The 55,487-nt window shown below is 64.2% G+C and carries 55 protein-coding genes, 5 tRNA genes and 1 riboswitch (1 of these 61 running past the window's edge); of the genes, 42 read left to right on the top strand and 18 right to left on the bottom strand.

Features of this window, described 5'->3' with window-relative positions:
- The 3 genes from GBB18_RS06690 to GBB18_RS06680 all read right to left on the bottom strand — a co-directional run.
- A protein-coding gene (locus GBB18_RS06690; RefSeq protein WP_370513265.1) for a Pls/PosA family non-ribosomal peptide synthetase crosses the window boundary here: on the bottom strand, positions 1-2,886 show its 5' portion. 948 nt of this gene lie to the left of the window's left edge; 2,886 of the gene's 3,834 nt are visible here — the first part of the coding sequence; it begins with the start codon at positions 2,884-2,886; its stop codon lies beyond the left edge, outside the window.
- Positions 2,887-2,945: 59 nt separating this feature from the next.
- Entirely contained in the window at positions 2,946-3,401 is a 456-nt protein-coding gene (locus GBB18_RS06685) for a MarR family winged helix-turn-helix transcriptional regulator (RefSeq protein WP_151549991.1), read from the bottom strand.
- Positions 3,402-3,548: 147 nt separating this feature from the next.
- Entirely contained in the window at positions 3,549-4,025 is a 477-nt protein-coding gene (locus tag GBB18_RS06680) for an inorganic diphosphatase (RefSeq protein WP_151549992.1), read from the bottom strand.
- Between the two features lie 147 nt (positions 4,026-4,172).
- On the opposite strand from GBB18_RS06680, the gene dacB reads away from it, so the two are divergent.
- From dacB to guaA, 14 genes are all read left to right on the top strand, one after another.
- Positions 4,173-5,459: a D-alanyl-D-alanine carboxypeptidase/D-alanyl-D-alanine-endopeptidase gene (dacB, locus tag GBB18_RS06675; RefSeq protein ID WP_151641158.1), complete on the top strand. Its 1,287-nt coding sequence runs from the start codon at positions 4,173-4,175 to the stop codon at positions 5,457-5,459.
- Positions 5,460-5,462: 3 nt separating this feature from the next.
- Positions 5,463-6,404, top strand: a complete 942-nt coding sequence (tilS, locus tag GBB18_RS06670) for a tRNA lysidine(34) synthetase TilS (protein WP_151641157.1) — start codon at positions 5,463-5,465, stop codon at positions 6,402-6,404.
- 19 nt (positions 6,405-6,423) lie between these two features.
- Positions 6,424-7,008 (top strand): hypoxanthine phosphoribosyltransferase, encoded by a 585-nt coding sequence (hpt, locus tag GBB18_RS06665; protein ID WP_151549995.1) that lies wholly within the window; start codon positions 6,424-6,426, stop codon positions 7,006-7,008.
- Positions 7,009-7,023: 15 nt separating this feature from the next.
- Positions 7,024-9,324 carry an ATP-dependent zinc metalloprotease FtsH gene (gene ftsH / locus GBB18_RS06660; protein ID WP_151641156.1) on the top strand — a complete coding sequence of 767 codons (2,301 nt, stop codon included), beginning with the start codon at positions 7,024-7,026 and terminating at the stop codon, positions 9,322-9,324.
- 6 nt (positions 9,325-9,330) lie between these two features.
- On the top strand, positions 9,331-9,909 hold the full coding sequence (gene folE, locus GBB18_RS06655; RefSeq protein WP_151549997.1) for a GTP cyclohydrolase I FolE: 579 nt from the start codon (positions 9,331-9,333) through the stop codon (positions 9,907-9,909).
- A gap of 10 nt (positions 9,910-9,919) precedes the next feature.
- The gene (gene folP / locus GBB18_RS06650) at positions 9,920-10,771 is read left to right on the top strand and encodes a dihydropteroate synthase (RefSeq protein WP_151641155.1); all 852 of its coding nucleotides are present in this window, start codon (positions 9,920-9,922) and stop codon (positions 10,769-10,771) included.
- Positions 10,771-11,130, top strand: coding sequence for a dihydroneopterin aldolase (gene folB / locus GBB18_RS10770; RefSeq protein WP_151549999.1), 360 nt, complete (start codon positions 10,771-10,773; stop codon positions 11,128-11,130). The genes folP and folB overlap by 1 nt, the downstream gene beginning before the upstream one ends.
- Before the next feature lie 6 nt (positions 11,131-11,136).
- Positions 11,137-11,619, top strand: coding sequence for a 2-amino-4-hydroxy-6-hydroxymethyldihydropteridine diphosphokinase (folK, locus tag GBB18_RS10765; RefSeq protein ID WP_151641154.1), 483 nt, complete (start codon positions 11,137-11,139; stop codon positions 11,617-11,619).
- Positions 11,616-12,080 (top strand): DUF3180 domain-containing protein, encoded by a 465-nt coding sequence (locus GBB18_RS06635; protein WP_151641153.1) that lies wholly within the window; start codon positions 11,616-11,618, stop codon positions 12,078-12,080. The genes folK and GBB18_RS06635 overlap by 4 nt, the downstream gene beginning before the upstream one ends.
- A 54-nt stretch (positions 12,081-12,134) precedes the next feature.
- Positions 12,135-12,953, top strand: coding sequence for a DUF6779 domain-containing protein (locus GBB18_RS10655; RefSeq protein WP_192795957.1), 819 nt, complete (start codon positions 12,135-12,137; stop codon positions 12,951-12,953).
- Positions 12,953-13,729, top strand: coding sequence for a pantoate--beta-alanine ligase (locus tag GBB18_RS06625; RefSeq protein WP_151550002.1), 777 nt, complete (start codon positions 12,953-12,955; stop codon positions 13,727-13,729). Before GBB18_RS10655 ends, GBB18_RS06625 begins: the two co-directional genes overlap by 1 nt.
- Positions 13,730-13,793: 64 nt before the next feature.
- On the top strand, positions 13,794-14,120 hold the full coding sequence (locus GBB18_RS06620; RefSeq protein WP_151641152.1) for a cupin domain-containing protein: 327 nt from the start codon (positions 13,794-13,796) through the stop codon (positions 14,118-14,120).
- On the top strand, positions 14,104-14,883 hold the full coding sequence (locus GBB18_RS06615; RefSeq protein WP_151641151.1) for a class I SAM-dependent methyltransferase: 780 nt from the start codon (positions 14,104-14,106) through the stop codon (positions 14,881-14,883). The genes GBB18_RS06620 and GBB18_RS06615 overlap by 17 nt, the downstream gene beginning before the upstream one ends.
- A gap of 11 nt (positions 14,884-14,894) precedes the next feature.
- Positions 14,895-16,463 (top strand): glutamine-hydrolyzing GMP synthase, encoded by a 1,569-nt coding sequence (gene guaA / locus GBB18_RS06610; RefSeq protein ID WP_151550005.1) that lies wholly within the window; start codon positions 14,895-14,897, stop codon positions 16,461-16,463.
- A gap of 116 nt (positions 16,464-16,579) precedes the next feature.
- On the opposite strand, the gene GBB18_RS06605 is transcribed toward guaA, so the two are convergent.
- Together GBB18_RS06605 and GBB18_RS06600 are read right to left on the bottom strand one after the other, a co-directional pair.
- Positions 16,580-17,824: an HNH endonuclease signature motif containing protein gene (locus GBB18_RS06605; protein ID WP_151641150.1), complete on the bottom strand. Its 1,245-nt coding sequence runs from the start codon at positions 17,822-17,824 to the stop codon at positions 16,580-16,582.
- A 522-nt stretch (positions 17,825-18,346) separates the two neighbouring features.
- Positions 18,347-18,943 carry a triacylglycerol lipase gene (locus GBB18_RS06600; protein WP_151641149.1) on the bottom strand — a complete coding sequence of 199 codons (597 nt, stop codon included), beginning with the start codon at positions 18,941-18,943 and terminating at the stop codon, positions 18,347-18,349.
- A 113-nt stretch (positions 18,944-19,056) separates the two neighbouring features.
- Here GBB18_RS06600 and purS point away from each other — a divergent pair, with 113 nt between their 5' ends.
- From purS to GBB18_RS06570, 6 genes are all read left to right on the top strand, one after another.
- A complete protein-coding gene (gene purS, locus GBB18_RS06595; RefSeq protein WP_151530208.1) occupies positions 19,057-19,299 on the top strand; it encodes a phosphoribosylformylglycinamidine synthase subunit PurS in 243 nt (80 codons plus the stop codon).
- A complete protein-coding gene (gene purQ / locus GBB18_RS06590; RefSeq protein ID WP_151530209.1) occupies positions 19,300-19,971 on the top strand; it encodes a phosphoribosylformylglycinamidine synthase subunit PurQ in 672 nt (223 codons plus the stop codon).
- A 21-nt stretch (positions 19,972-19,992) separates the two neighbouring features.
- Positions 19,993-22,290 (top strand): phosphoribosylformylglycinamidine synthase subunit PurL, encoded by a 2,298-nt coding sequence (gene purL, locus GBB18_RS06585; RefSeq protein ID WP_151641148.1) that lies wholly within the window; start codon positions 19,993-19,995, stop codon positions 22,288-22,290.
- A 97-nt stretch (positions 22,291-22,387) separates the two neighbouring features.
- Positions 22,388-24,439: an MMPL family transporter gene (locus GBB18_RS06580; RefSeq protein WP_151641147.1), complete on the top strand. Its 2,052-nt coding sequence runs from the start codon at positions 22,388-22,390 to the stop codon at positions 24,437-24,439.
- Positions 24,414-25,562: a sensor histidine kinase gene (locus GBB18_RS06575; RefSeq protein WP_151641146.1), complete on the top strand. Its 1,149-nt coding sequence runs from the start codon at positions 24,414-24,416 to the stop codon at positions 25,560-25,562. Before GBB18_RS06580 ends, GBB18_RS06575 begins: the two co-directional genes overlap by 26 nt.
- A 10-nt stretch (positions 25,563-25,572) precedes the next feature.
- Positions 25,573-26,175: a response regulator transcription factor gene (locus tag GBB18_RS06570; protein ID WP_151641145.1), complete on the top strand. Its 603-nt coding sequence runs from the start codon at positions 25,573-25,575 to the stop codon at positions 26,173-26,175.
- A 6-nt stretch (positions 26,176-26,181) separates the two neighbouring features.
- Here the strand turns inward: GBB18_RS06570 and GBB18_RS06565 are convergent, their stop codons facing one another.
- The gene (locus tag GBB18_RS06565) at positions 26,182-27,195 is read right to left on the bottom strand and encodes an acyl-CoA thioesterase (RefSeq protein WP_151641144.1); all 1,014 of its coding nucleotides are present in this window, start codon (positions 27,193-27,195) and stop codon (positions 26,182-26,184) included.
- Positions 27,196-27,261: 66 nt separating this feature from the next.
- On the opposite strand from GBB18_RS06565, the gene GBB18_RS06560 reads away from it, so the two are divergent.
- The 3 genes from GBB18_RS06560 (at position 27,262) to purM (ending at position 30,320) form a co-directional block, all read left to right on the top strand.
- Positions 27,262-27,627, top strand: a complete 366-nt coding sequence (locus GBB18_RS06560; RefSeq protein WP_151641143.1) for a sterol carrier family protein — start codon at positions 27,262-27,264, stop codon at positions 27,625-27,627.
- Positions 27,628-27,711: 84 nt separating this feature from the next.
- The gene (gene purF / locus GBB18_RS06555; protein WP_370513264.1) at positions 27,712-29,250 is read left to right on the top strand and encodes an amidophosphoribosyltransferase; all 1,539 of its coding nucleotides are present in this window, start codon (positions 27,712-27,714) and stop codon (positions 29,248-29,250) included.
- Positions 29,247-30,320 (top strand): phosphoribosylformylglycinamidine cyclo-ligase, encoded by a 1,074-nt coding sequence (gene purM, locus GBB18_RS06550; protein ID WP_151530216.1) that lies wholly within the window; start codon positions 29,247-29,249, stop codon positions 30,318-30,320. Before purF ends, purM begins: the two co-directional genes overlap by 4 nt.
- 53 nt (positions 30,321-30,373) lie before the next feature.
- On the opposite strand, the gene GBB18_RS06545 is transcribed toward purM, so the two are convergent.
- From GBB18_RS06545 to GBB18_RS06535, 3 genes are all read right to left on the bottom strand, one after another.
- On the bottom strand, positions 30,374-30,565 hold the full coding sequence (locus tag GBB18_RS06545) for a DUF3073 domain-containing protein (RefSeq protein WP_151530217.1): 192 nt from the start codon (positions 30,563-30,565) through the stop codon (positions 30,374-30,376).
- Between the two features lie 163 nt (positions 30,566-30,728).
- The gene (locus GBB18_RS06540; protein ID WP_151641142.1) at positions 30,729-31,784 is read right to left on the bottom strand and encodes a folate-binding protein YgfZ; all 1,056 of its coding nucleotides are present in this window, start codon (positions 31,782-31,784) and stop codon (positions 30,729-30,731) included.
- 10 nt (positions 31,785-31,794) lie between these two features.
- Positions 31,795-32,688, bottom strand: a complete 894-nt coding sequence (locus GBB18_RS06535; RefSeq protein WP_151641141.1) for a Dyp-type peroxidase — start codon at positions 32,686-32,688, stop codon at positions 31,795-31,797.
- Between the two features lie 48 nt (positions 32,689-32,736).
- Here GBB18_RS06535 and GBB18_RS06530 point away from each other — a divergent pair, with 48 nt between their 5' ends.
- Positions 32,737-33,588, top strand: coding sequence for an aminodeoxychorismate lyase (locus GBB18_RS06530; protein ID WP_151641140.1), 852 nt, complete (start codon positions 32,737-32,739; stop codon positions 33,586-33,588).
- A gap of 7 nt (positions 33,589-33,595) precedes the next feature.
- On the opposite strand, the gene GBB18_RS06525 is transcribed toward GBB18_RS06530, so the two are convergent.
- Positions 33,596-34,240 (bottom strand): FABP family protein, encoded by a 645-nt coding sequence (locus GBB18_RS06525; RefSeq protein WP_151530221.1) that lies wholly within the window; start codon positions 34,238-34,240, stop codon positions 33,596-33,598.
- A gap of 20 nt (positions 34,241-34,260) precedes the next feature.
- Complete coding sequence (locus GBB18_RS06520) at positions 34,261-35,082, bottom strand: DUF2993 domain-containing protein (RefSeq protein ID WP_151641139.1); 822 nt, start codon at positions 35,080-35,082, stop codon at positions 34,261-34,263.
- 13 nt (positions 35,083-35,095) lie between these two features.
- Here GBB18_RS06520 and mshD point away from each other — a divergent pair, with 13 nt between their 5' ends.
- From mshD to pstB, 5 genes are all read left to right on the top strand, one after another.
- A complete protein-coding gene (gene mshD, locus GBB18_RS06515; protein WP_151641138.1) occupies positions 35,096-35,998 on the top strand; it encodes a mycothiol synthase in 903 nt (300 codons plus the stop codon).
- A gap of 130 nt (positions 35,999-36,128) precedes the next feature.
- Positions 36,129-37,226, top strand: coding sequence for a phosphate ABC transporter substrate-binding protein PstS (gene pstS, locus GBB18_RS06510; RefSeq protein ID WP_151550019.1), 1,098 nt, complete (start codon positions 36,129-36,131; stop codon positions 37,224-37,226).
- 33 nt (positions 37,227-37,259) lie between these two features.
- Positions 37,260-38,276, top strand: coding sequence for a phosphate ABC transporter permease subunit PstC (pstC, locus tag GBB18_RS06505; protein ID WP_151641137.1), 1,017 nt, complete (start codon positions 37,260-37,262; stop codon positions 38,274-38,276).
- Position 38,277: 1 nt separating this feature from the next.
- Positions 38,278-39,171, top strand: a complete 894-nt coding sequence (pstA, locus tag GBB18_RS10650; RefSeq protein WP_151550021.1) for a phosphate ABC transporter permease PstA — start codon at positions 38,278-38,280, stop codon at positions 39,169-39,171.
- Between the two features lie 27 nt (positions 39,172-39,198).
- Positions 39,199-39,975, top strand: coding sequence for a phosphate ABC transporter ATP-binding protein PstB (pstB, locus tag GBB18_RS10645; RefSeq protein WP_151530227.1), 777 nt, complete (start codon positions 39,199-39,201; stop codon positions 39,973-39,975).
- Positions 39,976-39,996: 21 nt separating this feature from the next.
- Here the strand turns inward: pstB and GBB18_RS06495 are convergent, their stop codons facing one another.
- The gene (locus GBB18_RS06495) at positions 39,997-40,728 is read right to left on the bottom strand and encodes a PhoU domain-containing protein (protein WP_151641136.1); all 732 of its coding nucleotides are present in this window, start codon (positions 40,726-40,728) and stop codon (positions 39,997-39,999) included.
- Positions 40,729-40,778: 50 nt separating this feature from the next.
- Complete coding sequence (dusB, locus tag GBB18_RS06490; RefSeq protein ID WP_151641135.1) at positions 40,779-41,954, bottom strand: tRNA dihydrouridine synthase DusB; 1,176 nt, start codon at positions 41,952-41,954, stop codon at positions 40,779-40,781.
- A gap of 329 nt (positions 41,955-42,283) precedes the next feature.
- Here dusB and GBB18_RS06485 point away from each other — a divergent pair, with 329 nt between their 5' ends.
- Positions 42,284-43,804, top strand: coding sequence for an acetyl-CoA hydrolase/transferase family protein (locus GBB18_RS06485; RefSeq protein WP_151641134.1), 1,521 nt, complete (start codon positions 42,284-42,286; stop codon positions 43,802-43,804).
- Positions 43,805-43,902: 98 nt separating this feature from the next.
- Positions 43,903-43,975, top strand: a tRNA-Lys gene (locus tag GBB18_RS06480).
- A 43-nt stretch (positions 43,976-44,018) separates the two neighbouring features.
- Here GBB18_RS06480 and GBB18_RS06475 read toward each other — a convergent pair.
- Positions 44,019-46,070, bottom strand: a complete 2,052-nt coding sequence (locus tag GBB18_RS06475) for an MMPL family transporter (protein ID WP_151641133.1) — start codon at positions 46,068-46,070, stop codon at positions 44,019-44,021.
- A gap of 107 nt (positions 46,071-46,177) precedes the next feature.
- Here GBB18_RS06475 and GBB18_RS06470 point away from each other — a divergent pair.
- The 5 genes from GBB18_RS06470 to GBB18_RS06450 all read left to right on the top strand — a co-directional run bounded on the left by GBB18_RS06470 (position 46,178) and on the right by GBB18_RS06450 (position 47,115).
- Positions 46,178-46,250 (top strand) — tRNA-Glu (locus GBB18_RS06470).
- Positions 46,251-46,285: 35 nt separating this feature from the next.
- Positions 46,286-46,362 (top strand) — tRNA-Asp (locus tag GBB18_RS06465).
- A gap of 179 nt (positions 46,363-46,541) precedes the next feature.
- Positions 46,542-46,615, top strand: a tRNA-Asp gene (locus GBB18_RS06460).
- A 26-nt stretch (positions 46,616-46,641) separates the two neighbouring features.
- Positions 46,642-46,714 (top strand) — tRNA-Phe (locus GBB18_RS06455).
- 110 nt (positions 46,715-46,824) lie between these two features.
- Entirely contained in the window at positions 46,825-47,115 is a 291-nt protein-coding gene (locus GBB18_RS06450; protein WP_151641132.1) for a GNAT family N-acetyltransferase, read from the top strand.
- Between the two features lie 87 nt (positions 47,116-47,202).
- On the opposite strand, the gene epsC is transcribed toward GBB18_RS06450, so the two are convergent.
- Together epsC and cysK are read right to left on the bottom strand one after the other, a co-directional pair.
- Positions 47,203-47,802: a serine O-acetyltransferase EpsC gene (gene epsC, locus GBB18_RS06445; protein WP_151641131.1), complete on the bottom strand. Its 600-nt coding sequence runs from the start codon at positions 47,800-47,802 to the stop codon at positions 47,203-47,205.
- Positions 47,803-47,829: 27 nt separating this feature from the next.
- On the bottom strand, positions 47,830-48,774 hold the full coding sequence (gene cysK, locus GBB18_RS06440; protein WP_151641130.1) for a cysteine synthase A: 945 nt from the start codon (positions 48,772-48,774) through the stop codon (positions 47,830-47,832).
- A 149-nt stretch (positions 48,775-48,923) separates the two neighbouring features.
- Positions 48,924-49,164, top strand: a riboswitch (cobalamin riboswitch).
- 89 nt (positions 49,165-49,253) lie between these two features.
- On the opposite strand from cysK, the gene GBB18_RS06435 reads away from it, so the two are divergent.
- The 5 genes from GBB18_RS06435 to ramA all read left to right on the top strand — a co-directional run bounded on the left by GBB18_RS06435 (position 49,254) and on the right by ramA (position 53,222).
- Positions 49,254-49,970 carry an energy-coupling factor ABC transporter permease gene (locus GBB18_RS06435; protein WP_151641129.1) on the top strand — a complete coding sequence of 239 codons (717 nt, stop codon included), beginning with the start codon at positions 49,254-49,256 and terminating at the stop codon, positions 49,968-49,970.
- Positions 49,967-50,299 (top strand): energy-coupling factor ABC transporter substrate-binding protein, encoded by a 333-nt coding sequence (locus GBB18_RS06430; protein ID WP_151550029.1) that lies wholly within the window; start codon positions 49,967-49,969, stop codon positions 50,297-50,299. The genes GBB18_RS06435 and GBB18_RS06430 overlap by 4 nt, the downstream gene beginning before the upstream one ends.
- Positions 50,296-51,030 carry a CbiQ family ECF transporter T component gene (locus tag GBB18_RS06425; RefSeq protein WP_151641128.1) on the top strand — a complete coding sequence of 245 codons (735 nt, stop codon included), beginning with the start codon at positions 50,296-50,298 and terminating at the stop codon, positions 51,028-51,030. Before GBB18_RS06430 ends, GBB18_RS06425 begins: the two co-directional genes overlap by 4 nt.
- A gap of 5 nt (positions 51,031-51,035) precedes the next feature.
- Complete coding sequence (locus GBB18_RS06420) at positions 51,036-51,851, top strand: energy-coupling factor ABC transporter ATP-binding protein (RefSeq protein ID WP_151641127.1); 816 nt, start codon at positions 51,036-51,038, stop codon at positions 51,849-51,851.
- Between the two features lie 531 nt (positions 51,852-52,382).
- On the top strand, positions 52,383-53,222 hold the full coding sequence (ramA, locus tag GBB18_RS06415; RefSeq protein ID WP_151550360.1) for an acetate metabolism transcriptional regulator RamA: 840 nt from the start codon (positions 52,383-52,385) through the stop codon (positions 53,220-53,222).
- A gap of 15 nt (positions 53,223-53,237) precedes the next feature.
- Here the strand turns inward: ramA and GBB18_RS06410 are convergent, their stop codons facing one another.
- On the bottom strand, positions 53,238-53,810 hold the full coding sequence (locus GBB18_RS06410; RefSeq protein WP_151641126.1) for a cob(I)yrinic acid a,c-diamide adenosyltransferase: 573 nt from the start codon (positions 53,808-53,810) through the stop codon (positions 53,238-53,240).
- Positions 53,811-53,886: 76 nt separating this feature from the next.
- Here GBB18_RS06410 and murA point away from each other — a divergent pair, with 76 nt between their 5' ends.
- Complete coding sequence (gene murA / locus GBB18_RS06405; RefSeq protein WP_151550358.1) at positions 53,887-55,161, top strand: UDP-N-acetylglucosamine 1-carboxyvinyltransferase; 1,275 nt, start codon at positions 53,887-53,889, stop codon at positions 55,159-55,161.
- A gap of 60 nt (positions 55,162-55,221) precedes the next feature.
- Here murA and GBB18_RS10760 read toward each other — a convergent pair.
- On the bottom strand, positions 55,222-55,487 hold a 266-nt coding region (locus GBB18_RS10760; RefSeq protein WP_225990257.1), incomplete at its 5' end, for a hypothetical protein.

Raw genomic sequence — 55,487 nt, 5'->3', positions numbered from 1 at the left:
ATCGGCGAGGAAGGCGCCATCGCGCACCTCGGTGAGGGCGGGGATCATCACGGCGGTGGATACCTCGGCATCAGTGCCGATGCGGGCGCCGAGACTGCGCAGCCACACGGGGGTGAGCTGCGCGGCATAGAGCGGAAAGAGATAGTGGCGGGCATCATCCATGAGTCGGTGGATGGTCCACGCCCGCCAGCCGCCCACCGAGCGCACCGGCACCACCCCGGGTGTTAAACCGAGCTGGAGCGCGCGTACCAGCACCCAGATCTCCACGGTCAGGGCGGCAAATGCCACCAGTGCCCCCAGCGGGGCGGCGGCGAGGGCCATCAGCACGGTGGAGACAGAGCCAGGCGCGAGTTGGGTAGCGCCTGCCACCACGGTCGCACCACCAGACAGGGCCAGGATGGGCACGAGTCCAAGGAGTAGGGAGGTGAGATAGTACACCGGCACCCAGCGGGCATTGCGCGGCGGCGGCGAATCCGGGAAGTCATCCTTCGGCTTGCCCACCTTTCGGGCCGGCGAGCCCGCCCAGCGGGACCACTTCTTCACCTTCTTATCGCCGGTCACACACGATCCCGGCTCCACCTGGGCGCCTTCGGCGATGCGGGTGCCCGGCAGCAGCACCGAACGGGCGCCCACCCTGGCATAGGCGTCGATGCGCACCGGGCCCACGTGCAGGGTATCGCCATCGAGCCAATAGCCGGATAGCTCTACCTCCGGCTCCACACAGCAAAAATCGCCGAGGCGCAGCAGCCCCGTGACGGGGGCGGGGGTGTGCAGGTTCACGCCCTTGCCCACGCGGGCGCCCAGCATGCGGGCGAAGCTCACCGTGAACGCCGCCGAGGAGATCGATCGGGCGCCACAGACATCCGCTACCCGTTCCGCCGCCCAGATGCGCAGGTGCACACTCCCGCCGCGCGGATAGTCCCCGGCCGTGATGCCGCGGGTGAGCAGCCGAATGATGCCGGCCGCAAGCGGCAGCCGTCCCAGCGGAGTGAGAAAGACCAGCGCGCACAGCAGCGATAGCTGCCAGGGCACCGGCACCGCCCAGTCCACCAGCGGCGTCCCGCTCGGGAGGGAGAGGAGGGTATTGATAATGAAGAGCCAGCTCACCCACTGGGCGGCCCGCAGCGCCATCACCGGGATCTGAATGAGCTCTTGGGCTAGGCGGCTGCGGCGAGACACCGGGGCGCAGGCGCGCCGGGAGCTGGTGTCCTCCGGCACCGGGGTGCCGAGGCTGTCGAGATAATCGGCGAGCGCCCCGAGGCGCGGCCGGTCATAGAGATCCCGCACGGACATGGTGGGGATGCGTTCACGGATTCGGCCCACTAGGGTGGCGGCGGCAAGCGAGGTGCCGCCTAAGGAGAAGAAGTCCGCCTGCGGCCCGTCCACGGCCACGCCGAGCACGTCTACCCACACGGTGGCGAGCCAGCGCTCGGTCTCGCTCATGCCCTCGCTATGCACGGTGGCGCTCGGCAGTGGCCAAGGCAGGGCGCGCTTGTCTACCTTGCCGGCGGTGGTGACGGGCAGCTCCTCCATCACATGCATTCTGGGCACCAGCGCGGCGGGCATGAGCTCGGCGAGCCGTTGCTGTGCCCGCGCCATATCGAATCCGGCGGCGGGATCGTCGAGGGAGACATAGCCCACCAGCACGGAATCACCGCCGCCGGTTTTTTGCACCACCACCGTGGAGGAGCGCACATTCTCCACGCTGGATAGCCCCGCATCCACTTCGCCGAGTTCGATGCGGCGGCCGCCGATTTTCACCTGATCGTCTATACGGCCCACAAAATACAGGCCGTCTTCTTCTAGGCGCACGTGATCGCCGGAGGCATAGGCCCGCTCCCAGCCGAGGGCGGGCAGCGGGGCGTATTTTTCGGCGTCCTTGGCTGGGTCGAGATACCGAGCCAGCCCCACACCGCCGATGATGAGCTCGCCTACCTCGCCGACAGCCACCGGCTCGCCGGCGCTATCGACCACCGCCAGATCCCAGCCATCCAGCGGCAGCCCGATACTCACGGGCCGGCCGGGTTGGAGCTGGGTGCCGCAGGCCACCACCGTCGCTTCGGTGGGGCCATAGGTATTCCACATTTCGCGCTGCGGGGTGGCGAGCCGCTCGATGAGCTCCTGGGAGCAGGCTTCGCCGCCGACGATGAGCAGGCGCACATTATCTAAAGCCTCATCCGGCCACAGCCCCGCGAGGGTCGGCACGGTGGAAACCACGGTGATGCCGCGGCGAATCAGCCACGGCCCGAGGTCCATTCCGGAGCGCACCAGCGAGCGCGGGGCCGGCACGAGGCAGGCGCCGTGCCCGAAGGCCAGCCACATTTCCTCGCAGGAGGCGTCGAAGGCCACCGAGAGTCCAGCCAGCACGCGGTCCTCGGGGCCGAGCGGGCCGCCCGGGGAGTCCACAAGGAACCAGCGGGCCTCGGCGTCCACGAAGGCGGCGGCGCTGCGATGCGTCACGGCCACCCCCTTCGGGGTGCCGGTGGAGCCGGAGGTGAAAATGATCCACGCATCATCGTCCACGGTGGGCGGGCCGGGCGGATAGGCCTGTGGCAGCGGTGTGACGAGTCGCAGGCCCGCGGCGTCGATAAGCGCATCGATATGCGCCTCGCCAAAGACCAGCGCGGCACGCTCGGCGGGATCATCGGCGTCCACCGGTACGTAGGCCGCGCCGGCCAGCAGCGTGCCCAGAATGGCCACATAGAGCTGGGCGCTTCCCGACGCCATCTGGATGCCCACCCTGGCGCCGCGGCCAATACCGAGAGCTTGTAGCTGCTCGGCGGTGGCGCGCACCTCGGTCATGAGCTCGGCATAGGTGAGCACGGTGCCGTCGTCGATAGCGGCAGCCTGCGGATGGGCGGCGGCGGTGGCGCTGAGGATATCAATAAGTGTGCGCGCCTCGGGGGCGCGCACACGGGCACTATATTGGGGCAGCAGCACGCCGATTAGTCCTCGTCGGAGGCCTCGGCGGCCATGATGGCCTTGGCCAGTTTGCGGAGGTGCTTGAGCTGCTTATTCGTGGATTCGTCCAAGGCGCGATCCTCGGCTGCAGCCATGATCTCGGCGAGGTGATCGCGGGCCTTAGTGCCCTTCTTGGTGGTGGTGACGATCTGGCGGCGGCGATCCTGTTTATCGCGCTCGCGCTTCACCCACTTCTTTTCTTCGAGGGCGTCGATGAGCCGCACCATATCGGAGGCGTCCATGGAGAGGATGTCGCAGAGCTTGGACTGGCTGGAGGCGCTCGCCGTGGCGAGACAGCACAATACCCAGTACTCCCGCAGGTTGGTGTTTTCTTCCTGCAGCGCCGCCTCGACCTCGTCGCGGGTGCGTCTGCGGAGCCGTTCTAATTGAAAAGAGGGGGATTCAAGCAACATCTGGGGGAGGTCAGGATGTATGGCCATAGCCACAAGTGTAGCCAACCGAACCTAAAAAAGGGCGCATAGCAGCAAAAAGGAGCCGGCCCGCCCCCTTCGATCTCCACTTCGAAGGGAGGAACCGACTCCTCATACCTGATCCTAGACAGATCACATCTGTCATACAAGAATGCTCTACTTGCCGTAGCGTTCCACGGAGTCCTGCAGGATCTTCTCGGCCTCGGCCTTGTTGCCCCAGCCGGAGCCCTGAACTTCCTTATTGGGCTCGAGATCCTTGTAGTGCACGAAGAAGTGCTCGATCTCCTCGCGCAGGGACTGCGGCACATCCTCGATATCCTGGATGTCGTCCCAGCGGACATCGTCGATCACGCAGAGCAGCTTGTCATCGCCGCCGGCCTCATCGGTCATCTTGAATACGCCGACGGGGCGGGCTTCCACGATCACGCCGGGGAATACGGGCTCGGGCAGGATCACCAGCGCGTCCATGGGGTCGCCATCCTCGCCCAGGGTGTGGTCAATGAACCCATAGTCCAAGGGGTAGGCCATCGGGGTGAACAGGTAGCGGTCTAGGTACACCTTGCCGGACTCGTGGTCCACCTCGTACTTATTGCGGGAGCCCTTGGGAATCTCGATGGTTACTTCAACAGACATGGTGTGAGCTGCAGCCCCTTTCGGCTGGAAACGTTCGGGTTGTTCATACTGCGACCCTCTGGAGGGTCTGCTCCTATCGTAGCGTGGCCTATAATCGCTCGGGTACGTGCGGCGGATAAGAGTGCGCATAGGAGTTAAAGGGAAGAGATGTCTGCGAAGGCGAAGAGTTCTAAGACGTGGTGGGTCACCTCCATCGTTGTGGCCGGCGCCGCGGTGGGCTCCATCGCTGGGGTGGGCATCGATGCCTATGTGACCGAGCGCGGTCTCAGCCACCCCGAGGTGGTGAGCGCGCACGCCGTGACGGGAAGTTTCCGCGCCGCCGAGCCGAGTACCGAGGTAGACAATGGGCAGCTGGGCGCCCAGGTGGCCGAGCTGGCCAGCGATCCGCGCCTGGGCTCTTTCGCCGGGGTGCTCACCGATACCACCACGGGCGAGCAGGTGTGGTCGCTCAACCCCGATGAGCAGATGCGACCGGCCTCCGCCACCAAGCTGCTCACTGCCGCGGCCGCGCTCATCGCGCTGGGCGAGGATGATCGGCTCAGCACCACCGTTCACGACGCTGGCGAGGGCACCGTGGTGCTCAAGGCCGCGGGCGATGTGATGCTCAATGACGCCATGCTCGACCAACTCGCCGCGCAGCTCTCCGGGGTTCCGGTGGAGGCCGTGGCCATGGACACCTCCGTGTGGCCGGAGGAGGAATTCAGTTCGAAGTGGAATAAGAGCGATATTGGTGGCGGCTATATCGCGCCCATGCAGCCGATGATGCTCAATGGCGCCCGCATGGGGGCCGACTCTGGCGATGTGCCGCGCTCCACCACCCCGGCGGAGGATGTGGCCCACGCCTTGGCGGAGAAGCTGGGCGTGGAGTTTGTGGGCACCGCGGAGGCCACCGGCCCGACCTTGGCGAGCGTGAGCTCCGAGCCGCTGGCGGTGCGGCTGCACACCATGATGGTGCATTCGGACAATGTGATGGCCGAAGCCTTTGGCCGGGAGGTGGCGGTGCACACCGGCTATCCCGCCACCCAGGATGGCTCCCGCGACGCCACTCTGGCGGTGCTGGCGGAGCACGGTATCGACACCAGCGGTATGGATATGGTGGACAATTCCGGTCTGTCCCAACAGAACGCCATCTCCACGGCTGCCTTCGCGCGGGTGCTCACCGCGGTGGCCAGCGACCCAGTGCTGCGCCCCCTGCTGGATACCTTGCCGGTGGCCGGCGGCGAGGGAAGTCTCAGCTCCCGTTTCGGTGGTAGCCCCGGCGAGGGCTGGGTGCGCGCCAAGACGGGCACGCTCACCGATACCGCGGCGCTCGCGGGGCTTATCCCCGCCAAGAATGGCCATAGCTATGCTTTCGCGTTCATCTGCAATGATGCCTCCGTCCTGCCGGCGCGCGCTGGGATGGATGAGATTGCCTCCTCGATCCGTTCCTTCTAGCCCATGCCTACCCACATCGGCGAGATTCCCCTGCCGCGGCGCAGTCCGCACTTTCTTGCTTGTCGACGTCACGTCCGTGCCTTCACCACCCCTGTGGCGGCCATCGGCCTCTCGGGCGGGCCGGACTCCCTCGCTCTCGTGGCGGCCGCCGTCGCCGAGGGGGTGCAGGTGCGTGCGATCTGCGTGGACCATCAGCTGCAGCCCGGCTCCCGCGAGGTGGCAGAACGTGCCGCAGCCACCGCCCGCCGCATGGGGGCGAGTGCCGTGGTGGTGCCCGTCACGGTGGATATCCGCGCCGGTGGGCTGGAGGCCGCAGCCCGGCGGGCCCGCTATGCCGCCCTGCAGCAGCACGCCGATTCCTGGCCGCTGTGGGTGGCCCACACCCTCGATGATCAAGCCGAGACGCTGCTGCTGTCTGCACTGCGCGGCCGGGTGACGGGCATGGCGGCGCGGGATCGCCACGTACACAGACCCTTTCTCGGCCTGCGCCGTGCCGATACCGAGGGCGCCTGCGCGGAGCTGGGCTTATCCCCGTGGCAGGATCCGCAGAATGCGGATACGGGGCTGCGTCGAGTAGCGATCCGCTCTGCGGTGCTGCCGCTCTTGGCTGAGATCACCGGCTCGGATGTGGCGCCTGCCCTCGCCCAGGCCGCCGCCACCGTGCGCGAGGATGCGGACTTTCTTGCTACTCAGGTGCCCGAGATCGACGCCGAGGGGGTGAGCGTGGCGCTGGCCACCGAGCCGCGCCCGCTGCGAGTGCGGGCCATTATTGCGTTCTTGCGCCAGCACGATGCAGCCGTCTCAGCGGCGATCATTGACGCCGTCGATGCGCTCTTGGTGGATTGGCATGGCCAAGGTGGGGTAGCGGTGGGGAAAACATCGGAGGGGCTACGATTGGTCGTGCGCCGAAAAAGTGGCACACTCGTCATGGACGAATCCCCCTAATTAGCAGCTAGGAACCATCATGGAATCTGCCAAGGACATCGCCGTTCCCGCGGGCAAGTATCACGACGACATCGAAGACGTGATCATTGACGAAAACACCCTGCAAGCACGCATCCGAGAGCTCGCCGACATGGTGAGCAAGGAGTATGCCGACATTGAGGATGACCTCGTGCTGGTGTGCGTGCTCAAGGGCGCGGTGTATTTCATCACCGATTTCTCCCGCGAGCTCTCCATTCCCGCGCAGATGGAGTTCATGGCGGTCTCCTCCTATGGCAACTCTGTGTCCTCCTCCGGCGTGGTGCGCATCCTCAAGGATCTGGACCGCGATATCGCCGGCAAGCACGTGCTCATCGTGGAGGACATCATCGACTCCGGGCTCACCCTCTCGTGGTTGATGAAGAACCTCAGCAACCGCCAGCCCGCCTCCCTCAAGGTGGTCACGCTTTTGCGCAAGCCGGAAGCTGTGTCCGCCAAGGTGGAGCTTCTCGACGTCGGCTTTGACATCATCAATGCGTTCGTTGTTGGCTATGGCCTCGACTATGCCGAGCGCTATCGCGATCTGCCGTATATCGGTTTGCTCAAAGAACGCGTGTATAAGGACTAAACTCAAAGACCTCATATGAAGAACAAAAAGATCCTCAATATCGGGCTCATCGCTGCGGTTGTGCTGGTGGGGCTGTTCCTCATCGTGCAGCTCACTGACGATACCCGCTCCTACCGCGAGGTAGACACCTCCGTGGCGCTCACCCAGCTCACTGACAAGAACGCCAAAGAGGTGCGTATCGATGACCGCGAACAGCGGGTACTCATCGAGCTGAAAGAACCCATCTCCGTGGACAAAACCGAGGGCGTGGAGAAGGTCCAAACCCAGTACCCGGCCCGCACCGCTCCGGAGATCTTCGATCGCGTCACCAAGGCCGAGCCGGAAAAATTCACCACTAAGGTCACGCGGGATTCCTTCATCGGTTCGATGCTGACGATGATGCTGCCGCTGTTGCTCATCTTTGCCCTCATCATGTTCTTCTTCAGCCGCATGCAGGGTGGCGGCATGGGTCCCTTCGGTTTCGGTGGCTCCAAGGCCAAGGAACTCACCAAGGACATGCCCACCAACACCTTCGAGGATGTGGCCGGTGCGGATGAGGCTGTGGATGAGCTCCACGAAATCAAGGATTTTCTGCAGGATCCCAGCATCTACGAGAAGCTGGGGGCAAAGATTCCCCGCGGCGTGCTGCTCTACGGCCCGCCCGGTACTGGTAAAACCCTGCTGGCTCGCGCCGTCGCCGGCGAGGCCGGGGTTCCGTTCTACTCCATTTCCGGCTCCGACTTCGTGGAGATGTTCGTGGGCGTGGGCGCCTCGCGCGTTCGTGACCTGTTCAAACAGGCCAAGGAGAATAGCCCCTGCATCATCTTCGTCGATGAGATCGACGCCGTCGGCCGCCAGCGCGGCGCCGGCATGGGCGGCGGCCACGATGAGCGCGAGCAGACCCTCAACCAGTTGTTGGTAGAGATGGACGGCTTCGGCGACCGCCAGGGCGTGATCCTCATGGCCGCCACCAACCGCCCCGATATCTTGGACCCGGCCCTGCTGCGTCCGGGGCGCTTCGACCGCCAGATCCCGGTGACCAATCCAGACTTGAAGGGCCGCGAGAAGATCCTCGAGGTTCACGCCAAGGGCAAGCCCTTCGCCCCCGATGCTGATCTCAAGGCGCTGGCCAAGCGCACCGCCGGTATGTCCGGCGCGGACCTAGCCAATGTGCTCAACGAGGCCGCCCTGCTCACCGCGCGTGTGGGCGGCAGCGTGATCACCGCCGATGCCCTCGAGGAGGCCACCGATCGCGTGATCGGCGGCCCGCGACGATCCTCCAAGGTGATCTCCGAGCAGGAGAAGAAGGTCACCGCCTATCACGAGGGCGGCCACACTCTCTCCGCGTGGGCGCTGAAGGATATTGAGCGGGTGTACAAGGTGACCATCCTGGCGCGCGGCCGCACCGGCGGTCATGCCATGACGGCCCAAGAAGACGATAAGGGCATGTACAACCGCAAGGAGCTATTCGCTCGGCTCGTCTTCGCCATGGGTGGGCGCTCCGCCGAGGAACTCGTCTTTGGTGCCCCCACCACGGGCGCGTCCTCCGATATTGAGCAGGCCACCAAGATCGCCCGGGCCATGGTGACCGAGTACGGCATGTCTCCTGAGCTTGGCCTCGTGAAATACGGGGAGGAACAGGGCGATCCCTTCGCCGGCATGGGCCGCGGCGGCTCAATCGAATACTCCGAGAAGGTGGCCGCCACCATCGACGACGAGGTGCGCTATCTGCTGCGCAAGGCGCACGAGACGAGCTACCGCATCCTGCGCGAGCACCGCGACACCCTCGATGCCCTGGCCTATAAGCTGCTGCAGAAGGAAACCCTGCGCCGCCCCGATCTGGAGGCCTTGTTCACCGATATCGAGCCCCGCGGGGTGGAAGAGGTCTTCCCCTCCGAGGACATCGACTTCCCAGCTCAGCTCGACCGCGAACCGGTGAAGACCCCCGTGGAGGAGGCCATCGAGCGCGGTGAGGAACCGCCGCGGCCGTTCTCTCTCCTCGAGGCGTCGAAGGCAGCGAGGGCGCGTCGTGAAGCGGAGATGGCCAAGCGCCAGCAGGAGCTTTCTCCCGTCGCCCCCGAACAGGGCCCGTGGACTCCGAAGTCCGGCTCCACCCCCAACTACGGCACCCCGCCGCCGAAGGGCTGGACCGTGCCGGGGTGGCCGCAGCAACAGCAGCCGCAGCAGCAACCAGAGCAGCAGCCGGACCCGCAGAAGCAGCACCCGGGCGTGGAAAACTACGGCGAGAACACCGAGGTCATTGGTTTCCGTCTGCCGGAGCGTGAGCGCCCCGATGAGGACGAGCACTATAACGGCAGCCACCGGGCGCAGGAGTAATAAGCGATGAGCGAGCACGAGTTTGATGCCGACCGCATTGAGCGTGCGGTGCGCGAGATCCTGATCGCTATCGGTGAAGACCCGGATCGTGAGGGCCTCGCTGCCACCCCAGGCCGGGTGGCGCGCGCCTATGAGGAGATCTTCGCCGGGCTGCGCGAGGATCCCGCCGACGTGCTAAACACCACCTTTGATGAGGGGCACCGAGAGCTGGTGCTGGTGCGCGATATTCCTATCTATTCGATGTGCGAGCATCATCTCGTGCCCTTCTATGGGCGCGCCCACATCGGCTATATCCCAGGTGCCAGTGGCGCCGTCACCGGCCTGTCCAAGCTGGCCCGGCTGGTGGATCTTTATGCCAAGCGCCCGCAGGTGCAGGAGCGGCTGACCACCCAGGTGGCCGATGCCCTCGTGCAGAAGCTGGGCGCGCACTCGGTGATCGTGGTGATCGAGTGCGAGCACATGTGCATGGGGATGCGCGGTATCCGTAAGCCCGGTGCCATGACCACTACCTCGGCGGTGCGTGGCGGTTTCCAACGCTCCGCCGCCTCGCGCGCCGAAGTCCTCAGCCTGATCCGCGGATGCTAGGAATACTGTCATGACCACCCTCGCTTCCCTTCGTCACCCGCACCGTTCCACGGTGATGGGCATCGTGAACGTCACCGAGGATTCCTTCTCGGATGGCGGCAAGTATCTCGACCCCGAGGTGGCGGTGCAGCACGCCCGCCGGCTCGTGGCTGAGGGCGCGGACATCATCGACGTCGGCGGGGAATCCACCCGCCCCGGCGCCACGCGGGTGGATCCCGTGCTGGAACGTGAGCGGGTGGTGCCGGTGATCGCGGCTCTGCACGCTGCGGGGATTAAGACCTCCGTGGATACCATGCGTGCCAGCGTGGCCGCGGCCGCCGCAGCGGCAGGGGTGGATCTGATTAATGATGTCTCCGGCGGTCTCGCCGATCCGGAGATGCGCGCCGTGATGGCCGAGACAAACCTGCCGGTGTGCCTCATGCACTGGAAGGCCGCGACCTTCGGCAATGCCTCCGGCGCCGCGCACACCCCGGGCAGCGTGGTGGAGGACGTGCGCCGCGCTCTCGCCGAGCTCACCACCGCCGCCATCGACGCTGGGATACGGCCGGAGAACATCACGGTAGATCCGGGACTGGGTTTCGCTAAAACCGCCTTGGATAACTGGCAGCTGTTGCACAACCTAGATGTGTTTACCTCCGGCGAGTTCCCCGTGCTGGTGGGGGCTTCCCGTAAGCGCTTCCTCACTGCCATTCGCGTGGGGCGCGGCCTCGAATCCGCGCCGGATCCGGCCACGGCCGCCGTCACCGCGATCGCCGCGCAGCAGGGCGCGTGGTGTATTCGCGTGCACGATGTGGCGGTATCGCGCGATGCCGTGGATGTGGCCCAGTTGTGGAATCACCCCAGCGATGTGGAGGAGGGCTAGTGGCTGATCGCATTGAACTCACTGGGTTGGAGGCCACCGGCTATCACGGGGTCTTCGACTTCGAGAAGCGCGAGGGCCAGCGCTTCATCGCCGATATCACCTGTTGGTTGAACTTTCCCCGTGAGGACAAGCTCGCCGGCACCGTGCACTATGGCGAGCTCGCCGAGCTGGCCCACGCCGTGCTCACCGGCCCGCCCGCCGATCTCATCGAGACGGTGGCCTCCACGATTGCCGAGCGCGCCATGGACACCTTCCCGCAGTTGCATGCCATCGAGGTGCGCATCCATAAACCCGAGGCCCCCATCGATCTGCCCTTCCGCGATGTGGCCGTGGTGGCTCGTCGCTCTCGGAGGAAGTAGGTGGCTATGCGTGCGGTGATCTCGATCGGCTCGAACACGGGCGCTTCCCGACAGCATCTGGCCAGCGTCCTTCACGAGTTCGAGGAGGAGCTGGTGGCCTGCTCCTCGCTTTACGCCACCCCGCCCTGGGGTGTGGAGGATCAGCCGGACTTTCTCAACGCGGTGCTCATCGTGGACACCGAGTCCTCCCCGCGGGAGCTGCTCGCCCGCGGCCAGGAACTTGAGGCCCGCGCCGAGCGGGTGCGCCTGCGCCGCTGGGGCCCGCGCACCCTGGACGTAGACATCGTGGACATCGAGGGCTTCAGCAGCACAGATCCCGTGCTCACGGTCCCGCATCCTTATGCCCATCAGCGCGGCTTTGTGCTCATTCCATGGCACGAGATCGCTCCCGACGCCGTCCTCGGCGGTAGCTCCGTGAGCGCGCTTATCGACGCTCTCCCAGCCGCCGACCGCGCCGCCATTACTCCGATCGATAAGGTGATCGCATGAAACGCACCCGCATTTCTTTGCTGCTGGCTGCCGGCGGCTTCACCGCGCTCGCCGGGGTGATCCTGACCTGGGGGCGCTATGGCTCCTTGGTGACCGTCTCGGCCGCGGCTTCGGTGACGCTCTGGGCGATGGCGTTGATCTGCGTGGTTTTGGGCAGAAGGGTGCGCGAGAACGTCGATCACAGCAATATCGGCATGGACCGATCCCAGCTCAACCCCACCACCGCGGCCCTGTGGCTGGTGGTGGCGAAGGCGTCGGCGTGGACCGGCGCGATTGTGGGCGGCTGGTATGTGGGCATGGCCACGTTCGTGGTGCCCAAGGCCGCCACGCTCACCGCCGCCCAGAATGATCTGCCGGGGGTCGTGACCTCCGCCGCGGCGGGCGTGGCTTTGGCCGCCGCGGGAATATATCTCGAGCGTGGATGCAGCGTGCCGCCCTCAGCAGATGGAGAACCCGCCTGACGTGCCGCGCGGGCTCAGCCCACGAGAAGGTAGTTTTAGGTAGATTAAGGACTCATGAGCTCCCCGACCCCTCCTGAAGAACAGCAGCACGCCGAACAAAGTGACAAAGGCCAGATCGCGCTGATCGTGTTGGTGGTGCTGGCACTTGCCGCCAGCTTGCTCATGTTGTTCATGAACAATGACGCGATGATGAAGCTCGCGGTGCTCGCCGCTCTCTGGGCCGCGGTGTTGGGCTTTTTCCTTGTGTTCCGCTATCGCAACCAGGTTGAGGAGGCGACTGCGGCGCTAAACGTGCAGCGGGATCTTTATGAGGAGAAGTTGGAGCGCGAGCGCGCCGATCACCGCGCCGAGCAGCTGGAGATCGAACAGGATTATCTCGAGGCCCTCCGCGAGGAGCGCGACGAGAACATCGCCATTATGCGGGAGCAGCTCGATATCGTGCGCGAGCAGCTGGAGCGGCTAACTGGTCAGGTCTACTACGAGCCGACCACGCTCAGCGCCGCCGCCGAGCGCATTCACGAGATCGAGGAGGCTTCCAGTATCCGCTGGGATCCGCAGCCGGAGCAGCCCCGCAGCTCTTCGCCCTTTGATGCGGAGACCACCGTGTTCGATCGCGTCGAGGAGACCCCGGAGCCCGAGCCTGCACCGGAACCGGAACCGGAGCCCGAGCCGGAGCCGGAGCCGGAGCCCGAGCCGCTGTGGGAGCCCGAACCAGAACCGGAACCCAAACCTGAGCCCGCACCGGAGCCCGAGCCCGTGTGGGCCCCTGCCCCCGAGCCGGAGCCGGAGCCCTCGCACCATGGCCGCCGCCGCGCCGATGAGCGCAGCGGGTCGGTGTCTGTAGCTGATCTGCTGAAGAATTTCAATAAATAATGGCTTTTGAACCTGGTGCAGCACGGGTGATCGATTCCCCCGAGATGCTGCGCACCTTCGCTTCCGCTATGCGTAAAACGGGCCGCCCCGTCGTGCTCGTGCCGCTGAGTGAGTCTTGGGCGCCACAGCATGTGGCCTTGGTGCGTGCCGCGCGCACGGTGCCGCGTGCCGTTGTGGTGGTAGTGGGGGACTGCCCCGAAGAGCATGCCCGCGAGCTGGGCGTGGATGCCCTCGCCGCCGAGCTGGCCCCGCCGGCGCTGAGCGTGCGCCTCGATGCCCCGAGTCTTGAGCCGCTGGAAGCGCGCCTGTCTGCGATGCTTCGCCTGCTGGTGCTGGTGAATCCGCATCAGGTGGTGCTCAGCGAACGCGATTTTGAGTTCATGCTGCTCACCCAACGCCTGATCTCCGAGTATGGTTTCGCCACCGCGGTGCGCGGGGTGCCGCCGACTCGTTCCGCTGCGGGCGTGGCTCTGCAGCCCGCCCTGGCCGAGCTGTCTGCGGAGCAGGTTGATCGGGCCACGGTGCTGTCTGCGGCCCTGCTGGCTGCCACGCACCGCGCCGAGGAGGGCGCCGCAGCGGTGCTCGCCACCGCCCGCGAGATTCTCTCGGGGATGGACGTGGAGTATGTGGAGCTGCGCGATGCCCGCACCTTCGGCCCAGCCCCCGAGCGCGGCGAGGCCCGCCTGCTCGTGGCCGCCACTATTGACGGGGTGCGGCTCATCGATAATGTCGGCGTGCCCGTCGGCATCGGGTTTAAGAACCTCAGCGAGGACTAAACACGGAAAAATCGGTGTAAAATCTATAAGGGTATATTCACCTTCCTCTTTCTAGGAGTTACCCATGGATTCCTCCACCGTCGCCCTTGGCGTGCTGAGCGATCTTCCCATCGCCCGCGAAGCCACCACCTCCCGCGTCCTCGTCAATAACGAGCACCTGCGCACTGTCGTCTTCAGCTTCGACGCCGGCCAGGTCCTCACCGAGCACGCCTCTCCCCGCGCCGTCGTCGTGCAGCTTCTCGACGGCCGCCTGAGCTTCACCGTTGCCGGCGAGGAGCACGAGATGCACCCCGGCGACGTGATCTATCTCGCCCCCAATGAGCGCCACGCCCTCGAGGCCCTCGAACCCTCACATATGAGCCTCGTGATGGTGGATGTCAATGCCACGTAAAGGGCCCGCCGAAAAATACCTGCAAGGGCACTGGCTGCTGGCCAGCATGGGCAAGCGCGTGCTGCGCCCCGGAGGTATCGAGCTGACCACCCGCCTCATCGAGGCCGCGCAGCCCACCTCCTCCGACCGCATTGTGGAGCTCGGGCCCGGAGTGGGGCGCACCGCCGAGATACTGCTGGCGACACATCCTCGCAGTTACCGCGGCGTGGACCCTAATCCCGCGGGCAGCGCCCAGCTGGCCGAGGTGCTGCGCGGCCACCCCGAGGCCGAGCAGGTGGTGGCAGATGCCCGCTCCCACGAGCTGCCCGATGGCTCCGCCGATCTGGTGGTGGGGGAGGCCATGCTCACCATGCTCAGCACCGAGGATAAAAAGGCAGTCATGGAGCGAACCTATCGTCTCCTTGCCCCCGGTGGCCGCTATGCGATCCACGAGCTCGCCGTCTCGGGCGACAATGCCACCGAGGTGTCGCGGGAGATTTCGCGCAGCATCAAGGTGGGTGCGCGCCCACTACCGGCTGAGGAATGGCAGCAGCTGCTGGAGGAGGCCGGCTTCGAGGTAGTTGCTACCGACACCAGCCCCATGCGGCTCTTGGAGCCCTCCCGCATCATCGCCGATGAAGGACTTGGTGGGGCGCTACGCTTCTTCTACCGCGTCCTCCGTAACCCCACTGCGCGGCGCCGTATTATGCAGATGCGCTCGGTATTTCGGCGACACCGTGAGCAGCTCTCGGCGGTGGCTTTCGTGGCACGCAAAGGCTGCTAGGCTAAGCATTTGTGACGCAAGCGAATTCTCATCCTGTTGTGGTCGTCGATTTCGGCGCCCAGTATGCACAGTTAATTGCGCGCCGCGTGCGCGAGGCGAATATTTATTCCGAGGTGGTGCCCCACACAGCCACGGCTGAAGAGATCAAGGCCAAGAACCCGGCCGCATTGATTCTCTCCGGTGGGCCCTCCTCGGTGTACGCCGAAGGAGCACCGCGGCTCGATTCCGACATCTTTGAGCTCGGCCTGCCGATCTTCGGCATCTGCTATGGCTTCCAGTACATGACCGCCAGCCTGGGCGGCACCGTGGCAGCCACTGGCGCCCGCGAGTATGGCCGCACCGATCTCACTGCCACCGAGGGCGTGCTTCACGCTGGGCTCGAACCCACCCACAAGGTGTGGATGAGCCACGGCGATGCCGTGACCGAGGCCCCTGCGGGTTTCGCCGTCACCGCCACTACCGCCGGTGCGCCGGTTGCCGCATTTGAGAACGTCGATAAGCGCATGGCCGGCGTGCAATATCACCCCGAAGTCATGCACTCGCCGCATGGCCAGGAAGTGCTCGAACGCTTCCTCACGGAGATCGCTGGGCTGGAGCAGAACTGGACCGCCGAGAACATCGCCACCGAGCTCATCGACGCCGTCCGTGAACAAGTGGGCGAGCAGGGCCGCGCGATTTGCGGCCTCTCCGGCGGCGTGGACTCCGCCGTCGCCGCCGCGCTCGTGCAGCGCGCCATCGGCGATCGCCTCACCTGCGTGTTCGTAGACCACGGGCTTTTGCGCGCCGGGGAGCGTGAGCAGGTAGAGCAGGACTTCGTGGCCGCTACCGGCGCCAAACTGGTGACCGCGCACGAGGCCGATGCCTTCCTGGGCAAGCTCAAGGGCCTCACCGATCCGGAAGATAAGCGCAAGGCCATCGGCCACGAGTTCATCCGTTCCTTCGAGCGCGCCGTCGCCGGTGTGCTGGAGGATGCCCCCGAGGGCTCCAGCGTGGACTTCCTCGTGCAGGGCACCCTGTACCCGGATGTGGTGGAGTCTGGCGGAGGTTCCGGCACCGCCAATATTAAGAGCCACCACAACGTGGGCGGTTTGCCCGATGACGTGGAGTTCCAGCTCGTCGAGCCGCTGCGCCTGCTGTTCAAGGACGAGGTGCGCGCGGTGGGCCGCGAGCTGGGCCTGCCCGAGGAGATCGTGGGCCGCCAGCCCTTCCCCGGCCCCGGCTTGGGCATCCGCATTATCGGTGAGGTCACCGAGGATCGCCTCGAGACTCTCCGCAAGGCGGATCTCATTGCCCGCACCGAGCTCACCGCAGCCGGTCTTGACGCTGAGATCTGGCAGTGCCCCGTGGTGCTGCTGGCCGATGTTCGCTCGGTGGGCGTGCAGGGCGATGGCCGCACCTATGGCCACCCGATCGTGTTGCGACCGGTCAGCTCCGAGGACGCTATGACCGCGGACTGGACCCGCCTGCCCTATGACGTGCTGGAGAAGATCTCCACCCGCATCACCAACGAGGTGGAGGACGTCAACCGCGTGGTCTTGGACGTCACCTCCAAGCCCCCAGGAACTATCGAGTGGGAGTAACGGGCTCATCGTCCTTCGGGATGATCACGCCTGTGCTCAGCGCCACGAGCCGCTTCCTTCCGCAGTGAAGGGGGCGGTTTTCGTGTTCTCTATTCAGTTTTTAGGGTGTGTCAGGCCTAGAAGGGGGCGGGTTCGTTCCGGTCGAAGGGAACGGTGCCGGTGGCGGCCATGACGCGCTCATTCTTATCGCGCTTGGCCTTTTTGCGATTCGTCATTCGGTCGTCCAGGCTGATGCGGCGCATCTTGGCGGAGACGCCCTCTGCGACGGAGCAGGAGATCTCGCCACTCTTAGAGCGCCAGGTGGTGGTGCCCTGCGGATCGACCGTGACGGTGTATTCGCCGAGGGTCTTCATGTTGTGGTGGCGCTTGCATAGTGGCTGCAGGTTCCATGTGGCCGTCATGTCACCCTCCTGCCATTCGGCGATGTGGTCGATCTCGCAGCGATTCGCGGGGACGGCACAGCCGGGGTGGTTGCAGCACCCATAGCGGGCGATGACTTCATGCCGCTGCGCCTCGGTGGGCTGGTAGCCGGGTTTCTCCGAATCGGAGAGCAGCTGGAGGTGTGTGATCCAGTTGAGGATCTCCTCCGTGGCCAGATCCCCCAGCCAGCCGGTGGTGGGGGTCCAGGCGCCCTTGTTGAACCAATCCCCGTAGACGTGCATGACCACGTCGAGGTCGATGGTGTTGAGGATGAGCCCGAGCAGCCCATCGGCGCGGGTGCGCCCGTGCGTCGCCGCCTTAGTGATGGCTTCGGCGACGAGAGTGCCGCGATGGGCGTCCAGGTTGGCGGTGATGGTCACTGTGTTGCTCAGCGGATTGTGGTTGATGTCTACCCACTCGCGCTCCTCTCGCTGGGGATCAGGCTCATCTGCTTCTGCGGCCGGCGGGTCGATTATGCGCAGTATCTCCGCGATACGCGAGCTCAGCCAGTAGGGGCCTTTGAGGGCTTGGTGGTCGACGCGGGGGAGTATCCGGTCCAGAAAGCGCACCTCGAATTCCGCGATGAACTCATCCTCTATGGCCTCGACCGCGTAGGTAAAGGCCCACAGATGCGCGTCGTTGAATACTGGCCGGGAGTTGAGAAAGGCGGCGACTAAGGGGAATCGTCTGAGCGTCCGCGCGAGGTCGAGGTGTTTGAGAATATAGCCGTCGGTGCAGCTAAAGCGTTTCGCCATGTGGGAGCAGAAGGCGTCGTAGTGCTCCTCATCGACTTCGTACTGTCGCAGTAAATGCAGGGCGAAGCGGATGCGGCGAGCATTCTCGGCCAGGGGGTCGAACTCGCTCAGCCCCAGTTCGGTGCTCAGCGGGGAATCAGCCTCCCAGTGGCGTTCGTGGCAGAAGCGCCGGGACCCATCGGCCATCCGTTGTCTCACTGAGCTATAGCCAAAGATGCTTCGGTAGTGCTGATCGTCGGGGAGGGGAAACGCTGTGGGATCTATCATGTGCTGTCCTTGTGTCGGGTGGTGGTTTTGGTGGCCTTAGTATGTCATCCACGCTGGACACTGCATTGCACTTATTCGAACACGCGTTCTAGTTAAAAAAGGGAAAACAACGCCCTAAAACAGGGCGCACACAGCATAAACGCACACACCAGCCTATTCGAACAGTAACCGCTATTGTGCGCACTCTCCGTCGCTGCCTAACACCAGCCGCTGCGGCTCGAAAGGGGAGAGGAATTCCTGGTCCGCGGCGTCGGGAAGCGGGTGTCACATCACGCTCAGATCCATTCCCACGGCAGTCGCGGCAGCAAGCTTGTCGACGCTACCCTGCACAATCTCATAGTGCAGGGCAGAAAAGCGGGTGGGAGGTGTAGCTGTCGCGCCGGGCGGCCGGCAGCTGCTGAATACTGAGGGCGGAGTCCACGAGGCTGGCGCGCGCTCCGATTAGCGCAGCACCTTACATACAGCCTCGACCTGGTCGGGAAGCCGTGCATGGTGCACCGCAGGTAGTTCGACCACGCGCCCGAGCCGCGAGGAATACTCCGGCACGGTTGTGTCACGAGTGCTGATTATGGACACCACCTCTACCCCAGCGGGGACCACGGGCGAGAAGGGCTGCATGATGTCAACGAAGCTGCGTCCGAGGAGGCGGGCGATGATGGCTTGGCTCCACCGCGGCTGCGGCGGCACTCCGCGCCAGCAGGCCCCGAGGCCAATGATTTGGCCAATGCGTCCCCGCAGCTCGGGGCAATCGGCGGCGAGGAGCCCCACCAGCCCGCCGAGGGAATGCCCGATGATGTCGAGCTGCGAGTGGGCGTCGATAAGCGTACTGCGCACCTCGTCGACGCACTCCATGAGCGATGTGGTGCCACGGCGACCATACTCGGGGACGATCACGCGGCGGCCGCGGGCATCGAGCGCGGCGGCGAGGTCGGCGAAGTTGCCGGGCGAGCTGAGCGTGCCATGCAGAAGCACCACGGGACGGCCCGTGCTGTGCAGCTCAGGGAGGCGCCCGCGCCGCGGAATCAGATGTCGAAGCATGCCTTAAGCATGTGCTCTCACCCCCGCTGCGGGCAAATGAAATGGGAATGTCCTGTGGAGGGGTTAAGCTGAGTGGGCCTAGAATCCACGCTTTATATAGGGAGCAAAAACTTATGGCTCGTGTAGTTGTGAACGTGATGCCCAAGACGGAAATTCTCGATCCCCAAGGACAGGCCGTGGTGCGCGCACTCGGGCGCCTCGGTGTTGAGGGAGTGAAGGATGTGCGTCAGGGCAAGCGCTTCGTGCTAGACGTTGAAGACACCGTGACCCCTGAAGATCTGGAAAAGGTGGCTGAAAAGCTGCTGGCCAACACCGTGATCGAGGACTTCGAGGTCCTCGGCGTTGAGGTGGTGTAAGTGAGCGCGAAGATTGGTGTCATTACTTTTCCTGGCACGCTCGATGATGTCGATGCGGCCCGCGCGGTGCGTCTCGCCGGCGCTGAGGCCGTGAGCCTGTGGCATAAGGATGCCGACCTGCGCGGCGTGGATGCCGTGGTTGTGCCCGGCGGATTTTCCTATGGCGACTATCTCCGCTCTGGGGCGATTTCCGCGCTGGCGCCGGTGATGGAATCCGTGATCGAGGCGGCCACAAAGGGCATGCCCGTGCTGGGAATCTGTAACGGTTTCCAGATTCTTACAGAAGCAGGTCTGCTTCCTGGTGCACTCACTAGGAACCAGGGCCTGCATTTTCATTGTGTCGATACCTACCTTGAGGTAGCGAACGCCGATACGGCCTGGACCTCCACGCTGCGCGAGGGGCAGAAGATCCTCATCCCCGCAAAGCACGGTGAGGGCCGCTTCCAGGCCAGCGCGGAAACCATCGCGCAGCTGGAAGATACCGGCCGCGTGGTGTTCCGCTACACCGATAATTTCAACGGATCCATGAACCGTATTGCGGGAGTGTGCTCGGAGAATGGTCGCGTGGTGGGCTTGATGCCGCACCCAGAGCACGCCGTGGAGGAACTCACCGGCCCCTCGCTCGACGGGCTGGAGCTGTTCCTTTCCGCTATCGGACGAGTCGCTGCCTAGGAATAAGGGGAAGTACTACTTATGACGTTCAATGACACAGTGGCCGCCGCCACCAAGGATCCCCACGCCCCGCAGCCCTATGCGGAACTTGGTCTGAAGGATGACGAGTACCAGCGCATCACCGAGATCTTGGGCCGCCGGCCCACCGACGCCGAGCTGGCGATGTACTCGGTGATGTGGTCCGAGCACTGCTCCTATAAGTCCTCCAAGGTGCATCTGCGCTACTTCGGCGAGACCACCACCGAGGATATGGCCTCCAAGATTCTCGCTGGTATCGGCGAGAACGCCGGCGTGGTGGACATCGGCGATGGCAATGCCGTGACCTTCCGCGTGGAATCCCACAACCACCCCTCCTATGTGGAGCCGCACCAGGGCGCCGCTACCGGCGTGGGCGGTATTGTCCGCGACATTATGGCCATGGGCGCCCGCCCGATTGCCGTGATGGATCAGCTTCGTTTCGGCCCCGCCGATGCCCCGGACACCCAGCGCGTCCTGCCCGGCGTGGTGGATGGCATCTCCCACTATGGCAACTGCTTGGGCCTGCCTAACATTGGCGGCGAGACCGTATTTGATCCCTCTTATGCTGGCAATCCCCTGGTGAATGCGCTCTGCGTGGGCACCCTCAAGGTGGATGACCTCAAGCTCGCCTTCGCCTCCGGCAAGGGCAATAAGGTGATGCTCTTCGGCTCCCGCACCGGCCTCGACGGCATCGGCGGCGTCTCCGTGCTGGCCTCCGACACCTTCGAAGAGGGCGCCGAGCGCAAGCTCCCTGCGGTGCAGGTGGGCGACCCCTTCGCGGAGAAGGTCCTCATCGAGTGCTGCCTTGATCTCTACAAGGCGGGCGTGGTCGTAGGCATCCAGGATCTCGGTGGCGCCGGACTCGCCTGCGCGACCTCCGAGCTGGCCGCCTCCGGTGATGGCGGCATGACCATCAACCTGGATGCCGTGCCGCTGCGCGCCGAGAACATGACGGCCGCGGAGATCCTGTCCTCCGAGTCGCAGGAGCGCATGTGCGCCGTGGTCCGCCCCGAGGACGTGGAGCGTTTCCGCGCCATCTGCGAGCACTGGGATGTCACCTGCGCCGAGATCGGCGAGGTCTCCGACGGCGAGCATCTCGTGATCGAGCACCGCGGCGAGGTCGTGGTGGACGCCCCGGCGCACACCATCGCCAATGAGGGGCCCGTGTACGAGCGCCCCTTTGCCCGCCCAGACTGGCAGGATGAGCTGCAGCAGCAGCGGGAGATTCCGCAGGCCGATAACGCCGCCGTGGCCCGCGAGGTGTGGCTGCGCATGGTCGGCTCCCCGGCGCTGTGCTCCCGCGCCTTCATCACCGAGCAATATGACCGCTATGTGCGCGGCAATACCGTCCAGGCCCGCAACGCCAACTCCGGTGTGCTGCGCATCGACGAGGAAACCGGCCGCGGCGTGGCCGTCTCCGCCGATGCCTCGGGCCGCTACACCAAGCTCGATCCGAATACCGGCGCTCGGCTGGCGCTCGCGGAGGCCTACCGCAACGTGGCGGTCACCGGCGCCCGGCCCATCGCCGTCACCAACTGCCTCAACTTCGGCTCTCCCGAGGATCCGGCTGTGATGTGGCAATTCCGCGAGGCCGTGCACGGGCTTGCCGATGGCTCCCGTGAACTGGGCATTCCCGTCTCCGGCGGCAATGTCTCCTTCTACAACCAGACCGGCACCGAAGCCATTTTGCCCACCCCGGTGGTCGGTGTGCTGGGCGTGATCGACGATGTCGCCCAGTCCATCCCGGCGCACATCCCCGCCGACGCCGCCCCCGGCACGCGCCTGCTGCTGCTCGGCGAGACTAAGGAGGAGCTGGGCGGATCCATCTACCAGCAGGTAGTGGCCGAGGATCTCTCCGGCATGCCGCCGAGCGTTGATCTCGCCTGCGAGCAGGCCCTCGCCGAGTTCTTCCACGGCTCCACCGATATCCTCGCCGCCCACGATCTCTCCGAGGGCGGGCTTGCCCAAGCCATCGCGGAGCTGGCCATTCACTCGGGTCGCGGCATGCAGCTCTCGCTTGTCGACGTCGCCCCGCAGCCCACCATCGCACTCTTCTCGGAGTCGGCCTCCCGGGCAGTGATCGCCGTGCGCGAGCAGGACTGCGCAGCCGTGACGGCCCGCGCCGCCGAGTGCGGGGTGCCGGTGACGGAGCTGGGCGCCACGGCAGACACTGACACCGTGGACCTCGAGCTTCCCGGCGGAGAGCACCTCCAGGTAGCGGTGGCCGAGCTGGAGCAGGCGTGGACCTCCACGCTGCCCGATCTTTTCGGCCACGCCGCTGGCGCTAACTCCGTGGTCTAATAGCGCCCCCTGAACCTGGTATCAACCATATGGTTGATACCAGGTTCAGTCTTGTGCACGATGTGCGCTCACCTGCGTCGATGCTGAACTTGAGGGCATGGATGTCACTCGTAGTTTTCGCAGCGCCCGGAATAGCTGGATCAGCCTCGCCCTCATCGCTGGGCTGATCGGTGTGTTCTTTGCGGTGCTCGGCGGCGCCGAGGCCTCGCATGCTCGGCAGGCCGCCCCCAGCGATTCCGAATCCACCCAGGTGGCCCAGATCCTGGAGCACTTCCCCGGGGCCGATGAGGACACCGTGCTGGCGGTGGTGCAGCAGCGGGATCGCTCTCCGCTGAGCGAGGTGGATCTGCTGGCCGCCGCGCGCGCCATCCCAGGCGCCGAGCAGGTCCGCCCCCTGCTCAGCGATGATGCCCGCGCGGGGCTCATCACCCTGCCGGTGCCCGCCGCCGAGAGCGGCACGGAGATGAGTACCTATCTTGCGGAGCTGCGCGCCGATATCTCCGCCGCGGCCCCGCAGCACCTCGATATCGCCATCACCGGCGGTGCCGCCTTTGGCGCCGATGTGGCCGCTGCCTTCCAAGGCGCGAATATCACTCTGCTGGCCGTGACCGTTCTCATCGTCGCACTGCTTCTCATCTTCACCTATCGCAGCCCCGTGCTGTGGCTCATCCCGCTATCCGTGGTGGCTCTCGCCGATCGCGTGGCTGCGGTGCTCACGGCCTGGATCGGCGCGGAGTTCGGCCTGGAATTCGATGCTGGTATCGTCTCGGTGCTGGTATTCGGCGCCGGTACGAACTACGCCCTGCTGCTCATCTCCCGCTACCGCGAGGAGCTGGTTCGCCACGAGGATCACCGCGCTGCCCTCTCCTCGGCGTGGACGCAGTCCTTCCCGGCGATCGCGGCCTCTAATCTCACCGTCGTGCTCTCCCTGCTCTGTCTCGGCCTCGCCGTCATCCCCGGCACCCGCGGGCTGGGGATTGTTGCCGCGGTGGGCATTCTTCTCGCCCTCGTGGCCGTACTCGTCGTACTGCCTCCGGCACTATCGCTGGCCGGCCGAAAGGCACTGTGGCCGAGGATCCCCCGGCCGGGTGATCCCGCCGCCGAGCCCCGGATTTATCGCCGTGTGGCCACCGCCGTCATGCGCCGTCCCTTGGCGGTGCTGCTGAGCGGAGTGGTGCTGCTAGGCGGACTCTCCGCCGGGCTGGCATCGATCACGGTGGGGCTGAATCAGATGGAGAAGTTCCGCACGGAGACCGAGTCCGCCGCCGGTTTCGCCACCCTCGCGGAGCACTTCCCCGCAGGCGAGGCCCAGCCGAACTTCGTGCTCACCCGCGTCTCCCATCAGGACGAGGTGCTGGCCACCATCAACCGCCTCGACGATGTCGTGCGCGCCATGCCGCTCGGCGTCTCCACCGATGGCGAGTGGGCGAGGATCATGGTGAGCACCGACGCCGCCCCCGGCACCCAGGAATCCCTAGATTTTGTGCGATCGCTGCGCACGGCCGTGCACGCGGTGCCTGGCGCCGCGGCGAAGGTCGGCGGCGAACAAGCCACCGAGGTGGATGCCCGCGCCGGCACCGTCCGCGACCTGAGGCTGCTGGTGCCGGTGATCCTCGGCATCAACCTGCTGGTGCTCACCCTACTGCTGCGCTCGGTGGCGGCGCCGATCTTCTTGGCCCTCAATGTACTCAGCGCTGGCGCCGCCATCGCCGTGGGCAGCTGGATCTCCAGCCTGGTGTTCGGCGTCTCCGCTCTCGACCTCTCGGTGCCGCTGCTCTCGTTCCTCTTCCTCGTGGCCATGGGCATCGACTACACCATCTTCCTCGCCCACCGCGCCGCCACGGAGCGCGCGCTCCATGGCACCCGCGAGGGCATGGTGGAAGCCATCAGCCACACCGGCGTGGTCATCACCTCCGCGGGCGTGGTGCTGGCCGGCGTATTCGCGGCCCTCGGGGTGCTGCCGCTGGTGACCCTGGGCCAACTGGGCATTATCGTGGGCTTCGGGGTGCTGCTGGATACTATTCTCACTCGCACCATCATTGTGCCGGCCGCTGTTGGCGTGCTGGGCGATGCCACCTGGTGGCCCCGCCGCGCCCCCACCGCCGAGGAAGGAGAAACCGAGTATGTCTGTGCAGCTAACGCCAGCTAAACACCCGTTTGGGGCGCGGAGTTCCTCGCCCGCCGCCATTCTCGTGGTGGGGGAGACGATCACTGCCGGCATCTTGGTGATCGTCGGCGCCCTCGGGGCGCTGCGCGAGGCCTCCCCGCTGCTTATTCTTCCAGCCGTTATCGCCTTCTGCGCCGCCTTCGTGCTGCTGCACCGCCCCCGCCTGCGGCTGGGCGTGTTGTTGCTGCTCTGGGCGGGGCTGGTGTGCCTCAGCTTCTCCTTTACCTGGGTTGCCTTCGTTCTCTTCCTGCTCGCCGGGCACTATCTGCGCTTTCCGCTGCTGCCGGTCTATGCCCTGCTGGTGCTGGCCGGGGTGTGGGGCGCGACGTGGGCCGATAAGGATCAGGTGGGCGTGCCGCAGCTGCTCGGCCCGGCGATCGGGGCCGTGGTGGCTATCGGTATGAGCCGAGGCTATGTGGAATTGTTGCGCATCCTCAACGACCTCGAGCGCGCCCATAGCGAGATGGCCTATTTGCAAGATGAGCTGGCCGCCACGCAGCGCGAGGCCGGAGCCATGGATGAGCGCACCCGCATCTCCCAGGACATCCACGATACGATCGCCCAAGGGCTGAGTTCCATTCGGCTGCTGGCCCAGCCCTCTCATCCCACTCCCGCCGCGGAGAAGCTGGTGCTCATCGAGGAGGTCGCCACGGAGAATCTGGCGGAGGTGCGCCGCATCGTCGCCGATCTGGCCCCGCATGGCTTGGAGAGCACCCCGCTGGCCGTGGCCTTGCAGACCATGGTGGATGGGCTGGCCGCCGGCAGCGGCATCGACGCCGAGCTCGAGGTGCACAGCGCCGTGCGGTTCAGCGACCCGATTGATATCGCGCTGCTGCGGGTAGCCCAATCCGCGCTGGCCAATGTGCGACTCCACGCCGCCGCCTCTCGGGTGCGGGTCAGCCTCGATAGCGATGAGGAGCAGGTGCGTATGGACATCGTGGATGATGGCGTCGGATTCGATGTCGCCGCGTGGGAGCACAGCCGCGCCACCACCAGCTTCGGTCTGAGTTTTATGCGCTCGCGCCTGCAGAAACTGGGCGGCGGGCTGGATATCGAGTCCACTCCGGGCGAGGGCACGGCCATCTCCGCCTGGGTGCCGCTCTAAACTACACAGCATGACCATTGCCGTTGCGCTTATCGACGATCACCCCGTGGTGCGCTCTGGACTCACGGCGATTCTCAACGCCCAGCCGGAGATCCACGTTGCCGCCGCGGCCGGGAGCGTGGCTGAGGCACTCGCCGCTATCGACGCCGCCCAACCCGATGTGGTGCTCTGCGATCTCCGCCTTGGAGCCAGCGATAGCGACGGGGTCGAGGTGATCCGCGGCTGCACCCAGCCCGTGGTCATCCTGTCCACCTATGACCGCGAGCGCGATATTCGCGCCTGCCTCGACGCCGGTGCCGCAGGCTATCTGGTAAAAGACGCCCTCGTGGATACCATCGTGGAGGCCATTCGTGCGGTGGCCCGCGGCGAGGTGTATGTCCAAGCCTCCCTCGCCGGGGCGCTACTGAAGGCCCCTGCCCCCGCCCAGCTCACCGAGCGGGAACGCGATGTGTTGCAACTGGTGGCCACCGGCGCGAGCAATAAGGAGATTTCCACGCGGCTATTTATCTCCCAGGCCACCACTAAGACGCATCTGGTGCATATCTTTAACAAGCTGGGGGTGGATTCCCGCACCCGTGCCGTGCACGTAGCCACGGAGCGCGGGCTGCTCTAGGCGGTGCTAGTCCACAAAGGCGCGCCCCTCGCGCAGCACCAGCGGGTGGGGGCTGTACTTGGCGCGGAGCTCGCGCAGGGTGGTGGCGTGCTCGGCTAGGCGCACATCGTCCTCGGTGCGTGGCTCGAATTGCCGGGCGGGCAGCACATTATTGTCGAGGTCGCTGGCCACATAGGTGAAGGTGGCGTGAATGGCCTGCTGCAATTGTTCTCGGCCGCCGCGGGGATCGCCGCTGCGCACATGCACGGACATCTGCATGCTGCGGGTATCGGTGCGCATCAGCCGCGCATCCACCTCGATGAGATCGCCGATAGAGATCGGCCGGTAGAAGCGAATCCCGCCGGCGTAGACGGCGATGGTGCGCTGCCCCGACCACTCCATAGTGCAGGCCGTGCCCGCTTCGTCGATCCATTCCATCGCGGTGCCGCCGTGCACATTGCCGCCCCAGTTCACATCGGTGGGCTTGGCCAAAAAGCGGGTAATCACCCGCGGCGCATCGCTGGGGCCGTCATAGTTCTGCTTCTCCATCTCCGCCTCGATGGCGTGGCGCAGCTCGATGCGCGAAATGGCGGCCTGTTCCACCCGCTGCTCGTCCTCGGTGGCGGCGTGAAATTTCGGCACCGGGGTGGCGGAGCCGGTCTTGGGGTCTTTGGCGACGAAGATCACCAGGCAGTCGCAGGCGCGGGAGAAGTGGCCATCGCGCGGATCCGCGGAGAGCACCTCGTTTACAATGTGCATCGAGGAACGGCCCGTCATGGCGATCCGGGAGCGCACCTCCACCACGTGGCCGGAGGGGATGGGGCGGTTGAAGTGAATATGGCCCACATAGGCGGTCACACAGTAGGTGCCCGACCAGCCCACCGCGCAGGCATAGGCGGCCTTATCGATCCACTCCAACACGCGGCCGCCGGAGACACCCCAGTTGCCGGCCATCACCACATCGCTGGGTGCGGCCATAAACCGTAGTGTGACCTCGGGCGAGGGGGCTCGATTGGCTGCGGATTGATCTCGTTCAGACATAGGTGTGTTCTCCGGGGGACGGGGCTAGTAGCTCATAGGCTACCAACAGTTAAGCTGGGTCACACTATGCCGAAAAAGATTGATCCCGCCGAGATGCGCGCCGCCCTGCGCGAGTATGAACAGCGGATGGATAGCCCGAATGTCCCGCGCGCGCTGGTTGCCCGCGCCGTGCGGCTCAGCGCCCGCACCGTGGAGAACTGCGCCCCGGGGCATAGCGTGGAACTGCGGGTGCCGCCCTTTGTCGCGGTGCAGTGTATCGAGGGGCCGCGCCATACCCGCGGCACCCCGCCCAATGTGGTAGAAATGCGCCCCGAGGTGTGGCTGCGTCTCGCCATCGGGCGCAGCACTTGGGAGCAGGAGCTGGCTGAGGGCAATCTCAGTGTCTCCGGTACCCGCGCCGGGGAATTGGCCCATTGGGTGCCGCTGATCTAGAGCGCGACCAACAGCCCTGAAACAAACATTGGGCGCGCGGGCCGGGTGCTGCTCTGCGCCCCCGCGTGGGGCTAAATATTCGCCATGCCGCCGGTGAAACAACTACGATTAACCCACGTGGCTATTAGAAACCAGCCCCTATCCGCTTTCGATGATCTCGGAGAACACGAGCCGCGCGAAGAGTGCGGTGTGTTCGGTGTTTTCGCTCCTGGGGAAGAAGTCGCCAAGCTCACCTACTACGGCCTGTACGCGCTGCAGCACCGTGGCCAAGAAGCCGCCGGTATCGCGGTGGGGGACGGCGATAATGTGGTGGTGTACAAGGACCTCGGGCTCGTTTCCCAGGTCTTTGACGAGGGCGCCCTCGACGCCCTGCGCGGTAATCTGGCCATCGGCCATACCCGCTATTCCACCGCCGGCGGCGCCTGCTGGGAGAACGCCCAGCCGATGTTCCGCGTCGCCCCGAACGGCACCGACGTGGCCCTCGGACACAATGGCAACTTGGTGAACTATCTCGAGTTGCTCCAGGAAGCCACCGAGAAGGGCTTGGTGGACCCTGCGACACAGCCCTCCGACTCGGACATCATGTGCGCCCTGCTCGCCGAGGGCATCTCCGAAGAGGTGTCGCTTGTCGACGCAGCCCTCAACCTTCTGCCGCGCATCACCGGCGCCTACTGCCTGACGTTTACGGACGGCCATAAGCTCTATGCCGCCCGCGACCCGCATGGTGTGCGACCGCTCTCGATTGGTCGCCTCGAGCGGGGCTGGGTGGTGGCCTCCGAAACCGCGGCCCTCGATATCGTCGGTGCTTCTTTTGTGCGCGAGGTCGAGCCGGGAGAGTTCATCTCCATCGACGATTCTGGTATCCGTTCCCATCAATTCGCGCCCACCAAGCACAAGGGCTGCGTGTTTGAATACGTGTATTTGGCCCGCCCTGATTCCCTGATCCGCGGCCAGTCGGTGAACGATACCCGCGTGGGTATCGGTGCCGCGCTGGCGACGGAGCACCCGGTGGACGGTGATCTGGTGATCCCGGTGCCGGAGTCCGGCACCCCGGCGGCGGTGGGCTATTCCTATGGTTCGGGCATTCCCTTCGCCCAGGGGCTGGTGAAAAATGCCTATGTGGGCCGCACGTTCATCCAACCCACCCAGACCATTCGCCAGCTCGGCATCCGGCTCAAGCTCAACCCCTTGAAGCATGTGCTGGCCGGCAAGCGGCTGGTGGTGGTGGATGATTCCATCGTCCGCGGTAATACCCAGCGCGCGCTCATCCGTATGCTGCGCGAGGCCGGCGCCGCCGAGGTGCATGTGCGGATCGCCTCGCCGCCGGTGAAGTGGCCGTGCTTCTACGGCATTGACTTCGCCTCCCCCGGCGAGTTGATCGCCAATGGCACCGGCGCCCGCACCATGGAGGAAGCCGTGGACGTGATCTGCACCGCCATTGGTGCGGATTCGCTCGGCTTCGTCTCTATCGATCACATGGTGGAGGCCTCGAAGCAGAAGCGCGAGGATCTCTGCTGTGCCTGCTTCGATGGCGAGTACCCGCTGGGTATGCCCGCCGGAAACCCGAACACCGCGCTCGTGGAGGACATGCAGCGCAATCTGAAGAAAGTGACCACGACATGACCGATCACGCTCCCTCTGATGGCGCATCCTATGCAGCAGCCGGGGTGGATATCGCCGCCGGTGACCGCGCGGTAGAACTTATTGCCCCCTTGGCCAAGAAGGCCACCCGTCCCGAGGTGCGCGGCGGCATCGGCGGTTTCGCCGGGCTCTTCGCCCTCGGTAAGTATGAGAAGCCGCTTCTTGCCGCTGGCTCCGACGGCGTGGGCACCAAACTGGCCGTGGCCCAGGCCATGGACAAGCACGACACCATCGGCATCGATTTGGTGGCCATGTGCGTCGATGACTTGGTGGTCTGCGGCGCCGAGCCGCTCTTTCTCCAGGACTATATCTCCGTGGGTAAGGTTGTACCGGAGCATATCGCCGCCATTGTCAGCGGCATCGCCGAAGGCTGCGAGCAGGCCGGCTGCGCCCTGCTCGGCGGCGAAACCGCAGAGCACCCTGGGGTGATGGACGAAAAGGAATACGATGTGTCTGCCACCGCCATCGGCGTGGTGGAAGAGGAGGAGCTGCTCGGGCCGGAGCGGGTCCGCGATGGCGATGTCATCATCGGCATGGCCTCCTCGGGCCTGCACTCCAATGGCTATTCCCTGGCCCGCTATGTGCTGCTGGAATCCGCTGGGCTGCCGCTGGATCAGGAGATCGACGAGCTCGAGCGCACCCTCGGCGAGGAGCTGCTGGAGCCCACTCGGATCTACACCAAGGACTGCCTGGCGCTTGCCGCCGAGTGCGATGTGCGCACCTTCTGCCACGTCACCGGCGGCGGACTGGCCGGCAACCTAGTGCGGGTGCTGCCGGAGAACATGGTGGCAGAGATCTCCCGCTCGGCATGGAAGCCGCAGCCGATCTTCAAACTCATCTCCGAGCTGGGCAAGGTCAGCCGCGAGGAAATGGAGAAAACCTTCAACATGGGCGTCGGCATGGTGGCCGTGGTGTCTGCGGCGGACCGCGACCGCGCCCTCGCCATGCTCACCGCCCGCCACGTGGATGCCTGGGAAATTGGCACGGTGCGCAGCGCCGCCGCCGATACTGAGAAGCGGGTGCTGCTCAGCGGCGAACACCCCCAGTACTAGCCATGAAGAAACCTCCCTGCTCACTGAGCAAGGAGGTTTCTTGAAATAGTGTGCTACTTCTCGTATTCATCCTTGAAGTAGTCGGCCCACTCGGAGTAGGGATCGTCCTCCCGGACATCCTGCTCCGAACGGGAGCTATTGCTGGCGAGTTCACGCTGCAACTGCTCTAAGTCCATCTCAGGAGTTTGGTACTTCAGTTGACGAGCTACCTTAGCCTGCTTAGCCTTCGCGCGGCCGCGACCCATGGCTAGACCCCCTTGGAGTGTGCCTGAAGTGCCTCGGGCGTAGGGCACCCCATTATCGGTTTCTTCAATCTTGTATTCCTGTGAATCCACAATAGCTAATGTGACGAAAAAAGTCGCACCTGGGTCCGTGGCGTGCCGCAAAACCGATCGCGCCCGTACCCCTTTAGAGGGTACGAGAGCGGAAGCGCTGCACCGCCTCCCGGCCGGCCTTAGTGCCATTGTCCTGCGGAATCGTCTCCGGATCCACGACTACGGAGCAGTCGCCCACGCGCAGATCCTGGGACTGTAGCGCGGATCTTTTCACCACGGCCAGCGCGATCGGGCCGAAATCGCAGTCTTGCACCACAGTGCCCACCCGGCCCACGGCGCGCGGCCGGGTGCCCTTGGTGATGCTATCGCCGGGCACCGGCAGGCTGGGGGCGGAGCCATCGAGGTGCAGCCGCACCAGCACCCGCGGCGAGGATCCCAAATTCTCCACGCGAGCCACCGTCTCTTGGCCGCGGTAGCAGCCCTTGTGCAGGTGCACCGCCGTGCCGCCCACCCAGTGCGCCACCTCGTGCGGGATCGACTTATCGTCCAGATCCACCTCCGGCAGCGGCAGGAGATGACGCACCCGCTCCGCGGTCCACGCCATCAGGCCGACACAGTGCACGCCGTTGCTCTCCAGCTCCGTGAGGGTGGCGTCGATAAGCGTCGTGGGAATATAGAGATCGGTGTGGGCGAGGGGAGCGCTGATGCTGCGGCTAAGCCCGGTCGGCGCGCTCGTGCCGAGGAGGGTGAGCAGGCCGAGATCAGTGCGGGAGATCTCTACGGCGGACCAAAAGACCATGCGGCGCAGGAATTCCTCTAGGCTGGCGGCGCTGGGGCGGGGGATATCCAGCAGGAATCCCTCCTCGGTGCGCAGCACCCCCAGCGCGTGCAGGATATGGCCCTGGGCATCCAAATCCAGGGCCTCGGTGCCGGCGCCCACGGGAAGATCATCGAGCTTCTGCGAAAGCAGATTATTCAGAAACTCCGGGGCATCCGCGCCGCTGACCTGCAGCACCACCCGGTTGGAGCGGTCAATCACCACCGGCTGCTCGGCGATCGCCCGCTGCTCTCCTAAAGGATCGCCATAATGCCACGCCACGCCCTCATAGGCGGGGTGGGCGTCGGCGTCCTGCGCGGGGCAGGCGCCGGGACGCGACAGGCCAGGGGAACGATAGGATGTCTCACTCATCCCGCCCATACTAGAGGAGCGCAGCGAGAGCCTGCGTGGAGGGGCACACGTACCAGCCGCCCGAGAGCGGCGTGGTGAACTCGGTGAGACGATCCGCCGGGCCGCCATCCACCCCGGCCATGCGGCGCAGCATCTCCTCCATGCGCCACTGATCGAAGCTGAAGCCCACGAACACAGTGCCATGGGTAGACATGTCCCCATAAGAGACATTGCGGCGGAAGATCTCCAGCTCGTCCTCGCCGACCTCCACCACGGTGCGGTTGACGTGGGAGGACTCTGGGTTGGCATCCTCGTCCAGCTCCACCGAATCGGATTTGGTGCGGCCGATGATCTGCTCCTGGATATGGGCCTGCAGCGCCTCCCACTCCATGGCCTTGTGCTCCCAGAGCTGGTAGAGCAGCACCGAGCTGCCCGCGCCGGGGCGGCCCTCCGGCACCGCCACCACACTCGGAGCCTCCAGGGCCGGTGGGTTTTCGGTACCGTCCTCAAACCCAGTGAGATCGCGGTTGTGCTGGTAAACCCAGCCGGTGGTTTCCTCCACCAGGTTGGCGCTCTCGCGTACCGTATTAGCGATCGTGCGGGAGATGTCGAATACCTGGGAGCGGGAGGATCCCGCCACCCACAACCATGCATCGTGCTGGGTAGCGGGCATGGACATCGTCGAGCCGCTAATCGGCTCGGAAAAATCGTGCACCTTATCCGGCACATACTCTGCGTCGGCGACCTCGGCCCACAGGCTGGGGCGCACACCCAGCACCACGTTGACGCCGTGCGTGGTGGGCAGATTGATGGCCTCGGCCAGATGACGCAGCACCGCGCATCCATCCGCGCCGGGGGCAAGATCAAACTCGAGAAAAATATGATCGGTGGTGCCTAGACCAGTGATTCCGCTTTGATGACTCATACCTTTGATTCTGCACCAAAGTTCGCGCCGGCGTGAATAATGAAAGGCATGAGTTCTCGCCCCATTATCGTTCGTCTCGACATAGGCAGCGGAGAGATCGCCGATCACGACCCCGATACGCCTCTAGTTTACTGGGATGATTATGCCGTGACCCGCGGTGACGGGGTGTTTGAAACGGTGCTCGTGCGCGAGGGGCGCGCCTGCAACCTGCAGCGACATGTGGAGCGATTCCACAGCTCGGCCGAGCTATTGCACTTGCCGCCGCCGCAGCAGCAGCTGTGGGACGCCGCTATCCGCCGCGCCGCCGACCGCTGGGAGCAGGAGAATCACTGCGATGGCGCCATGGTGTGGACCTATACCCGCGGCCGGGCCAGCACGGGGCAGCCCTCGGCGTGGATTAGCGTCAAGGCGGTGAGCGTCGAGCAGCTCGCCCAGCGCCAGCACGGGGTGGCGGTGCTGACCCTGCCACGCGGCGCAGATGATTCCAGTCCCCGCGCCGCCAAGACCCTTAGCTATGCCTCGGCCATGGCGGCGCTACGCCAGGCCGCTGCCCAGGGCATGGACGATGTGATCTACGTGGCGGGGGAGCGGGTACTCGAAGGGGCAACCTCCACGGTGGTGGCGGTAACGGGATCGACGATTCGCACGCCTGAGCCCAAGGGCGATATCTTGCCCGGCACCACCCAGGCCGCGCTGTTTAGCTACGCCGCCGCCCAAGGCTATACCTGCGAGACCGGGGATATCACGGTGAGCGAGCTAGAGGCAGCGGATTCGGTGTGGCTCGTCAGTTCGGTGCGCATCGCCGCCCGCGTCACGAGCATCGATGGTCGGCCCACCCGCGACCAAGATACAGAGAACGCCGCCGCAATCCAGAGAATGATCACGGCGGCGTTGGGGTAGATAAGGTTTAGCCCGCGTAGCGCTGCAGCTGCGCGGAGCGGCGGGGCTTGAGTTCCTGGTCAACCAGACGCTCGTCCACCCAGCCGAGATCGCCATTGGGCAGCAGGCCGTAGAGGCGCTTGCCCGGCCCGAGCGTGGTGAGCCCCGAGGCGGTGGCCATGGTGGAGGCAGAGCTGAGCTCCCAGGCGCGCTCGTTGAGGGGCTCGCCGTACATGATCTCCACCGCGCCGCCGGAATGACAGAGAATGAACTCGATTTCGTCCTTGTCATTGATGCGCAAGAATCCGGTCTCGCGGGACTCGAGGGACTCCGGCGCATCCTTCTTCCAGCACTTGGACTCCACGTTGATGTAATTGCCGCCATCGTGGGAGAAGATCAGCTGGTTGCCGAAGGTGAACTCGCCGTCCTCGGGGGTATCGGCTTGGCCCTCGCCGCGCCAGACACCCACCAGCGGCAGCAGCGCCAACAACCCATCGTGCAGGCTGGGGCCCTCGCGCAGGTTCGCGGTATCGGCGGGAATCGGCAGCTCGCCGAGGCTGGGAATATTCCGCCCGCCGGTGGTCTTAGCGACCTCCGCGGCGCGATTGACGGCCTCGTTGCCATCGAGGCGCGGGCTCAGGTTTTCGGGATGGTTCGTCGATGAATCAGTCACACCGTCCCATAGTAACGAAGCTAGGAACCAAGCTCGGCGATCTCCGCCTCATTACGGCGCTTCCCCTCGGAGGTGATCTCCTGAACCTGCGGTCCGAGCGGCGAGAGATCTCGGATATCCAGGCGCACATTGCGCTGCTCAGACTCGAAGACCACCGACCCGCCGCGCACAAATACTTGCGAGGCCTGCGAGGGCAGGGGCAGCTCGCGCGAATCAATCTGGAAGAAGAACTGCTGCTTAATCTCTTCCTGGCGGGCCGGATCCTCCGGGCCATGGCGCAGCTCGGTGGGGGTCATGGTGATGGTGGTGCCGCTAATGCGCAGCCGCGCCAGCACCGTCACCGGCTCCTCGAGCTCGGCGGGGGTGCCGGTGAGCAGCACTTCCGCCGCGGTGCCGCCGGAGGGGGAGATGTCATAGGGGTGACTGATCTGCAGATCCGTCATCTGCAGATGCTCGCCCAAGGCCACCCCATCGAGGCTCACTGAGCGGGAGATCACCCGCGCCACCACGCCATCGAGATCCCCAGAGAGCACTTGTTCGCGGTTCATGGTGAGGTTAAATACATCGGTGGTGGCGTTGACCACGCCGAAATTGGGCACGTCCACATCCATCACGTGCGTGGAGATCTTCGGCACATTGCCGCTGAGCAGCGCGGCAGTATAGGGGGCGCCGCCGACATAGACTCGCGGCGGCACCGGCAGGTGGGTGGCGTCCTCCACCGAGCGGGAGATCGTGCGTTCCACGTTGATGGCCACGGCGGCATCGGCGAGCCATCCGCTCACCCCGAGCGCTGCCACAATGGCGGCGATGCGCAGTAGTCTCCGCTTGCCTTTCACGATCACTACCCTAGTGGATATGCGTTATGAGAAGTTGCATCTGCCCACCCACGCCGCGTTCCGTTCCGCCACCCTGAGCATGCTCGATGCTGTGCAGCGCGAGGACGGCGTGGCGGCCCTCTCGGAGCAGTTCCTGCGGGGCCTTGATGACGCCGCCCTCGCCCACACCCACTGGCTGGCCCTCGATGAGGACACGGTGGTGGGAGCGCTGGCCGTCGCCCAGGACTCGGCGGAGCTCGCGGTGCACCCCGCTTATCGACGCCGCCACGTGGCCACCCAGCTTCTCGATCAGGCAGCGGTCACGGACGTGTGGGCGCATGGCGATCTGCCGGCGGCCCAAGCGCTGGCGCAGCGTCGTCACGCGCGCATCACCCGTGAGCTGCTGGTGATGGGCATCGACGGCGATGATCTGAGAGAGTATGTGCGCCGCAGCACGACCACTCCGCCCGATCCGGAGCTGGAGCTGGTGGACTATGCCGCCGCCTGCGCCCGCTGGGGTGAGGAGCAGGTCCAGTGCGCTTGGCTGGAGGCCAATAACTCGGCCTTTTCCTGGCACCCGGAGCAGGGCGGCTGGGATCTGGCGCAGCTGCGCTCGGGCATGGATACCGACTGGTTCGACCCGGCGGGGGTGCTGTTATATATGCACCGCGAAAGCGGCCAGGTGGCGGGATTCCACTGGACCAAATCCCACGATGCCGAGCAGGGCGAGATCTATGTGGTGGGGGTGGCCGATGGGTTCCGCGGCCGCGGCCTCGGCGCCCCGCTCATTGCCGCTGGGGTGGCGTACCTCGTGGAGCAGGGGCACAACTCCGTCATCCTCTATGTGGAGGCGGATAACGCCCCCGCAGTCACGGCTTATGAGCAGGCAGGATTCAGCACCAGCGAAAGGCATGTGGTGTATTCCAGCGAGCAGTCAGAGTAGTTCGGGCAACTTTTGCTGGCTTTTCACCTTCCGTTAACCGTAGTGCGGTGTGGCGGCCATATCGCTGCCTTAGGTTGTCTCCTTGGGCACGGACGGCCCACCACATCATCCATATGGAAGGACACCCACTGTGACTTACACCTTCAAACGTTCAGCCGCCCTCCTCGGTCTTGTCGCCAGCAGCTCCCTGGTGCTTGCCGCTTGTTCCGAAACCGGAAATAGCAGCTCGGAGGGGGCCGAGTCCCCAGAGAACCTCTCTGGCGCCTCCGGACAGCTGGTAGCAGAGGGCGCCTCCTCGCAGCAAAAGGCCATGGACCTCTTCGGCATCAAGTTCAATGAGTCCACGGGAAATAACCTTTCCTACACTGCCACCGGTTCCGGCTCCGGCCAGAAGCAGTTCATCGCCGGCCAGGTGGCCTTCGGTGGCTCCGACTCCCCACTGGATGAGGAGCAGGTAGCCGCCGCCGCCAAGCGCTGTGAGGGCAATGATGCTTGGCACCTGCCGATGGTGATCGGTCCCGTGGCCGTCGCCTATAACCTCGACGGTGTCGATGGCCTGAACCTCTCAGTGGAGAACGTCGCCAAGATCTTCAAGGGCGAGATCACCACGTGGAATGATGAGGCCATCGCTGCCGAGAACGAGGGTGTGGACCTGCCCGACGACAAGATCGAGGTGGTGTACCGCTCCGAGGAGTCCGGTACCTCCGATAACTTCCAGAAGTTCCTCAAGGCCGCTGTTCCGGATCTGTGGGACACCACCGGCAAGTCCTTCCCCTCCACCACCGGCGCTGGCGCTAATGGCTCCACCGGTGTGGTGGGACAGGTCTCTGACACCCCGGGTGCAATCACCTATGTGGAGGCAGGCTTCGCCACCGAGGCCGGCCTGGGCGTCGCCAATATCGACTTCGGCCACGGCCCCGTGGAATTGAATAACGAGACCGTGGGCAAGGCCCTGGACAATCTCGAGTACGCCGGCGAGGGGCACGACATGGTGGTGGACGCCAACAAGCTCTTCTCCATGGACGTTGAGGGCGCCTACCCGGTGGTGCTCACCACCTACGAGATCGTCTGCTCCGCTGGCTATGACGAGAACACTGCCGGCTTGGTGAAGGACTTCCTCAAGGTTGTCCTCGCCAACCAAGACCAGGATCTCGAGACACAGGGCTACATCCCCGTGTCTGGCGAGTTCAAGAAGAAGCTGGAAGACGCCGTCGACGCACTCCAGTAATAGCCCCTTCTCAGTCAAAGGACGTTTCCTCTCATGTCCAGTACCTCCGTAGTGACTACGCGCGAGCCGGATGTGCGTACTGCACCGCCGAGCGCGCCCGAGCCGGCACCTAAGCCGGTCTCCCGCCCCGGCGACCGCATTTTCAAGACGCTCTCCACGGCCTCGGCGGCGTTGATCACCGTGCTCATCGCGGCCATTGGCCTTTTCCTGCTATGGCGCGCGGGGCCCGCACTGCTCAACAACGCCGAGGGAATCTCCGGATTCTTCACCTACGCGGGCGATTGGAACACCGCAGACACCTCCGCGATGTACTTCGGTATTCCCAATCTCTTTGCGGTCACCGTGACCGTCTCCCTGGTGGCGCTCCTGCTGGCCATGCCGGTGGCGCTGGGCATCGCGATCTTCCTCTCCAACTATGCGCCGGCGCGATGGGTGAAGCCGCTGGGATTCTTGGTGGACCTGCTGGCCGCAGTGCCCTCCATCGTCTACGGCCTGTGGGGTGTAAAAGTCCTCGGGCCGCTGCTCAGCGGAGTCTTTGAATGGATCCATAGCTGGGCGGGAGGCTTCTTCCTCTTCGCGCACTACGACAATTCGCCGTCCTTTGCCACCTCCCGCATGATCCTCACCGGTGGCATCGTATTGGCCATCATGATCCTTCCGATCATCGCCGCCACCGCGCGCGAGGTGTTCGTCCAAACCCCCAAGGGGCACATCGAGGCCGCCCTAGCACTCGGCGCTACCCGCTGGGAAGTCGTCCGGATGACGGTGCTGCCCTTCGGTATGTCCGGCTATATCTCGGGGTCAATGCTCGGATTGGGCCGTGCCTTGGGCGAGACCATGGCGCTCTACCTGGTGATCTCGCCCTCCTCGGCCTTCCGCGCCTCGCTCTTCGACGGCGGCACGACCTTCGCCACCGCGATCGCCAACGCGGCCCCCGAGTTCAACAATGACCTCAAGGCTGGCGCCTATATCGCCGCCGGCCTCGTGCTGTTCTTCCTCACCTTCGTGGTGAATGCGGCAGCACGTGGCGTCGTGAAGCGAAAGAAGTAGCATGACACAGATTCAGACATCCAGTTCTTTCCAGCACATCTCCTCCTCCCGCCGCACGAAAAATAGCATCGCCACGGTGGTGATCTATAGCGCCATGGTGCTGGCAATGGTGCCGCTGGTGTGGGTGCTGTGGGAGGTTGTGTCCCGCGGTATCGGTGCGGTGCTGCAGCCGGAGTGGTGGACCGCCTCGCAAATGGGCATCCTCTACAACGTCGAGGGTGGTGGTGCACTGCACGCCATCGTCGGCACCCTGGTACAGGTGGGCATCGCCTCTATCCTGTCCATCCCTATCGGCATCTTCACCGCCATCTACCTGGTGGAGTACAACAACGGCGGGCGGCTCGCGAAGGTCACCACCTTCATGGTGGATATCCTCACCGGTGTGCCCTCGATCGTGGCGGCACTGTTTATCTACTCGGTGTGGGTGGTGCTCTTCGGCTTCGAGCGCTCCGGTATGGCGGTGGCGCTATCGCTGGTGCTGCTCATGATCCCAGTGGTGGTGCGCAATACCGAGGAAATGCTCCGAGTAGTGCCGCACGATCTGCGTGAGGCCTCCTATGCACTCGGCGTGCCCAAGTGGAAGACCATCGCCAGGATCGTGTTGCCCACCGCGCTGTCGGGCATCGTCACTGGCATCATGCTGGCCATTGCGCGCGTGATGGGCGAGTCCGCCCCCGTGCTCATCTTGGTGGGCTCCTTCCAAGGCATCAACTGGGACCCCGCGAGCGGCCCACAGTCCTCGCTGCCGCTGATGATGCTCGACATGTACAAGGCCGGCTCCTCCGATGCGGTGCTGGCCAAGATGTGGGGTGCGGCTCTGACCCTCGTGCTCCTCATCGCCCTGCTCAATATCGCGGCACGGATCGTTTCCGCGAAATTCTCTGTGAAAAACTAGCCCCACCGCTCAGGAGAACTCACTCACATGGCCAAGCGTCTCGACCTTAACGACGTCAATATTTACTATGGCGATTTCCACGCCGTGCAGAATGTGAACCTGCACGTGCCGCCGGAGTCCGTCACCGCCTTCATCGGCCCCTCTGGCTGCGGCAAGTCCACCGTGCTGCGCACCCTCAACCGAATGCACGAAGTGATTCCGGGGGCGCGCGTAGAAGGCAGCATCACACTCGATGGTGAGGACATCTACGGCCCCAAGGTGGACCCCGTATCCGTCCGCAACACCATCGGCATGGTGTTCCAAAAAGCTAATCCTTTCCCCACGATGTCCATCGCCGACAACGTGACGGCGGGGCTGCGGCTGTCCGGTATGAAGGACAAGAAGAAGCTCGCAGAGGTCTGCGAGAAGTCACTGCGCAGCGCCAACCTGTGGGAGGAAGTCAAGGACCGCCTGGATAAGCCGGGTGGTGGACTCTCCGGTGGCCAGCAGCAGCGTCTGTGTATCGCCCGCGCAATTGCGGTGGAGCCCGGCGTGCTGCTCATGGATGAGCCCTGCTCCGCGCTCGACCCGATCTCCACCCTCGCTGTGGAGGATCTGATTCACGAGCTGAAGAAGGACTTCACCATCGTGATCGTCACCCACAACATGCAGCAGGCCGCCCGTGTCTCGGACCAGACGGCATTCTTCTCCCTCGAAGCCACCGGCAAGCCCGGGCGGCTGGTTGAGGTGGGGCCCACCAAGAAGATCTTCGAAAACCCCGACGAGAAGGAAACCGAAGACTATATCTCGGGCCGCTTCGGCTAAACAGCCCGCGCCCCGTCCCGCCTAGTCGCGGGAAAAGCGCCGCTCCAGATCTGCGATGCGGCGCGCAAAATCTTCTTCGCTGCGCTCATCTTCCAGCTTCAGGCGGTACTCCTCCGGTTGCATACCGGAGGTGAGGTACACGATGCGCGCAGCGACATCCACCGTATGGTCGGCGAAGCGCTCATAGTATCGGGACAGCAAAGTGACGTCCACGGCCTCCAAGGTGGAATATTTCCATTCACGCTGGGTGAGCACGTGCATGATATGGGCGTGTAGATCATCCATAGCGTCATCATCATCACTGAGCACCAGCGCCACATCCGCATCCGGATTGAGAAGAAGCTCGTGAATCTTGTCCGACATCTGCAAAGCGATGCGCGACATTTCCTCGAAGTAGCCCACTAAAATCGCTGGCACGGCATTATTCGGATGGCGGCGCCGCGCGACCCGGGCGATATGCATGCCCAGCGCGCCCATGCGATCAAAATGCTCCACAATATAGATGGAAGAAATGATCTGGCGCAGATCCCGCGCCATGGGTCCTTCCAAGAGCAGCAGGGCAATGGCACGTTCTTCGCAGCGCTGTCGCGTCTCCTCCATGGTGGTGGCAGCTGAGAGCGCTTCCTCGGCGGGAGTGAGCTCATTATTAATCAGCGCCTTGCTGGCTAATCTCATCGTCTCGCGGACGTGATCACTTAAGACCAGAAGATCGTAGGAAAAGCCGTCTAGGTGCTCGCGAAAGGCAGTGCGCATACGCTGCACTATAGCTGCTTCTATGCAGCTCTGCTGAGTGCGAAGGGCGGCTAGCCGCCGGAATGCATGATTTCGGCTCCCTCGGGAACGCTGGCGTCCTCAGGGTCATCCAGCCAGCCCTCCGGCAGCAGCACCTTCGCCGGCGAGCCCTGGCGGCCGCGCGGCCCCTCGGCATCGGCGGCTAGCTCGCTGCTCTCGGCATAGGGGGCGAGCAGTTCATTCAGATGCGCTAGGGATGTCACCCGCGAAAGCTGGCTCCGGGCCTCGCCGCCCACGGGAAAACCGCGCAGATACCAGCCCATGTGTTTTCGCAGATCGCGGCAGCCTTTGTCCTCCCCTTCGTGGCGCACCATCAACTCGGCGTGGCGTCGGATGATCCGGGTGACCTCGCCCAAGGTCGGTTGCGGCGGTAGTGGCTGGCCCCGCAACACCGCCGCCAGCTCCGCGAAGAGCCACGGCCGGCCGAGGCATCCGCGGCCAATCACCACACCATCGCAGCCGGTGCGCTGCATCATGGTCACTGCATCCTGGGCGGCAAAGATATCGCCATTGCCCAGGACGGGAACATCGCCAAACCCGGAGTCCACCATGTGTTGCTTGAGTGCCGCGATCTCCTCGAGTCGAGCCGTGCCTGAATAGCGTTGGGCGGCGGTGCGGGCGTGGCACGCCACCGCGGCAGCCCCATTTTCCGCCGCGATCCGGCCTGCATCGAGGTGGGTGTGATGCTCATCATCAATCCCGACGCGGAATTTCACTGTCACCGGAATATCGGTGCCCTCAGTCGCACGCACCGCGGCGTCCACGATATTGCCAAAGAGCCGGCGCTTATAGGGCAGTGCTGAGCCGCCGCCGCGCCGGGTGACCTTCGGCACTGGGCAGCCGAAGTTCATATCAATATGATCGGCGAGGTCGTTATCCACGATCATCCGCGCCGCCTCATAGGTATAGTGCGGATCCACCGTGTAGAGCTGCATGCTCCGCGGATTCTCTGCTTCATCGAAGGCGATCATGTGCATCGTCTTCTCATTGCGTTCCACGAGAGCGCGGGCGGTGATCATCTCACACACATAGAGCCCCGAGACGCTCCCCATCTTCTCCAACTCTTGTTCGCGGCATAGTGTGCGAAACGCGACATTGGTTACCCCCGCCATAGGGGCGAGTACGACGGGTGATTCGAGGGTGAGTGAACCGATCTGCAGCGGCCGATGATTGCGCAATGTAGTCACCCGCCTAGTATCGCCTATCCGCAGCGTTCACCGCAATTTCACGGCGTCGTTCCCAGCTCTTCGCGGCGAGGGCCAGTAGTCGATCCTCAGCGAGCTCGGGGGGTAGTGGAAAAGAACCTGAGACACGAACCAAAAGTTCGTCTATTGTGGGGTTCGTAACCTAGTTCACAGCGGGTGCGCTGACGCGTGCAAGATCGCACGGTGTTATCAGCCGGCACATTCAACCGCGGGGCTAGGACAAGTACCGCACTCACGGCCTGCGGTGGTGACCCGAATAGGAGTCCGCCCCGCACCGGAATGCACACAGAAATAAGGAGAACTAAGAGTTCATGTCGGATCGTATTGCCAACGCCAAGCTTCGCGGAAAAGTTATGTCTGCGGAGGAAGCTGCCCAGTTTGTTAACCACGGTGACAAGGTAGGTGTATCGGGCTTCACCGGCGCCGGTTACCCGAAGGTGCTTCCCACCGCTATCGCGGAGCGCGCCAAGGAGGCTCATGCCAAGGGTGAGGAGTACATGATTGATCTCTTCACCGGCGCCTCCACCGCCCCCGAGTGCGATGGTGTTCTCGCCGAGGCGGATGCCCTCCGCTTCCGTACCCCGTACCAGTCGGACCCGATCCTGCGTGGCAAGATCAACGACGGCACCACCTACTACGCCGACTACCACCTTTCTGAGTCGGGCATGTACGTCTCCCAGGGCTTCTTCGGCAAGATGAACGTTGCCATCGTCGAGGTCACCCGCATTACCGAGGAAGGCCACCTCGTGCCCTCCTCCTCCGTGGGTAACAACGTGGAGTACCTGGACGCCGCCGACAAGATCATCATCGAGGTCAACGAGTGGCAGTCCCTGAACCTCGAGGGCATGGCCGATATTTACCGCATCGAGCCGCTGCCGAACCGTCAGCCCATCCCGATCACCAAGCCCGGCGATCGTATCGGTACCACCTACATCGACATCGATGTGGACAAGGTGGTGGCTGTGGTCGAGACCAACAACGAGGACCGCAACGCTCCCTTCAAGCCGCTGGACGAGACCTCCAAGCAGATCGCCGGTAACTTCCTCGACTTCCTCGAGGGCGAGGTAGCCGCTGGTCGCCTGACCTATGACGGCTACATCATGCAGTCCGGTGTGGGTAACGTGCCGAACGCCGTGATGTCCGGCCTGCTGGACTCCAAGTTCGAGAACATCAAGGCTTACACCGAGGTCATCCAGGACGGCATGGTGGACCTCATCGATGCTGGCAAGATGACCATGGCATCCGCCACCTCCTTCTCGCTCTCCCCCGAGTACGCCGAGAAGATGAACGCCGAGGCCGACCGCTACGCCAAGTCCATCGTGCTGCGCCCGCAGCAGATCTCCAACCACCCCGAGGTCGTGCGCCGCCTCGGCCTGATCGCCACCAACGGTCTGATCGAGGCCGACATCTACGGCAACGTCAACTCCACCAACGTCACCGGTTCTCGGATGATGAACGGTGTGGGTGGCTCCGCGGACTTCACCCGTAACGGCTTCATCAGCTCCTTCATCACCCCTTCCGAGGCGAAGAACGGCGATATCTCCGCCATCGTGCCCTTCGTCTCTCACGTGGACCACACCGAGCAGGATGTCAAAGTCCTCATCACTGAGTACGGCTACGCCGATCTCCGTGGCTTGGCACCTCGCCAGCGTGTGGAGAAGATCATCGCCATCGCGCACCCGGATTACCGTCCGGTGCTGGAGGAGTACTACTCCCGCGCACTTGAGGCAGCCAAGAAGAACAAGACCCTCCAGACCCCGCACGATCTGGAGACCGCACTGTCCTTCCACCAGCGCTTCGCCACTCACGGCACCATGAAGCCGCAGAGCTAAGAGCTCACTGAGTCTCGCTGCCACCCCGCCCGCACACGCAGGCGGGGTGGTCTTTTTTCCAAACACCGCACCGCATTGATAAACTACATTTCTCGTACGGGCCTTTAGCTCAGTTGGTAGAGCTACGGACTTTTAATCCGCAGGTCGTGGGTTCGAGCCCCACAGGGCCCACTACAGCAGCACTCCCCAGCCAGATGGCTGGGGAGTGCTGTTTTTATTCTTGGGGGTAGCGCTGCTGTGCTGGCCACCAGATCCGGTTGCCCGCCCACAGGGTGAAGGCGGGGACGAGGAAGGAGCGGATGAGGAGGGCGTCGATAAGTACTCCGAGGGTCACAATCACCGCCAGCTGTACGAGGAACTGGATGGGGAGCACAGCCAAGGCGGAGAAGGTGGCGGCCAGCACAACGCCGGCGCTCGTAATCACCCCGCCGGTGGTGATCAAGCCGCGGCGTATGCCGCGGTGGGTGCCGTGCTCGAGTGCTTCCTCGCGGACGCGTGTCATGAGGAAGATGTTGTAGTCGATGCCGAGGGCCACGAGGAAGACGAAGCCGTAGAGCGGCACGGTGGGATCAGCGCCGCTGAAGCCCAAGAGGTGGAAGATGAGCGAGGCCACGCCGAGGGCGGTGCCGAAGGAGAGAATCGTGGTGGCCAAGAGCATGACGGGCGCCAGCAGGGAGCGCAGCAATACTGCCAGCATGACGGTGATCACCAGCAGTACCACGGGGATGATCACCTGGCGGTCGCGGATGGAAGTGTCGTTGGTGTCGATGTCCACGGCCGTGGTGCCGCCCACGGACGTATCGGGAAGCGCGGCGCGCAGCTGGCGCACGGTATCTTTCGCCTCGGCGGAATCGGCGGGGGCCTCGAGGGTGGCCTGGATCATCACGTGTCCATCCACCACGGTGGCGGCGCCGCGCCCCGGAATCGGGGACTCGAGCGATAGCGCGGCGGGCTGCTCCACCCCAGGGGTCTTAGTGATGGTGGCGATGGTGGCCTCCGCAGCGGACTCATCGGCGAGCACGTACACCGGAGAGCCGGAGCCGCCAGGGAAGTGACGATCCACTACCTCCTGGCCATCGCGGGCATCGCTTTGGCCGAGCACGAAATCGGATTGGGGAACGCCATCGGCGTCGAAGCCGATCAGCCCGAACCAGCCGCAGGCCAAGAGCGCGGACATGCCGAGGGCAAGGGCGCGAGGATGGCGCTCAGCCGCATCGGCCACCCGCGTCCACGTGGGCGATTCCTGGCTCTGCTGGCTGGGGCGGGGGCGACGCGGCCAGAAGGCCACGCGGCCGAGAAGCAGGAGCAGGGCGGGGAGGAAGGTAAGGGAGGAAGCCACCGCGGCGGCGATGCCGATCGAGGCCACCGGCCCGAGCGCGGCCGTCGACGCCAGATCGGAGAGCATGAGGCACAGCAGGCCCGCCACGACGGTGCCGGCCGAGGCCGCAATCGGCTCCCAGGTGCCCGTGATCGCCCGAAGAGTGGCCGTCCAGGGCCGGGTGTGCTTCGTGAGTTCCTCGCGATAGCGGGCGGTATATAGCAGCCCATAGTCGGTGGCGGCGCCGATCACCAAGATGAAGAGGATGCCTTGGACCTGGTCGTTGATGGTGACGATGTCGGCCCGTGCCAGGGCCACGTTGATCGCCACGGCCAGACACAGCGCGGTGAGCGCGGAGAGCAGCACCAGCAGCGGCAAGATGGGGGAGCGGTAAACCACAACCAAAACCAGCAGCACGGCGATGACGGTGACGAGCAGGAGCTGGGAGTCGATACCGGCGAAGGCGGCGGAGAGATCGGCAGTGAAGCCGGCGGGGCCGGTAATCCACATCTCATCCGCGGCAGGGAGGCGTTGCTCGATCGCGCTGTCGAGCTCGGCCACCACCTCGGTGATGGCGGCGTCGCTGGGAATGGCAGCCACCAGCTGCACCGCCTCGCCGTCTTCGGAAGGCAGGAGGGGGCTGAAGCTGAGTTCGGGGAACTCAGACGCGAGTTCCTCGGGGAGCGAGCCGAGGGCCTCTGGGGTGGCAGAGTCGCCGCTGATCACCACGACGGCGGGGATGGAGTCGCCGTCGCGGAAATCGCTGAGCGCTTTCTGTACGGTCGTGGACTCCGCGGTTTCGGGGAGGAAGGAGGCGGGGTCTGTGGAGGAGACCTCACTGATGGCGCCAAACTGGGGGCCGCCGAGGCCCATAATGGCGATCCACAGTGCCACCAGTACTAAGGGCAGTCCTGTGCGCAACCAACGGGAGGGAGCAGAGGTGGTCATAGGCCATGAGTGTAGTCTGAAGCCCTGCTGAGAAAGGGCGTAGGAGCTGAGGTTTTGTGCGATCTCATGGTTCATGTATGATTCATCTCAGTCCGCACGCGGACTACGCCCCCATCGTCTAGCGGCCTAGGACACCGCCCTTTCACGGCGGCGGCACGGGTTCGAATCCCGTTGGGGGTACTTTCCACTCATTGTGGAAAGGCATAACAAAATATGGCCCTGTGGCGCAGTTGGTTAGCGCGCCGCCCTGTCACGGCGGAGGTCGCGGGTTCGAGTCCCGTCAGGGTCGCCATGGATAAGCGGCTATCGATGCTTCGAGGAAGCACTCGGTAGCCGCTTTTTCTGTGTCTCAGTGTAGCCCTGTCAAATAGGGTATGAGCAGCGGATTTGCGGGTTTGTAAGAGTGTTATGTAGAGTATCCACTCGTGCACAGCGCACTGCTTAGCCAGTAGCTGATACACAATAAAATATGGCCCTGTGGCGCAGTTGGTTAGCGCGCCGCCCTGTCACGGCGGAGGTCGCGGGTTCGAGTCCCGTCAGGGTCGCAGATCGTTGCTTAGGCAAGGATCGTGGCCAGATAGCTCAGTCGGTAGAGCGTCCGCCTGAAAAGTGGAAGGTCAGCAGTTCGATCCTGCTTCTGGCCACAACATGAAAAGCAGTCTCCTCGCAATAGCGAGGGGGCTGCTTTTTGCATCTGCGCTATCCTCGGCTCCACAGAGATACGTAACTCTAGGGAGAAAGGACGGCACCGCCCATGAGCGCTGCACAGCATGTACACCTCGACGAGGGATCGCAGACCTACGTGATTGAGGTCGATGGCCAGATGGCCGGCTACGCCGAGTTTCAGGCGGTGGATGAGACGGTGCGCGACTTTAACCACACCGTGGTGCTCAACGAGTATCGCGGCCAGGGCCTATCCTCGCCGCTGATTCGCTACGCCCTCGATGATTCGATTCGGGAGGGCATGAAGATCGTGCCGAGCTGCTCTGCGGTGGAGCACTTCATCTCCAAGAATCCCGAGTACCGGGAGCACCTCGCCCGCTAGCCACGGCGCGAGCCAGCTGGGGCACGCGCCGCAGCCGAGGCACAGAAAAACTCCCAACGGGTAGCACCGTTGGGAGTGTGTGCGTCTTTAAATCGTGTAATCGTTGCCCGGCACGTAGCGGTCGGGATCCACCAGCTTCACGCACTCGGAGGACTCGCGGGGCCGCATCTTCGCGGGCACGCCCACGGCGATGTGCTCGCAGGGCACGTCCTTGGTGACGACCGCGTTGGCGCCGATCGCCGAGCCCTTGCCGATGGTGATCGGGCCCAGGACCTTCGCCCCAGCGCCCACCACCACATCGTCTTCGAGGGTGGGGTGGCGCTTGGTTTGGGTGAGCACCTGCCCGCCTAGGGTGACGCCGTGATAGAGCATGACGCCATCGCCGATCTCCGCGGTTTCGCCGATGACGATGCCCATGCCGTGATCGATGAAGAAACGGCGGCCAATGGTGGCGCCTGGGTGAATCTCCACCCCGGTGAGGAAGCGGGCGCATTGCGCGAGCACGCGGGCGGGGCCGCGGTAATTACGCACCCACAGGGCGTGCGCGACGCGGTGCGCCCAGATAGCGTGGAGCCCCGAATAGACGATGGCGTTTTCCACGTTACCGCGGGCGGCGGGGTCGTGTTCGCGGGCGTTGCGGAGATCTTCGCGCATGCGGGAGATGGCGGTGGAGATGACAGCGATCATGAGGGTCGATCCTACACTCAGAGTGTGCTAGTTGAACTCTGCGCGCACATCCTCGAAGAGGACGGTGGAGGCATAGCGCTCGCCGTAGTCGCACACGACGGTGACGATGGTCTTGCCCTTGTTTTCCGGCTTCTTGGCCTCGCGCAGTGCGGCGAATACGTTGGCGCCGGAGGAGATGCCGCCGAGGATGCCCTCCTGCTCGGCTAGGGCGCGGGCGGTGGCGATGGCATCCTCGTTGGTGACGGTGACGATCTCATCGATCACCTTGCGATCCAGCACCTCGGGGATGAAGTTCGCACCCAGGCCCTGAATCTTGTGGGAGGAGGCCTTGCCCTCGGTGAGCAGCGGGGAATCAGCGGGCTCCATGCCGATGATCTCCACCTCCGGCTTGCGCTCCTTGAGCACGGTGCCCACGCCGGTGATGGTGCCGCCGGTACCGAAGCCGGCGAGGAAGATGTCTAGCTTGCCGTCGGTGTCGTTCCAGATCTCTTCCGCGGTGGTCTCGCGGTGGATCTTCGGGTTGGCGGCGTTGGAGAACTGGCGCGCCAGGATAGCTCCCTCGCGCTGCTCCACTACCTCGTGCGCCTTATCGACGGCGCCCTGCATGCCGGCCGAACCTGGGGTCAGCACGATTTCCGCGCCATAGGCACGCAACATGATGCGGCGCTCCATAGACATTGTCTCGGGCATGGTGAGCACTACGTTATAGCCGCGGGCGGCGCCGATCAGGGCCAGGGCGATGCCGGTGTTGCCGGAGGTGGCCTCCACGATGGTGCCGCCTGCCTGTAGCTCACCGGACTGCTCGGCGGCGTCGATAATGGCCTTACCAATGCGGTCCTTGACGCTATTGGCCGGGTTATAGAATTCGAGTTTGACCAGTACCTCGGCGTCGAGGCCCTCGGTGAGGCGATTGAGGCGAACCAGCGGGGTGCCGCCGACGAGCTCGGTGACGTTGTTGTAGATGTGCGACATGAGTCATGCACTCCTTTGAAAAGTCGATAATTAAGTTACCGCTCCCCAGCATAATGCCCCGTCTGCACAATTACCAGACAGAATAGTATTGCACAGATAGACAAAGGGGTCTATCGACGTACCCCTATATGGGGAGTAAATCCCCGCGTAGCAGCGCACGGCGTTATGGTGAGTAAGTCGCGGAGAACGGGAATGCGGTTCAGCGTCATGCCACGCCGCAGCGGACCTCGCCACTGTAGGGCTCGCCTCAGCATTTATTGAGACGCAGGCTCTCGGAGAACAATCGCCGGATACACACCCCGGCTTACCACTGCAGCAGCCGCTGCGGGAAGGTGCATCCGAGATGCCTAGAGCCAAGCCAGGAGACCGGCCGCGACACGATAGCCGAACACATATCGATCAGCCCAGTTCGGCGCAAACCGGTTCTGGTGCGAGGACTCACCCGGACATGAGTCAAAGAAACGAGCGTTTCTTCCACCATGCATATTGCAGAAGGATTCCTGCCTATTGAGCAGGCCGTGGGCTGGGGTGTGGCTGCCGCACCTTTCGTGATCCACGGAGCAATCCGCGTAAACAAGCAACTGAAGGAAAAGCCGGAAACAGGACTTCTTCTCGGCGCCGCCGGCGCCTTCACTTTCGTGCTTTCAGCACTGAAGATCCCCTCCGTGACCGGCTCCTCCTCCCACGCCACCGGCACCGGGCTCGGAGCGGTCCTTTTTAAACCGCCCGTCATGGCGTTTCTGGGCAGTATCGTGCTGCTCTTCCAAGCGCTCCTGCTCGCCCACGGCGGCATCACCACCCTAGGCGCCAATATCTTCTCCATGGCCATCGTTGGTCCCTGGATCGGCTATGGCGCGTGGATAGCGGTTCGTAAGGCCGGCGGTAGTGCCACCATTGGCATCGCACTGGCTGCGTTCTTTGCCGATCTTTCCACCTATGTGGTCACCGCCTTTCAGCTGGCCGGTGCCCACCACGCCAATGGCTTCTTTAACTCGGCCATGACCTTCCTCGCGCTGTACGCGCCCACGCAGCTGCCGCTTGCAGTCGTGGAATCCATCATCACGGTGCTGATTTTCCGTTCGCTGCGCACCATCGCGGCCCGCGAGCTTTCCCTGCTGGGAGTGCTGGGCGGCCGCGAGGAGGCCAGTGTGCAGCAGGAGAGCGTCGATAAGCCAAAGGCAGGGCAGAAGGCATGAAAAAGAACAACACTGGCGTGACTATTGCGCTCATCCTCGCGGCCATCTTCATCGCCGCATTTCCCATGTTCTTCAACGTCGGAGACAAGGACGCGGAGGAGCACTTCGTTGGCACCGACTCCAGCGCAGAAACCATCGTGGAGGAAGTCAATCCCGGCTATGAGCCGTGGTTCGAGCCGCTCGTCGGCGAGCTGCCCGGCGAGGTGGAGTCCGGACTCTTCGCTCTCCAAGCGGCTCTCGGCGCCGGCCTACTCGGCTATGTGATCGGGTTGTACCGCGGACGCACGAAGTGGGCGCAGGAGCAGGCGCAGAGTTCCACGCCACGATGAATCCACTCGACATCGCTGCCGCCCGCTCTCCCTGGGCACAGCACAGCGTGTCGGAAAAGGTGCTTGCCTTCGGCGGTGCACTAGTCTTAGCCCTCGCCCTGCCGCCGCTTCCCGTGTTGCCAGTGCTACTGGTGATCGTTCTGCTCGCGGCGGCGCGGGCGCAAGTGAACTGGCGTCTCTATATCGGGCTCGTGCTCGCCCCTTTCGGGTTTATCGTGCTCGGTATCTGGCCGCTGATGATCAACCTGACCCCCAGCGGTCTCGTGCTGGTCGAGGGCGGCGTCGCCCACGCCGCGGTTGTCGCAGGCCGCAGCTTGGTGGGCATGAGCATCACCATGCTCTATGCCCTCAGCACCCCCATTGCCGCCCAGCTCACTTGGGCGCGGCGGATCGGGATTCCCGAGACTCTCGTCGTGGTGAGCATGCACATATACCGCTTTTCCTCGCTCCTCTACGCCCAGTCGCAGGCGATGTGGCACGCGCAGGCACAGCGGTTGGGGCATAGCTCCTGGCGGCGCTTTTTGCGTTCGGTCGCCGATCAGGCAGCCAACCTCTTCCTGGCGGCCTTCCAGCGGGCTCAGCGCCTGCAGGAGGGCCTCGAGCTGCGCGCCGATAACGCCGCGGCAGCCGTCTACGGCACCTTCACCTCCGCCCGGCCCGCGCGCCTGGCGATCATCCTTGTCTGCCTGGCCGCGGTCTGTGCCGTGGGCCTAATCCCCGTTGTGTGGTGAGACCTTTGACAACCCCCCATCCTCTCCTCGGCCTCGACGCCGTCAGCTTCGCCTACCCGCACGGGCCCGCGGTGCTGCACGATGTGCAGCTACAGATCGAGCGCGGCGACGCCGTGGCCCTGCTCGGCGCCAATGGTTCCGGAAAATCCACGCTGATGAAGCTCATGGCGGGGGCTCTCCAGCCGCAGCGTGGGCGAGTGCTTATTGACGCCGCCCCCGCGGCCTATGATCGCGCCGGCCGCAACCGCGCCCGTTCTCTGATTCAGCTGGTGCTCCAAGAGCCTGATGATCAGATCTTCGGTGTCTCCGTGCGTGCCGACGTATCCTATGGCCCTACTAACCAGGGACTATCCGAGGAGGAGATTGAGGCGCGAGTGGAGTGGGCGATGGAGCGCGCCGAGATCACCGACCTTGCTGAGCGCGTTCCGCAACAGCTGTCCTATGGGCAGCGTAAGCGGGTGAGCTTGGCCGGCGCATTGGCCATGCGACCGCGGGTGCTCCTGCTGGACGAGCCCACCGCTGGGCTCGATCCGGCGGGCTCTGCCCAGCTGCTGCGCACCCTCGCGCTGCTACGTGAGGAGGGTACCGCCATTGTGCTCTCAACCCATGACGTGAACCTCGCCTATGCTTTCGCCGATACCGCGGCAGTGCTCACGGGCGGAGTTGTGCGCAGCGGGGCCTGTGCGGAGATCATGACTGATACCGAGCTCATCGAGCAGGCGCGCCTGGAGCTTCCCTGGGCGCCGCTGGTCTCACAGGTACTGGGGCGCGACGTACTCACGGCCGCCGATGTCGTCGCTCGACCCCATCCTCTAGAGTGATATATATCACTTAAAACGGCGCTAAACCCACGTGTGTGTTTGTTCTGACTTGTTTCGCAATTAGGCGGCCCGTTGACCCTGATCCCACTGTGTGGGACGTGATATCGGATCTGCTGTAATGGTGCGGAGGGGTGTACCGATGGGGGTAAATGACCTGTCTGAGTCTCCAGAAGGGCTTTTACCTGCAGGTTTATGGGTGGGGGTGGGGTGTGAAATTTGTGGCGTAAAGCTGAGAGGGAGATGAATATTTGCCGAGAAAAAGGCGCTGCAGGGGAGGTGGGAAGACTGAAGGCGGGGGCACCTATAAGGGGGCGTAAGGGGGGTTGTTGTGAACTTTTCATCTCGGGTGGTGCGGAAAACTTCCCCTAAGTACTTATGATTACCCCCGTTTCTTGTTTATAATCCTGTCCTACGAGCAACCTAAGCGAGGCGGGTGTGAACAGGGGCACCCACTACCTCCCAGTAATTACATGCCATGGGAGGTGCCGATCCTCCGGACCGGCATTAGGTGAACAACGCAGGAAGAAGAGTATGGATCCGCAGCGTCTCAAGGATGACGAAGAAGCGATTCGCGCAGCACTCACCACACTGAAGACCGCAACCGGTATTCCGGTCACCATGTACGCCACGGTGCTACCCGATAGCCGGCTCCAAATCAGTGCCTGGGTAGGGCTGCGCACCCCGGCTCTGCAGAATCTCGTGATTGAGCCCGGCGCCGGAGTGGGCGGCCGCGTTGTCTCTTCCCGCCGACCGGTGGGCGTCTCTGATTACACCCGCGCGTCCATCATTTCTCACGAGCACGACAAGCCCATCCAGGACGAGGGCCTGCACTCCATTGTGGCCGTGCCGGTGATCGTGCAACGCGATGTGCGCGGCGTGCTCTACGTGGGCGTGCACTCTCCCGTGCGTCTGGGCGACAAGGTGATTGAGGAAGTCACCATGACCGCCCGCACTCTCGAACAAGACTTGGCCGTCAATAGCGCGCTCCGACGCGGCGATGCCGGCGGCAGCGGGGCCAAGCCCGGGCGCGTGATGAACGGTGCCGAATGGGAGCAGGTGCGCTCCACCCACTCCAAGCTGCGCATGCTGGCCAATCGCGTGGGGGATGAAGACCTGCGCAAGGAGATCGAAAGCCTCTGTGACCAGCTGGTCTCCCCGGTGCGCGTAAAGCAGACCACCAAGCTCTCCGCCCGCGAGCTCGACGTGCTGGCCTGCGTGGCCCTGGGGCACACCAATGTCGAGGCTGCCGAGGAAATGGGCATCGGCGCCGAAACCGTGAAAAGCTACCTGCGCTCGGTCATGCGCAAGCTTGGCGCCCACACCCGGTATGAGGCCGTCAACGCCGCCCGCCGCATCGGCGCGCTGCCCTAAAGCCTCGTGCTGCTTTTAGCGCTCGCCGCCGGGAACCCAGCGCACATCCCGGCCCTGGTTTTCCACCCGGCCCAAAATAAAGAGCGCATCACTGAGACGATTGAGATATTTCGCCGGCAGTACCGACATCGTCTCGCCGTGCTCGGCGATGGCCGCCCAAGCGGCCCGCTCGGCGCGGCGAGCCTTCACCCGCGCGGTGTGCAACAGCGCCGAGGCAGGCGTGCCACCGGGAAGAATGAAGGAATCGAGAGTCGGCAGCTCCTTATTGAAACGATCGCAGTCCTGCTCGAGGCGCTCGATATAATCCGGCTCCACGCGCAGCGGGGGATACTTCGGATTCTCCACGATGGGGGTGGCGAGGTCCGCGCCGCAATCGAAAAGCTCATTTTGTATCCGGCGCAGCACCGCACTCACGTCCTCGCTCGGGGAGGCCAGCGCCAGCACCTCGCCGATCGCGCAATTGGTTTCCTCGCAGTCGGCATACGCCTGGAGGCGAGAATCATTTTTGGGTACGCGGGAAAAATCCGACAGACCCGTGGTGCCGTCGTCTCCGGTGCGGGTATAGATCTTGGTCAAATGAACACTCATAGTTCTCGATTCTAGGGAAAAGTCGCCGCCAAGCAGGTAGCGCACAACCGCCCCCAAGGCACTAGGCTGGTGCACTGTGAAAGAACATTTCTTGGTTGAAGGTGGCGCCCGGCTGCAGGGCGCTGTGAAAGTCCACGGCGCGAAGAACAGCGTGCTCAAGCTCATGGCCGCCGCGTTGCTGGCTGAGGGCACGACGACGCTCACCAACTGTCCCGAGATCCTCGATGTCCCGCTCATGCGCGATGTTCTAGAAGGCCTGGGCTGCACCGTGGATATTGACGGACCCACCGTGCGCATTAGCACCCCGGCACAGCCGCAGAGCAATGCCGACTTCGAGGCCGTGCGCCAATTCCGCGCCTCCGTATGCGTGCTCGGCCCGCTCACCGCGCGCTGTGGCCATGCCGTGGTGGCACTGCCCGGTGGCGATGCCATTGGATCTCGCCCGCTCGATATGCACCAATCTGGGCTGGAGAAGCTCGGGGCGCGCACCTATATCAAGCACGGTTGTGTGGTCACCGAAGCCGAGTCGCTGCGCGGCTCCTATGTGCAGCTGGATTTCCCCTCGGTGGGGGCCACAGAGAACATCCTCACCGCCTCGGTGCTGGCTGAGGGCCGCACCGTCTTAGATAATGCCGCGCGGGAGCCGGAGATCGTCGATCTCTGCGTGCTGCTCAAGGAGATGGGTGCCCAGATCACTGGTGAAGGCACCTCTACTATCACCATCGATGGCGTAGATAAGCTGCATCCCGCCGAGCACGAGGTGATCGGCGATCGCATCGTCGCCGGCACGTGGGCCTATGCGGCCGCAATGACGCGCGGCGATATTACTGTGGGCGGCATTAACCCGCAGGCGCTGCACATCGCGCTGGAAAAGCTCAAGATCGTCGGTGCCGAGGTGGAAACCTATGACACCGGTTTCCGCGTCCGCATGGATTCTCGCCCCTCGGCCGTGGACTACCAGACCCTGCCCTTCCCAGGATTCCCGACGGACCTGCAGCCGATGTCGATCGGGCTGGCTGCGGTCTCGGAAGGCATGAGCGTGATTACAGAGAACGTCTTTGAATCCCGCTTCCGCTTCGTGGACGAGATGCAGCGCCTCGGCGCGGACACCTCCGTGGATGGACATCACGTCGTGGTCCGCGGGGTCGAGCAGCTCAGCTCCACCCCAGTGTGGTCCTCCGATATCCGCGCGGGTGCCGGGCTGGTGCTGGCGGCCTTGTGCGCCGATGGGGTGACGGAAGTGCATGACGTCTTCCATATCGATCGCGGCTATCCGCAGTTCGTGGAGACCCTCAACCAGCTGGGCGCCCGGATCACTCGCGTCTCGGCATCGCGCCACGGCAAGGATTAAGACGGTTATAGATCCTTCTAAAACCCCCTCCTAGCAGGGGATTTGCGTGTATCCAGCGATCTATGTAGATTTATCTCCTGTCAGCGCGACCGACAGCGCCCCACGTTGTGAGAGAACAACGAAGAGTGGCGGAAAGAAAACAGCGTTGATACCAAGCCTTCCGAAACAGTCAGGATTCTGACTCGATTGGTTGTGCCTGTGTTGTTTGAGAACTCGATAGTGTGCCAGCTTTGTTTTGTTGATGTGTGCTGCTTTTGTTGTGGTGTGCGTGTTTGGTTGTGTGTGGATCAGGTGCCCTTGTGATTGGGGTTTGTTTGGTCGCATGT

Origin of the sequence: Corynebacterium sp. 11A (genome assembly GCF_008930935.1) — a bacterium.
GTDB classification, from domain to species: Bacteria; Actinomycetota; Actinomycetes; order Mycobacteriales; family Mycobacteriaceae; genus Corynebacterium; species Corynebacterium megadyptis.
Note: the sequence above shows the minus strand (reverse complement) of the source record. Positions and strands in the feature narration are given on the sequence as shown.

Excerpts from the sequence above, each read along its gene's own strand:
- GBB18_RS06410 (WP_151641126.1), bottom strand. The coding sequence starts at position 53,810 with ATGAGTGTTCATTTGACCAAGATCTATACCCGCACCGGAGACGACGGC.
- ftsH (WP_151641156.1), top strand. The coding sequence starts at position 7,024 with ATGAAGAACAAAAAGATCCTCAATATCGGGCTCATCGCTGCGGTTGTG.
- GBB18_RS06685 (WP_151549991.1), bottom strand. The coding sequence starts at position 3,401 with ATGGCCATACATCCTGACCTCCCCCAGATGTTGCTTGAATCCCCCTCT.
- GBB18_RS06565 (WP_151641144.1), bottom strand. The coding sequence starts at position 27,195 with ATGTCTGAACGAGATCAATCCGCAGCCAATCGAGCCCCCTCGCCCGAG.
- pstC (WP_151641137.1), top strand. The coding sequence starts at position 37,260 with ATGTCCAGTACCTCCGTAGTGACTACGCGCGAGCCGGATGTGCGTACT.
- GBB18_RS06540 (WP_151641142.1), bottom strand. The coding sequence starts at position 31,784 with ATGAGTGAGACATCCTATCGTTCCCCTGGCCTGTCGCGTCCCGGCGCC.
- epsC (WP_151641131.1), bottom strand. The coding sequence starts at position 47,802 with ATGATCGCTGTCATCTCCACCGCCATCTCCCGCATGCGCGAAGATCTC.
- GBB18_RS06605 (WP_151641150.1), bottom strand. The coding sequence starts at position 17,824 with ATGGCCGATGGGTCCCGGCGCTTCTGCCACGAACGCCACTGGGAGGCT.
- GBB18_RS06635 (WP_151641153.1), top strand. The coding sequence starts at position 11,616 with ATGAAACGCACCCGCATTTCTTTGCTGCTGGCTGCCGGCGGCTTCACC.
- purS (WP_151530208.1), top strand. The coding sequence starts at position 19,057 with ATGGCTCGTGTAGTTGTGAACGTGATGCCCAAGACGGAAATTCTCGAT.
- GBB18_RS06615 (WP_151641151.1), top strand. The coding sequence starts at position 14,104 with ATGTCAATGCCACGTAAAGGGCCCGCCGAAAAATACCTGCAAGGGCAC.
- folE (WP_151549997.1), top strand. The coding sequence starts at position 9,331 with ATGAGCGAGCACGAGTTTGATGCCGACCGCATTGAGCGTGCGGTGCGC.
- GBB18_RS06580 (WP_151641147.1), top strand. The coding sequence starts at position 22,388 with ATGGATGTCACTCGTAGTTTTCGCAGCGCCCGGAATAGCTGGATCAGC.
- pstB (WP_151530227.1), top strand. The coding sequence starts at position 39,199 with ATGGCCAAGCGTCTCGACCTTAACGACGTCAATATTTACTATGGCGAT.
- pstA (WP_151550021.1), top strand. The coding sequence starts at position 38,278 with ATGACACAGATTCAGACATCCAGTTCTTTCCAGCACATCTCCTCCTCC.
- GBB18_RS06485 (WP_151641134.1), top strand. The coding sequence starts at position 42,284 with ATGTCGGATCGTATTGCCAACGCCAAGCTTCGCGGAAAAGTTATGTCT.
- GBB18_RS06450 (WP_151641132.1), top strand. The coding sequence starts at position 46,825 with ATGAGCGCTGCACAGCATGTACACCTCGACGAGGGATCGCAGACCTAC.
- GBB18_RS06680 (WP_151549992.1), bottom strand. The coding sequence starts at position 4,025 with ATGTCTGTTGAAGTAACCATCGAGATTCCCAAGGGCTCCCGCAATAAG.
- GBB18_RS06625 (WP_151550002.1), top strand. The coding sequence starts at position 12,953 with ATGGCTTTTGAACCTGGTGCAGCACGGGTGATCGATTCCCCCGAGATG.
- ramA (WP_151550360.1), top strand. The coding sequence starts at position 52,383 with ATGGATCCGCAGCGTCTCAAGGATGACGAAGAAGCGATTCGCGCAGCA.
- dacB (WP_151641158.1), top strand. The coding sequence starts at position 4,173 with ATGTCTGCGAAGGCGAAGAGTTCTAAGACGTGGTGGGTCACCTCCATC.
- GBB18_RS06545 (WP_151530217.1), bottom strand. The coding sequence starts at position 30,565 with ATGGGTCGCGGCCGCGCGAAGGCTAAGCAGGCTAAGGTAGCTCGTCAA.
- GBB18_RS06475 (WP_151641133.1), bottom strand. The coding sequence starts at position 46,070 with ATGACCACCTCTGCTCCCTCCCGTTGGTTGCGCACAGGACTGCCCTTA.
- GBB18_RS06425 (WP_151641128.1), top strand. The coding sequence starts at position 50,296 with ATGAATCCACTCGACATCGCTGCCGCCCGCTCTCCCTGGGCACAGCAC.
- purL (WP_151641148.1), top strand. The coding sequence starts at position 19,993 with ATGACGTTCAATGACACAGTGGCCGCCGCCACCAAGGATCCCCACGCC.
- mshD (WP_151641138.1), top strand. The coding sequence starts at position 35,096 with ATGCGTTATGAGAAGTTGCATCTGCCCACCCACGCCGCGTTCCGTTCC.
- folP (WP_151641155.1), top strand. The coding sequence starts at position 9,920 with ATGACCACCCTCGCTTCCCTTCGTCACCCGCACCGTTCCACGGTGATG.
- GBB18_RS06620 (WP_151641152.1), top strand. The coding sequence starts at position 13,794 with ATGGATTCCTCCACCGTCGCCCTTGGCGTGCTGAGCGATCTTCCCATC.
- GBB18_RS06495 (WP_151641136.1), bottom strand. The coding sequence starts at position 40,728 with ATGCGCACTGCCTTTCGCGAGCACCTAGACGGCTTTTCCTACGATCTT.
- folK (WP_151641154.1), top strand. The coding sequence starts at position 11,137 with ATGCGTGCGGTGATCTCGATCGGCTCGAACACGGGCGCTTCCCGACAG.
- GBB18_RS06535 (WP_151641141.1), bottom strand. The coding sequence starts at position 32,688 with ATGAGTCATCAAAGCGGAATCACTGGTCTAGGCACCACCGATCATATT.
- purM (WP_151530216.1), top strand. The coding sequence starts at position 29,247 with ATGACCGATCACGCTCCCTCTGATGGCGCATCCTATGCAGCAGCCGGG.
- GBB18_RS06575 (WP_151641146.1), top strand. The coding sequence starts at position 24,414 with ATGTCTGTGCAGCTAACGCCAGCTAAACACCCGTTTGGGGCGCGGAGT.
- cysK (WP_151641130.1), bottom strand. The coding sequence starts at position 48,774 with ATGTCGCACATCTACAACAACGTCACCGAGCTCGTCGGCGGCACCCCG.
- GBB18_RS06435 (WP_151641129.1), top strand. The coding sequence starts at position 49,254 with ATGCATATTGCAGAAGGATTCCTGCCTATTGAGCAGGCCGTGGGCTGG.
- GBB18_RS06430 (WP_151550029.1), top strand. The coding sequence starts at position 49,967 with ATGAAAAAGAACAACACTGGCGTGACTATTGCGCTCATCCTCGCGGCC.
- purF (WP_370513264.1), top strand. The coding sequence starts at position 27,712 with ATGCCGCCGGTGAAACAACTACGATTAACCCACGTGGCTATTAGAAAC.
- GBB18_RS06600 (WP_151641149.1), bottom strand. The coding sequence starts at position 18,943 with ATGCTTCGACATCTGATTCCGCGGCGCGGGCGCCTCCCTGAGCTGCAC.
- GBB18_RS10655 (WP_192795957.1), top strand. The coding sequence starts at position 12,135 with ATGAGCTCCCCGACCCCTCCTGAAGAACAGCAGCACGCCGAACAAAGT.
- GBB18_RS06530 (WP_151641140.1), top strand. The coding sequence starts at position 32,737 with ATGAGTTCTCGCCCCATTATCGTTCGTCTCGACATAGGCAGCGGAGAG.
- hpt (WP_151549995.1), top strand. The coding sequence starts at position 6,424 with ATGGAATCTGCCAAGGACATCGCCGTTCCCGCGGGCAAGTATCACGAC.
- GBB18_RS06560 (WP_151641143.1), top strand. The coding sequence starts at position 27,262 with ATGCCGAAAAAGATTGATCCCGCCGAGATGCGCGCCGCCCTGCGCGAG.
- tilS (WP_151641157.1), top strand. The coding sequence starts at position 5,463 with ATGCCTACCCACATCGGCGAGATTCCCCTGCCGCGGCGCAGTCCGCAC.
- GBB18_RS06570 (WP_151641145.1), top strand. The coding sequence starts at position 25,573 with ATGACCATTGCCGTTGCGCTTATCGACGATCACCCCGTGGTGCGCTCT.